This window comes from Halomonas sp. GFAJ-1 (genome assembly GCF_000236625.2).
Taxonomy (GTDB): domain Bacteria; phylum Pseudomonadota; class Gammaproteobacteria; order Pseudomonadales; family Halomonadaceae; genus Vreelandella.
Genome location: NZ_AHBC01000001.1, coordinates 1 through 54,127 on the forward strand (window position 1 = coordinate 1; position 54,127 = coordinate 54,127).

The 54,127-nt window shown below is 51.8% G+C and carries 56 protein-coding genes and 1 pseudogene; 34 read left to right on the forward strand and 23 right to left on the reverse strand.

Annotation, left to right across the window (positions count from 1 at the left end; translation table 11 throughout):
• Positions 1-46 precede the first annotated feature (46 nt).
• The 3 genes from tamB to MOY_RS00015 all read left to right on the forward strand — a co-directional run bounded on the left by tamB (position 47) and on the right by MOY_RS00015 (position 4,557).
• Positions 47-3,394 carry an autotransporter assembly complex protein TamB gene (tamB, locus tag MOY_RS00005; protein WP_082429654.1) on the forward strand — a complete coding sequence of 1,116 codons (3,348 nt, stop codon included), beginning with the start codon at positions 47-49 and terminating at the stop codon, positions 3,392-3,394.
• A 12-nt stretch (positions 3,395-3,406) separates the two neighbouring features.
• A complete protein-coding gene (msrA, locus tag MOY_RS00010; RefSeq protein ID WP_009095108.1) occupies positions 3,407-4,027 on the forward strand; it encodes a peptide-methionine (S)-S-oxide reductase MsrA in 621 nt (206 codons plus the stop codon).
• A gap of 71 nt (positions 4,028-4,098) precedes the next feature.
• On the forward strand, positions 4,099-4,557 hold the full coding sequence (locus MOY_RS00015; RefSeq protein WP_235803656.1) for a cytochrome c: 459 nt from the start codon (positions 4,099-4,101) through the stop codon (positions 4,555-4,557).
• Between the two features lie 108 nt (positions 4,558-4,665).
• On the opposite strand, the gene can is transcribed toward MOY_RS00015, so the two are convergent.
• Positions 4,666-5,313 carry a carbonate dehydratase gene (can, locus tag MOY_RS00020; RefSeq protein WP_009095113.1) on the reverse strand — a complete coding sequence of 216 codons (648 nt, stop codon included), beginning with the start codon at positions 5,311-5,313 and terminating at the stop codon, positions 4,666-4,668.
• Between the two features lie 160 nt (positions 5,314-5,473).
• Here can and gorA point away from each other — a divergent pair, with 160 nt between their 5' ends.
• From gorA to MOY_RS00040, 4 genes are all read left to right on the forward strand, one after another.
• Positions 5,474-6,850: a glutathione-disulfide reductase gene (gene gorA / locus MOY_RS00025; RefSeq protein ID WP_009095115.1), complete on the forward strand. Its 1,377-nt coding sequence runs from the start codon at positions 5,474-5,476 to the stop codon at positions 6,848-6,850.
• A 234-nt stretch (positions 6,851-7,084) separates the two neighbouring features.
• On the forward strand, positions 7,085-7,663 hold the full coding sequence (ectA, locus tag MOY_RS00030) for a diaminobutyrate acetyltransferase (protein WP_009095117.1): 579 nt from the start codon (positions 7,085-7,087) through the stop codon (positions 7,661-7,663).
• 80 nt (positions 7,664-7,743) lie between these two features.
• Positions 7,744-9,012 (forward strand): diaminobutyrate--2-oxoglutarate transaminase, encoded by a 1,269-nt coding sequence (ectB, locus tag MOY_RS00035; RefSeq protein WP_009095119.1) that lies wholly within the window; start codon positions 7,744-7,746, stop codon positions 9,010-9,012.
• Positions 9,013-9,116: 104 nt separating this feature from the next.
• Positions 9,117-9,509 (forward strand): ectoine synthase, encoded by a 393-nt coding sequence (locus tag MOY_RS00040; protein WP_009095122.1) that lies wholly within the window; start codon positions 9,117-9,119, stop codon positions 9,507-9,509.
• A gap of 86 nt (positions 9,510-9,595) precedes the next feature.
• Here the strand turns inward: MOY_RS00040 and MOY_RS00045 are convergent, their stop codons facing one another.
• The gene (locus tag MOY_RS00045; protein ID WP_009095124.1) at positions 9,596-10,177 is read right to left on the reverse strand and encodes a DUF3833 domain-containing protein; all 582 of its coding nucleotides are present in this window, start codon (positions 10,175-10,177) and stop codon (positions 9,596-9,598) included.
• Between the two features lie 223 nt (positions 10,178-10,400).
• Here MOY_RS00045 and MOY_RS00050 point away from each other — a divergent pair, with 223 nt between their 5' ends.
• Genes MOY_RS00050 through yidD form a run of 6 tightly spaced genes read left to right on the forward strand, consistent with a single transcriptional unit; the run spans position 10,401 to position 15,073 of the window.
• Positions 10,401-11,237 (forward strand): ATP-dependent zinc protease family protein, encoded by an 837-nt coding sequence (locus MOY_RS00050; RefSeq protein ID WP_009095126.1) that lies wholly within the window; start codon positions 10,401-10,403, stop codon positions 11,235-11,237.
• Between the two features lie 38 nt (positions 11,238-11,275).
• A complete protein-coding gene (locus MOY_RS00055) occupies positions 11,276-12,799 on the forward strand; it encodes an inactive transglutaminase family protein (protein ID WP_009095128.1) in 1,524 nt (507 codons plus the stop codon).
• Positions 12,796-13,794: an alpha-L-glutamate ligase-like protein gene (locus MOY_RS00060; protein WP_009095129.1), complete on the forward strand. Its 999-nt coding sequence runs from the start codon at positions 12,796-12,798 to the stop codon at positions 13,792-13,794. Before MOY_RS00055 ends, MOY_RS00060 begins: the two co-directional genes overlap by 4 nt.
• Positions 13,795-13,824: 30 nt before the next feature.
• Positions 13,825-14,271, forward strand: a complete 447-nt coding sequence (locus MOY_RS00065) for a transcriptional repressor (protein WP_009095130.1) — start codon at positions 13,825-13,827, stop codon at positions 14,269-14,271.
• A gap of 2 nt (positions 14,272-14,273) precedes the next feature.
• Positions 14,274-14,741: a phosphoribosyl-AMP cyclohydrolase gene (hisI, locus tag MOY_RS00070; protein WP_009095131.1), complete on the forward strand. Its 468-nt coding sequence runs from the start codon at positions 14,274-14,276 to the stop codon at positions 14,739-14,741.
• Entirely contained in the window at positions 14,741-15,073 is a 333-nt protein-coding gene (gene yidD, locus MOY_RS00075) for a membrane protein insertion efficiency factor YidD (protein WP_009095132.1), read from the forward strand. The genes hisI (MOY_RS00070) and yidD overlap by 1 nt, the downstream gene beginning before the upstream one ends.
• 45 nt (positions 15,074-15,118) lie before the next feature.
• Here yidD and MOY_RS00080 read toward each other — a convergent pair whose 3' ends face one another.
• Positions 15,119-15,535 (reverse strand): SufE family protein, encoded by a 417-nt coding sequence (locus MOY_RS00080; protein WP_009095133.1) that lies wholly within the window; start codon positions 15,533-15,535, stop codon positions 15,119-15,121.
• Positions 15,536-15,588: 53 nt separating this feature from the next.
• Complete coding sequence (locus MOY_RS00085; protein WP_009095134.1) at positions 15,589-16,743, reverse strand: tyrosine-type recombinase/integrase; 1,155 nt, start codon at positions 16,741-16,743, stop codon at positions 15,589-15,591.
• Positions 16,744-16,954: 211 nt separating this feature from the next.
• Here MOY_RS00085 and MOY_RS00090 point away from each other — a divergent pair, with 211 nt between their 5' ends.
• A complete protein-coding gene (locus MOY_RS00090; protein WP_009095135.1) occupies positions 16,955-17,989 on the forward strand; it encodes a DNA-binding protein in 1,035 nt (344 codons plus the stop codon).
• A 53-nt stretch (positions 17,990-18,042) separates the two neighbouring features.
• Here the strand turns inward: MOY_RS00090 and nfuA are convergent, their stop codons facing one another.
• On the reverse strand, positions 18,043-18,648 hold the full coding sequence (gene nfuA, locus MOY_RS00095) for a Fe-S biogenesis protein NfuA (protein WP_009095136.1): 606 nt from the start codon (positions 18,646-18,648) through the stop codon (positions 18,043-18,045).
• A 270-nt stretch (positions 18,649-18,918) separates the two neighbouring features.
• On the opposite strand from nfuA, the gene metH reads away from it, so the two are divergent.
• From metH to MOY_RS00115, 4 genes are all read left to right on the forward strand, one after another.
• Complete coding sequence (gene metH / locus MOY_RS00100) at positions 18,919-22,614, forward strand: methionine synthase (protein ID WP_009095138.1); 3,696 nt, start codon at positions 18,919-18,921, stop codon at positions 22,612-22,614.
• On the forward strand, positions 22,614-23,933 hold the full coding sequence (locus MOY_RS00105) for an MATE family efflux transporter (RefSeq protein WP_009095140.1): 1,320 nt from the start codon (positions 22,614-22,616) through the stop codon (positions 23,931-23,933). The genes metH and MOY_RS00105 overlap by 1 nt, the downstream gene beginning before the upstream one ends.
• A gap of 137 nt (positions 23,934-24,070) precedes the next feature.
• A complete protein-coding gene (locus tag MOY_RS00110) occupies positions 24,071-25,726 on the forward strand; it encodes a nitrite/sulfite reductase (protein ID WP_009095142.1) in 1,656 nt (551 codons plus the stop codon).
• Complete coding sequence (locus tag MOY_RS00115; RefSeq protein ID WP_009095144.1) at positions 25,716-26,261, forward strand: DUF934 domain-containing protein; 546 nt, start codon at positions 25,716-25,718, stop codon at positions 26,259-26,261. The genes MOY_RS00110 and MOY_RS00115 overlap by 11 nt, the downstream gene beginning before the upstream one ends.
• Positions 26,262-26,315: 54 nt before the next feature.
• Here the strand turns inward: MOY_RS00115 and smrA are convergent, their stop codons facing one another.
• On the reverse strand, positions 26,316-26,906 hold the full coding sequence (gene smrA, locus MOY_RS00120) for a DNA endonuclease SmrA (protein ID WP_009095146.1): 591 nt from the start codon (positions 26,904-26,906) through the stop codon (positions 26,316-26,318).
• A gap of 138 nt (positions 26,907-27,044) precedes the next feature.
• Here smrA and MOY_RS00125 point away from each other — a divergent pair, with 138 nt between their 5' ends.
• The 3 genes from MOY_RS00125 to MOY_RS00135 are packed head-to-tail and all read left to right on the forward strand — an operon-like array spanning position 27,045 to position 28,589.
• Entirely contained in the window at positions 27,045-27,515 is a 471-nt protein-coding gene (locus MOY_RS00125) for a gamma-glutamylcyclotransferase family protein (protein ID WP_009095148.1), read from the forward strand.
• 55 nt (positions 27,516-27,570) lie between these two features.
• Complete coding sequence (gene wrbA, locus MOY_RS00130) at positions 27,571-28,197, forward strand: NAD(P)H:quinone oxidoreductase (RefSeq protein WP_009095149.1); 627 nt, start codon at positions 27,571-27,573, stop codon at positions 28,195-28,197.
• Positions 28,194-28,589 carry a DUF2069 domain-containing protein gene (locus tag MOY_RS00135; RefSeq protein ID WP_009095151.1) on the forward strand — a complete coding sequence of 132 codons (396 nt, stop codon included), beginning with the start codon at positions 28,194-28,196 and terminating at the stop codon, positions 28,587-28,589. Before wrbA ends, MOY_RS00135 begins: the two co-directional genes overlap by 4 nt.
• Before the next feature lie 106 nt (positions 28,590-28,695).
• On the opposite strand, the gene MOY_RS00140 is transcribed toward MOY_RS00135, so the two are convergent.
• Positions 28,696-29,382, reverse strand: coding sequence for a cytochrome b/b6 domain-containing protein (locus MOY_RS00140; protein ID WP_009095153.1), 687 nt, complete (start codon positions 29,380-29,382; stop codon positions 28,696-28,698).
• Between the two features lie 164 nt (positions 29,383-29,546).
• Between MOY_RS00140 and pdxH the strand changes: the two genes are divergently transcribed.
• The gene (pdxH, locus tag MOY_RS00145; protein ID WP_009095154.1) at positions 29,547-30,191 is read left to right on the forward strand and encodes a pyridoxamine 5'-phosphate oxidase; all 645 of its coding nucleotides are present in this window, start codon (positions 29,547-29,549) and stop codon (positions 30,189-30,191) included.
• 57 nt (positions 30,192-30,248) lie between these two features.
• Here the strand turns inward: pdxH and MOY_RS00150 are convergent, their stop codons facing one another.
• Positions 30,249-32,996 (reverse strand): bifunctional acetate--CoA ligase family protein/GNAT family N-acetyltransferase, encoded by a 2,748-nt coding sequence (locus MOY_RS00150; RefSeq protein ID WP_009095155.1) that lies wholly within the window; start codon positions 32,994-32,996, stop codon positions 30,249-30,251.
• A 105-nt stretch (positions 32,997-33,101) separates the two neighbouring features.
• On the opposite strand from MOY_RS00150, the gene MOY_RS00155 reads away from it, so the two are divergent.
• Together MOY_RS00155 and MOY_RS00160 are read left to right on the forward strand one after the other, a co-directional pair.
• Complete coding sequence (locus MOY_RS00155; protein ID WP_009095156.1) at positions 33,102-34,043, forward strand: histone deacetylase family protein; 942 nt, start codon at positions 33,102-33,104, stop codon at positions 34,041-34,043.
• A gap of 99 nt (positions 34,044-34,142) precedes the next feature.
• Complete coding sequence (locus tag MOY_RS00160) at positions 34,143-34,775, forward strand: helix-turn-helix domain-containing protein (protein ID WP_009095157.1); 633 nt, start codon at positions 34,143-34,145, stop codon at positions 34,773-34,775.
• A gap of 43 nt (positions 34,776-34,818) precedes the next feature.
• Here the strand turns inward: MOY_RS00160 and MOY_RS00165 are convergent, their stop codons facing one another.
• From MOY_RS00165 to MOY_RS00200, 10 genes are all read right to left on the reverse strand, one after another.
• Complete coding sequence (locus MOY_RS00165) at positions 34,819-35,169, reverse strand: TusE/DsrC/DsvC family sulfur relay protein (RefSeq protein ID WP_009095158.1); 351 nt, start codon at positions 35,167-35,169, stop codon at positions 34,819-34,821.
• 1 nt (position 35,170) lies between these two features.
• On the reverse strand, positions 35,171-35,458 hold the full coding sequence (gene tusB / locus MOY_RS00170) for a sulfurtransferase complex subunit TusB (RefSeq protein WP_009095159.1): 288 nt from the start codon (positions 35,456-35,458) through the stop codon (positions 35,171-35,173).
• Positions 35,459-35,471: 13 nt separating this feature from the next.
• On the reverse strand, positions 35,472-35,837 hold the full coding sequence (gene tusC, locus MOY_RS00175; protein WP_009095161.1) for a sulfurtransferase complex subunit TusC: 366 nt from the start codon (positions 35,835-35,837) through the stop codon (positions 35,472-35,474).
• 9 nt (positions 35,838-35,846) lie between these two features.
• A complete protein-coding gene (gene tusD / locus MOY_RS00180; RefSeq protein WP_009095163.1) occupies positions 35,847-36,236 on the reverse strand; it encodes a sulfurtransferase complex subunit TusD in 390 nt (129 codons plus the stop codon).
• A 91-nt stretch (positions 36,237-36,327) separates the two neighbouring features.
• The gene (locus MOY_RS00185) at positions 36,328-37,008 is read right to left on the reverse strand and encodes a Bax inhibitor-1/YccA family protein (protein ID WP_009095165.1); all 681 of its coding nucleotides are present in this window, start codon (positions 37,006-37,008) and stop codon (positions 36,328-36,330) included.
• A 533-nt stretch (positions 37,009-37,541) separates the two neighbouring features.
• Positions 37,542-37,709 (reverse strand): hypothetical protein, encoded by a 168-nt coding sequence (locus MOY_RS17325; RefSeq protein WP_168183929.1) that lies wholly within the window; start codon positions 37,707-37,709, stop codon positions 37,542-37,544.
• Between the two features lie 177 nt (positions 37,710-37,886).
• Positions 37,887-38,069 carry a hypothetical protein gene (locus MOY_RS00190; protein WP_009095169.1) on the reverse strand — a complete coding sequence of 61 codons (183 nt, stop codon included), beginning with the start codon at positions 38,067-38,069 and terminating at the stop codon, positions 37,887-37,889.
• A 17-nt stretch (positions 38,070-38,086) separates the two neighbouring features.
• Positions 38,087-38,287 (reverse strand): GGDEF domain-containing protein, encoded by a 201-nt coding sequence (locus MOY_RS16775; protein ID WP_009095170.1) that lies wholly within the window; start codon positions 38,285-38,287, stop codon positions 38,087-38,089.
• A gap of 159 nt (positions 38,288-38,446) precedes the next feature.
• A complete protein-coding gene (locus tag MOY_RS00195; RefSeq protein ID WP_009095172.1) occupies positions 38,447-38,980 on the reverse strand; it encodes a PAS domain-containing protein in 534 nt (177 codons plus the stop codon).
• A 287-nt stretch (positions 38,981-39,267) separates the two neighbouring features.
• Positions 39,268-40,062 carry a 2OG-Fe dioxygenase family protein gene (locus MOY_RS00200; protein WP_009095173.1) on the reverse strand — a complete coding sequence of 265 codons (795 nt, stop codon included), beginning with the start codon at positions 40,060-40,062 and terminating at the stop codon, positions 39,268-39,270.
• 276 nt (positions 40,063-40,338) lie between these two features.
• Between MOY_RS00200 and MOY_RS00205 the strand changes: the two genes are divergently transcribed.
• On the forward strand, positions 40,339-42,207 hold the full coding sequence (locus MOY_RS00205) for a putative bifunctional diguanylate cyclase/phosphodiesterase (RefSeq protein WP_235803658.1): 1,869 nt from the start codon (positions 40,339-40,341) through the stop codon (positions 42,205-42,207).
• On the opposite strand, the gene MOY_RS17225 is transcribed toward MOY_RS00205, so the two are convergent.
• On the reverse strand, positions 42,186-42,353 hold the full coding sequence (locus tag MOY_RS17225) for a hypothetical protein (RefSeq protein WP_009095177.1): 168 nt from the start codon (positions 42,351-42,353) through the stop codon (positions 42,186-42,188). The two genes, MOY_RS00205 and MOY_RS17225, sit on opposite strands and share 22 nt — an antisense overlap.
• A 589-nt stretch (positions 42,354-42,942) precedes the next feature.
• Between MOY_RS17225 and MOY_RS17740 the strand changes: the two genes are divergently transcribed.
• The 8 genes and pseudogenes from MOY_RS17740 (at position 42,943) to luxS (ending at position 51,042) form a co-directional block, all read left to right on the forward strand.
• The gene (locus MOY_RS17740; protein WP_443134856.1) at positions 42,943-43,059 is read left to right on the forward strand and encodes a metal ABC transporter permease; all 117 of its coding nucleotides are present in this window, start codon (positions 42,943-42,945) and stop codon (positions 43,057-43,059) included.
• Positions 43,058-43,959, forward strand: a pseudogene (locus MOY_RS00215) (GTP-binding protein); the annotation flags it as partial. The gene MOY_RS17740 and the pseudogene MOY_RS00215, both read left to right, overlap by 2 nt.
• A gap of 262 nt (positions 43,960-44,221) precedes the next feature.
• Positions 44,222-45,124 carry a GTP cyclohydrolase FolE2 gene (gene folE2, locus MOY_RS00220; RefSeq protein WP_009095180.1) on the forward strand — a complete coding sequence of 301 codons (903 nt, stop codon included), beginning with the start codon at positions 44,222-44,224 and terminating at the stop codon, positions 45,122-45,124.
• Positions 45,121-45,534 carry a phosphoribosyl-AMP cyclohydrolase gene (gene hisI / locus MOY_RS00225; protein WP_009095181.1) on the forward strand — a complete coding sequence of 138 codons (414 nt, stop codon included), beginning with the start codon at positions 45,121-45,123 and terminating at the stop codon, positions 45,532-45,534. Before folE2 ends, hisI (MOY_RS00225) begins: the two co-directional genes overlap by 4 nt.
• A 48-nt stretch (positions 45,535-45,582) precedes the next feature.
• Positions 45,583-46,977 (forward strand): cysteine--tRNA ligase, encoded by a 1,395-nt coding sequence (gene cysS / locus MOY_RS00230; RefSeq protein ID WP_009095182.1) that lies wholly within the window; start codon positions 45,583-45,585, stop codon positions 46,975-46,977.
• A 60-nt stretch (positions 46,978-47,037) separates the two neighbouring features.
• Positions 47,038-49,059 carry a threonine--tRNA ligase gene (gene thrS, locus MOY_RS00235; RefSeq protein WP_009095183.1) on the forward strand — a complete coding sequence of 674 codons (2,022 nt, stop codon included), beginning with the start codon at positions 47,038-47,040 and terminating at the stop codon, positions 49,057-49,059.
• Positions 49,056-50,441: a dihydroorotase gene (locus MOY_RS00240; protein ID WP_009095184.1), complete on the forward strand. Its 1,386-nt coding sequence runs from the start codon at positions 49,056-49,058 to the stop codon at positions 50,439-50,441. Before thrS ends, MOY_RS00240 begins: the two co-directional genes overlap by 4 nt.
• 76 nt (positions 50,442-50,517) lie before the next feature.
• The gene (gene luxS / locus MOY_RS00245) at positions 50,518-51,042 is read left to right on the forward strand and encodes an S-ribosylhomocysteine lyase (protein ID WP_009095185.1); all 525 of its coding nucleotides are present in this window, start codon (positions 50,518-50,520) and stop codon (positions 51,040-51,042) included.
• Positions 51,043-51,095: 53 nt separating this feature from the next.
• Here the strand turns inward: luxS and MOY_RS00250 are convergent, their stop codons facing one another.
• The 4 genes from MOY_RS00250 to MOY_RS17445 form a co-directional block, all read right to left on the reverse strand.
• Entirely contained in the window at positions 51,096-51,443 is a 348-nt protein-coding gene (locus MOY_RS00250; RefSeq protein ID WP_009095186.1) for a hypothetical protein, read from the reverse strand.
• 46 nt (positions 51,444-51,489) lie between these two features.
• Positions 51,490-51,648: a hypothetical protein gene (locus MOY_RS17230; protein WP_009095189.1), complete on the reverse strand. Its 159-nt coding sequence runs from the start codon at positions 51,646-51,648 to the stop codon at positions 51,490-51,492.
• 681 nt (positions 51,649-52,329) lie between these two features.
• Positions 52,330-52,908 carry a class I SAM-dependent methyltransferase gene (locus MOY_RS00255; RefSeq protein ID WP_009095190.1) on the reverse strand — a complete coding sequence of 193 codons (579 nt, stop codon included), beginning with the start codon at positions 52,906-52,908 and terminating at the stop codon, positions 52,330-52,332.
• A 3-nt stretch (positions 52,909-52,911) separates the two neighbouring features.
• Positions 52,912-53,931 (reverse strand): HNH endonuclease domain-containing protein, encoded by a 1,020-nt coding sequence (locus tag MOY_RS17445; protein WP_009095191.1) that lies wholly within the window; start codon positions 53,929-53,931, stop codon positions 52,912-52,914.
• Positions 53,932-54,049: 118 nt separating this feature from the next.
• Here MOY_RS17445 and MOY_RS17695 point away from each other — a divergent pair.
• Positions 54,050-54,127 (forward strand): transposase (locus MOY_RS17695; protein ID WP_035539617.1); only part of this gene is annotated, 78 nt, incomplete at its 3' end.

Genomic DNA, 54,127 nt, shown 5'->3' on the forward strand with positions numbered 1-54,127 from the left:
TTGCCTATAGGGCGTGCAGCTTACCCAGGGCATCGAAACACCTCTGATGGCTGAAGGTATCGATGGCGCTATCGTTGCTGCACGCCCTATAGGCAATGGCACTTCCGCCGTGGCCCAAACTGCCCCATTGGTATCCGATGAGCGACTAACGCTGCCGGAAATTACTCTGCCCATAGACCTCCATCTTGAAGCCCTAACGGTGACTGATTTCAACTTGGAAGGCGCAGTTGACTACCATGTTGAGCGCCTACTATTAGAAGCTGAAACACAAAATAACCAGATAACGATCAATACCCTTGATGTTTTAACTCCCGACGCTCACGCATCGCTTACAGCTTCGGTCTCTTTAGAAGGGGATTATCCATTGGGGGCACGCTTAACAGCAGAGCTTTTCTTACCAGAGCTGTTCCCAGAGCTTGAGGGAGAAAAAATCGTGCTTGAGCTATCTGGGGATCTTGCTGAGCTTTATGCCGACTTAGCGGTAAGCGGAAAAGTGAATGTAAACCTAGGTGGCCAAGTAGACGTGCTGTCACCGACGGTACCTTTTGAGGCTCGCCTGCGCAGTGAAAATTTACAATGGCCGCTCACTGAAACCGAAGGGGAAGAGCAAGAGGTTTACTCAATCGACGCATTGGATCTTGCGATTACGGGTAGTTTAGAGGCTTATCAACTTTCACTGGCTTTTACCGCCGAAGGGCCTCAGGTGCCTTCCACAAAGGTAAGTATTTCTGGGGACGGAAACCTTACTTCCTTCCGCTGGGAGCCATTAACGCTGCGCATCGATGAGAGCTTACTACGTAGCGAAGGACAAATTAACTGGGCAACACCGCTCCAGATTGATTCACGGATCCGCTTAGAACAGTTTGATCCTTCTCATTTTGTTGATCAGCTGAATGGCAATTTGACGGGGGATATAGCCCTCAACGTTCGCCAGATAGACGACTTATGGGAAGTGAATATTCCTGAGCTGGCCATCGAAGGGGAGCTACAGGAGTACCCGCTGACATTGCAGGCAGCCTTAGAGGCGAATAGTAATCTTGAAGTTGATATTCAAGAGCTACTGTTTACTCAAGGAGAAAACCGCCTGACCGCCCAAGGTCAAGTCAGCCAAGAAGCGATGTCTTTAGACGCTGAAATCGCCCTGCGCCAGCTGCAAACCCTGCATCCAGACTTGGCAGGCACATTAACGGGGCGCGTGCAGGCAAGCGGCAGTTTTTCTCAGCCAGCGCTTATGGCGCGCCTGACTGGGGAAAGGCTACGCTTTGCCGAAAATCGGATAGAGCAGCTGTCACTTGCCGCAGACGTGACGGGGATTGACGATCCAAGCCTTGACGTCGATTTAGATTTACAACAGGTCAACGCGGGAGGGCAGTCGCTTTCTAGTGTAGCGCTGGCGTTAAGTGGTCGCCTTTCCGAGCATACGCTTACGATTAATGCGCAGGGAGAACCCAGCAGCCCACTTAGCCGAGCGCTGCTTGCCATTAATGGCCAATTTGACCAGCAAGCCCAGCAATATCAAGGGCGTTTAATACCGCTGGAAATCGATTCCGAGGCAGGTGATATTCGACTGGAAGCGCCGTTAGACGCGAGCTACAACCTAGCCAGTGGGCAGATACGGCTATCCCCTTTCTGCTTACGGCGAGAGCAAGGTGGGCTAGTGTGTTCCGAAGAAGCCATCGATGGGTCAGCTGAACAAGGACGCGCTGTACTTACTGTGCGCGAAGTGCCCATGGAAATGTTGGAGCCCTTCTTGCCCGAAGAGTGGAGTTTTGAGGGCGATACCACCGCTGATATGGTGGCCTCTTGGCGCCAAGGGGGAGCCCAATGGCAAGCTGATGTACAGCTGCTCAGTGAATTAGCAATTACTGCCGTTAATGATTATGGGCAACCTGTCCAACTGCCGGTCATCAACATAGATGCTCAGATAGACGCTAACCAAGCGAGAGCAGATGCCGATATAGCGCTGTCACTCTCAGAAGCGGGTGAGCTTTCTCTGAACCTATCGGTCAATGACCCTATGGGGCAGGGGGCGCTAAGAGGCGAGCTGCGTGCAAACAACGTCTCACTTGAGCCCTATCGCCCTATGGTGGCGGGAATGGACCGCTTAGAGGGCAACCTTAACGGGAGCGTACAAATAGGTGGCACCACCCGCCAACCAGATTTACAGGGGGAACTTGCCTTACGCAGCATTCGTGTTCATGGGCCAGATATCCCTATTGATATCCAAGATGGCGCCTTGGCAGTTACCTTTGACGGCGAACAGGGAGACATTGATGGCTTCTTAGCCGCCAAGCGCGGCCGACTCAATATCACAGGCGACGCGTACTGGCCCTCTGGTGACAATTGGCGCATTGGAGTTGATCTCAGCGCCACTCAAGAGCCATTGCTCGTGGAGCTACCTCAATTTGGGCGCCTGGAGGCGGCGCCGGATATCCGAATCAGGGTGACCCCAGAACTGTTACAAGTGCGAGGCAATGTCGATATACCCTGGGCACGTTTGAAGATAGGCGACCGAGCCCCCTCAGCGATTTCGCCAAGCGCCGATGAAGTCATCATTACCGAGCGCGATGACCGTGAAGCCGAACGCTTAGCTCAGGAGCGTGCAAGCAGTGATGGCCCCAGTGCCGCCGACGAGTTAGCTCAAACCGGCATGGCGCTAGATGTCCTAATTACGCTCACCCTTGGCCGCGACATGCTGTTTTCGGCCTATGGGCTTGAATCAGGGCTAGGCGGCACGCTGGAAATTCGCCAGGATAGCGGCGCGTTACAGTTATTTGGTGAGGTGAACTTGGTGGATGGACGTTTCCAGGCATTTGGGCAAGATCTGCTAATACGCCGTGGCCAGTTACTATTTAGTGGCCCTCCTGGCCTGCCGGTGTTGGACTTTGAGGCTGTCCGCAATCCTGATGTCACAGAAGACGAGGTTATTGCTGGCCTGCGTGTGACGGGAAATGCCGAAGAACCCAACGTATCAATTTTCTCCGAACCAGCAATGGATGAAACGCGCGCACTCTCTTATCTATTACGTGGACGTGCTCCCGACGCCTCCGGCGGCGGAATAGATAGCGCCTTAACGACGGCACTAATTGGTATGTCGCTTGGTCGTACAGGGGGAGCGGTTGGTTCTATTGGCGAAGCCTTTGGCATTGATGACTTAACGCTAGACACCACGGGTGCTGGCGACGAAAGCCAAGTGGCGGTAAGCGGGCAGCTAACCGACGATATTCGTATTAGCTATGGCGTCGGTATTTTCTCGCCTATTGCCGAGTTAACACTTCGCTATACGCTCTGGCGTAATTTATATGTGCAGGCGGTATCCGGGGCTAATCAAGCGGTGGACTTAATCTATACCTTCACCCGTTCTGGCGATCCCTACATTTACCCACGGGAATGAGAAGAGGGCATTATGGCGCTATTTTCTGACACAACATCGGCACTGCCTGGTCGCGACACGGCGATCGAAACCAGCCAAGTGCACACGATAAACGGCCACTCCCTTCATCCTCCTTTTCCGGAAGGTTATGAAGAAATCGTTCTCGGCATGGGGTGTTTTTGGGGGGTAGAGCGTTTATTTTGGCAGCAACCAGGGGTTTATGTGACGGCGGTGGGTTACGCGGGTGGCACGACCCCTAACCCCACGTATCAAGAAACCTGCACGGGCCGAACAGGGCATACTGAAGTTGTCCGGGTCATCTACGACCCAAAACAAGCGGCACTCGAAACCCTGCTGCAAATTTTCTGGGAGCAGCACGACCCCACTCAAGGTAACCGCCAGGGTAACGATGTGGGTAGCCAATACCGTTCGGCAATTTTCACCACCACCGATACGCAACTCAAGGCGGCTCAAGACAGCGCTGCTGCTTATCAGCAGGCACTTAATCGTTCCGGCAAAGGAGCAATTACCACTGAAATAAAGCCACTGGATACGTTTTATTACGCGGAGGCTTATCATCAGCAGTATTTGGATAAGAATCCAGGCGGTTATTGTGGTTTAAAAGGCACGGGTGTTACTTGCCCCATTGGATAAGTAGGAGCCAATCAATAATGCAATGTTTAGCCCGTTACGCGCTTCTCAGCGGCATAGCCACGGTGAGTATAATGTACTCTGCCGTGGCGCTCTCAGCCGACGAAGAAACTGCAACGCATTTGCCGCACACCGTGGAGGACTCTCCGTTTGCTAGCGAACGTGAAGCCGTTGCGTGGCGGCAGGATGAGCTCAAAGATTTAGAGCGCCTACTGCGCCAGCTCCGGTTCGATCTGGTTAATAATCAGGATGCACGCGGTGCAGCTCCTCGATTAGCTGAGCTGCAGGAGCGTGCAACCCAAGACTATTTTCTGCCTGCCTTTATCAAGGGAACCCATGGGCGCGGCTCTGATGCGCGCCCGGCTATATGGGAGGAGTGGGACGAATTTGCTGCCGGTTTTCAAGATCTAGAGCAAAAGGTGGCCGTGTTAGTAGAAGCCGCCGAGCAGGAAGATTATCGTGCAGCAACGCGAGCTTTTTCAGATGTGAGCCTGAGCTGTCGTAGCTGCCACCGCGCTTACCGTCACAATTAGCCGATGGTTTCATTTCTTAGTCAACCGGCTACTGAGTTTTTCAAAGACTGGTTTTCAAAGACGAGCCTTCAAAGGCTGGGTAAGCACGATTTAGAGGACCGTTAGAGGTCAGTCGCCAGATTGAAGGCGGTCAATACGATACAGCGTTTCTACCTGGTCAAGGCCGCTAATGGTGCATTTTAAATCTTTAACCCGACCATCACTCAACCCGTAGACCCAGCCATGCACTGAGATACGTTGTCCGCGCTGCCATGCAAGTTGGAGTATCTTAGTGCGGCATAGGCTATTAACCTGAGCCTTAACGTTCAATTCACACATGCGGTCGATCTGTTCCGCCATAGGCAGGTGTTTGAGCGCGTCACGGTGGTGGTTATACTGCTCTCTTACAGAGTGAAGCCAGTAATCAACCACACCGCATTCGCCACCTGTCACGGCCGCCTTAATACCACCACAACCATAGTGGCCCACAATCATAATATGGCTGACCTTCAGTACATCAACCGCATACTGCACCACGGAAAGCGCGTTCATATCGGTATGGTGGAGCAGGTTAGCTACATTCCGGTGGACAAACACTTCACCCGGTGGCAGTGAAATAATCTGGTTAGCGGGAACGCGGCTATCAGAACACCCTATCCATAAATAGTCAGGGTTCTGTTGATTGGAGAGGCGCTTGAAATACTCGGGATCCTCTTCGCACATGCGTTCCGCCCAGGCGCGATTGTTTTCGAGAAGTGTCGCAATAGGGTCAGACATTAAATCTCCATAGAATGACATCATCAGGTGGTAGGGCGCTGGACGTGTAATGACAGCGTTGTTTTACAAGAGTAGGAGGTTTTAACCTCCTGAGAATACAAGGTCAATCGCCAGTTTGCCTTTAGCGCGATTAACTAAGCGCCGTAGATAGGAGTCAACTATGTCAGCTGAGTATGAATATGATCTGTTTGTGATTGGAGCGGGGTCTGGTGGCGTCCGAGCTGCCCGTATGGCAGCTTCAACGGGCGCACGCGTCGGCATAGCAGAAGACCGCTATTTGGGCGGCACCTGTGTCAATGTGGGGTGTGTGCCTAAAAAGCTCTACGCCTATGCGTCACATTTTCAAGATAACTTTAGTGATGCTGAGGGCTTTGGGTGGCAAATGGCGGGGCCAGCCACTTTCAATTGGGCCACGTTGCGTGATAACAAAACCAGTGAAATAAGCCGCCTAAACGGCATTTATCAGCGGATGCTTGAAGGCGCTGGGGTAACCTTGTTCAACGCTCGCGCGAGGCTGGTCGATCCACACACCGTTTCGTTAGTTTCCCAAGGAAGCGAGACCCAGGTCACTGCCAAGCAGATTTTATTAGCGACTGGCGGCTGGCCATGGGTGCCTGATTTCCCGGGGTGTGAACACGCCATTAATTCTAATCAAGTGTTTGATTTGCAAAACTTTCCGAATCGCTTTTTAGTGCTGGGCGGCGGCTATATTGCAGTCGAGTTTGCCAGTATTTTTAATGGGTTAGGCAGTGAAACTCACTTAATTTATCGCGGTGAGCTTTTCTTAAAAGGATTCGACCAGGAAGTCCGTGAATTTACCTGCGAAGAGATGGCCAAAAAAGGGGTCAACCTACATTTTAATACCAACATTGAGAGAATTGAGCCCAATGGCACAGCGCTAAATGTGCACCTCACTACAGGAGAGGTGCTGGAAGTAGACGCTGTACTCGCAGCCACAGGGCGTAGGGCTAATACTGAAGGCTTAGGGCTAGAGACTGTGGGGATAACGCTAGATGCTAGTGGAAAAATACCCATCAATGAACGTTATGAAACCCAAGTCCGCTCTGTATTAGCACTGGGCGATTTAACCAATGGGCCTGAATTAACCCCTGTCGCCCTAGCCGAAGCCATGCAACTGGTGGATACGCACTTTAATAAGACCGAGCCCAAACCACTAGATTACGCCACTATTCCTACGGCGGTATTTTGCCATCCGAACATTGGTACCGTGGGGCTTTCAGAGGAAGCTGCGCGGGAAAAACATACCAAAATCCGCGTTTATCGCACTGACTTTAGGTCGATGAAGCACACGCTCTCTGGTAATACGGAGCGTGTGTTGATGAAGCTGATTGTCGATGATGAAACAGATGTCGTCGTAGGTGCACACATGGTGGGGGAAGACGCCGGGGAGCTAATTCAGGGTATAGCAATAGCGGTAAGAGCAGGGCTAACCAAGCGCGATTTTGATTGCACAGTGGGTATTCACCCAACAGGGGCTGAAGAATTTGTCACCATGAGAGAGCCTTCGCGCTATTAAGGTGATTTTTTCTAACCTATTTGGCGAGCTTAGGCTCGCCTTTTTCATCTGGCGCTGCCGAAACGTTGCTCTAAACTTCAACTAGGCATTGCATCAAAAGGCTCAGCTAAAGCGGTTTATGCATTGTCTATAACTAAAAATTATGGAAAATAGACCCGAGGATAATATGGCTTTTGAATTGCTCATAATCAGCTGTTATAATGAACGTCAAATTCGCTACAGCGAAGCATAACCATGAGTACGCCTATAAAGCCTTTTACACCCTCTGCCGACTTAGCACGGCCTACTGTTGCTGATGCGGTAGTCGGTCATGCAGAGACGCCACTGTTTATCCGTAAGCCCAACGCGGATGATGGATGGGGCGTCTTCGAGCTGATTAAAGCTTGCCCACCGCTGGATGTGAACTCAGCCTACGCCTACTTATTATTGGCAACCCAATTTCGTGATACTTGCGCAGTCGCCACTAATGAAGAGGGCGAGATTGTTGGCTTTGTTTCGGGCTATGTAAAAGACAATGCGCCGGATACCTATTTCCTATGGCAGGTAGCTGTAGGTGAAAAGGCACGGGGTACTGGGTTAGCACGCCGCTTGGTGGAAGCCATTATGTCCCGCCCTGAATTGGCAAATGTCCACCATCTGGAAACAACGATTACTCCCGACAACCAAGCCTCTTGGGGCTTGTTTCGTCGTCTTGCCGCACGCTGGCATGCCCCCCTCAATAGTCGTGAATACTTCTCTACCGAGCAACTGGGTGGGGAGCACGACCCGGAAAACCTAGTTCGTATAGGCCCGTTCCAAACCGAAGCGCTCTAACACATTGTTTTTCCTACCATATTGATCTGACTTGTTATAAGTTGGCTCGGCTCAACTATTCAAAAAAAGGAGGTCGCTAAATGCAGACCCAAACGCTTGAACGTTTAGAATCCAATGTACGTACTTATTCGCGCTCGTTTCCCGTGGTGTTTACCAAAGCACAAAATGCGCGTTTAACTGATGAGAATGGTCGCGAGTATATCGATTTTTTAGCGGGCGCCGGCACGCTGAACTACGGTCACAACAACCCCCATTTGAAACAGGCAATGATCGATTACCTCGCAACCGACGGGGTAGTGCACGGCCTGGATATGTGGACAGCTGCGAAGCGTGACTACTTAGAAACCCTTGAAGAGCTAATCCTTAAGCCTCGCGGGCTGGAATATAAAGTCCACTTGCCTGGTCCAACGGGTACTAACGCAGTAGAAGCGGCCATCCGTCTGGCCCGTGTTGCTAAAGGTCGCCATAACATTGTGACCTTTACCAACGGCTTCCACGGCGTCACCATGGGCGCACTGGCCACTACCGGGAATCGTAAATTCCGTGAAGCGACGGGGGGCATACCCACCCAAGGCGCAAGCTTCTTGCCATTCGATGGTTACATGGGCGAGCATGCGGATACTCTTGATTATTTTGAGAAACTACTCAACGATAAATCAGGCGGCTTAGATATCCCCGCAGGCGTCATCGTTGAAACCGTGCAAGGCGAGGGCGGTATCAACGTTGCGAGCCTAGAGTGGCTGAAACGCCTAGAAAGCATTTGCCATGCTCATGACATTTTGCTGATTGTGGACGATATTCAGGCGGGATGTGGACGTACAGGCAAATTCTTTAGCTTTGAGCACGCAGGCATTACGCCCGATATAGTCACTAATTCAAAGTCACTCTCCGGCTTTGGCATGCCGTTTGCTCATGTACTGATGCGCCCAGAATTGGATAAATGGAAGCCAGGCCAATATAACGGCACTTTCCGCGGTTTTAATCTTGCGATGGTGACAGCCACCGCAGCGATGAAAAAATATTGGTCAAATGATATGTTTGAGCGTGACGTTCAGCGCAAAGCGCGTATTGTTGAAGAGCGTTTTCAAAAACTGGCAGCGCTACTCAGTGAAAACGGCATGCCTGCTACCGAACGTGGCCGTGGCCTTATGCGCGGTATCGACGTTGTATCTGGCGACATTGCCGATAAGATTACCAGCAAAGCGTTTGAGCATGGCCTGATTATTGAGACGAGTGGCCAAGATGGTGAAGTAGTGAAATGCCTCTGCCCACTGACGATCACCGATAACGACCTGCTTGAAGCGCTGGATATCCTAGAAGCATCGGTGAAGGCTGTTATCAGCAAGTGAGTTAGCGTTTCGTGACTATGCTACGCACGAGTTTCTCGGCGTATGATACCGATTAAAGAGTAGGCGGCTGGCCAGCGCTAGACGCCTAGTAAAGGAGCATATCTATGATCGTTCGCAACATTGAAGAAGCACGCCAAACTGACCGCTTAGTGACCGCTGAAAACGGCAACTGGGACAGCACACGCTTGGTCTTGGCTAACGACGGTGGCAACTTCTCGTTTCACATTACCCGTATCTTCGAAGGCACTGAGACACACATTCACTACAAGCATCACTACGAGTCTGTGTACTGCATTGAAGGCGAAGGTGAGGTGGAGACCCTGGCCGATGGCAAAATTTGGCCTATTAAGCCAGGCGACATCTACATTCTGGACCAGCACGATGAACACTTGTTGCGTGCCCACAAAACCATGCATTTAGCCTGCGTATTTACGCCGCCTATCACTGGTAATGAAGTGCACCGGGACGATGGTTCTTACGCGCCTGCAGATGAGTAGTTAGCAGGCGCTTAGCGTACAATTACGAAAAAAGCAGCCTAGCTATTGAGCGGGCTGCTTTTTGTTGCTGGACGAGAGGTGTAGCGCTAACCATTAGACTCTTGGGTGGCCAAGTGCTCATTGGCATTGGGTTCAATATCGACCTTTTCAAAAACCAGGGTGATTTCTCCCAAGGTGAGGCCAAATTTGCGCATTGCGGTACGATTAATCACTCGGTTATCTGGCTGTAAATACATCCAATCATCCATCGTAAAGCGTATGCTGCGGCCGCCAACGTCGATAACCAAGGGGTAGCGCATATTAAAGGCATGACCATACTGACGAGCTTCTACCTCGCCATCGACATCGTTGGCAGTCCCTAGCCAGTGGTGTGGGCCAGTGCGCTCAAATACCCAAATGCGCCGATCGGTTTCACCATCGTCAAATAAAAAAGTCTCATCAAGGGTTAGGGTGTCATCTTCAAACGTCCCAGTGATATCGACAGTAAAACGACGCTGAACTTCACCTGAGTAGTCCTGTACCATACCCCAAGCGCGGGTGGTGCCCGTAAAGTATTCGGCGATATCGAAATGCGGTGTGGTACCCGCGTAGTCCTCAACATCCACGCTTGCACAGCCTGCAAGGAGAAAAAGAGAAGCCAAGAGAGGCAGCCATGCTCTACGTTTCATAAGTCTTTCCTGTATATAGTGGATGGCATGTACAATCATTGTAAGAGAATTTTTTCTACAAAAGTAGCCGTGTGTGGTAATAATCGATAACCACTCGAGTTCGCATAATATATATTATGTTAAATCGCATGAACATTAGATGTGAAAACCACTGCTATGTTGGACAACTGGTCTCCCTTCTCCTTATCATTCGTGCTCTTATTATCCAAGGATATCACTCGTTATGCGCCCAGGTGTTTTGTGGTTGTTGGCTGGTTTGTCGCTTACGTTTGCAGGCTGTGCCACCATCCAGCCTGATACTAATGAACCACCACCGCTGAGCGAAGCCTCATTCAATACCCGCATGCTTGAGCTAGAAAATGCTCTTTCACAGCAGTGTGATGCAACATCCTCGCTGCAAGAGCGTCAGCTTAATCAGCAGCAGGTGCTTACAGCCGATGTACGAGAGGTAGGAAGCCTGCTCCGCTTTTTGCGAGACGATATCGCGAACTTAGAGGCTCGAGGTGAAGAGCCCATCATTATCCGTGAAGAGTGCGAAGCTGCGGCTATTGAGGATACCAAGACCATGCTGGGCCGTAATGAGTGGGTAGGGTTACCCAGTATTGGCACTTATTTGAAAGCTAGGGTCGATTCCGGCGCTCATACGTCGTCGCTTTCCGCCTCTAATATCACTCGCTTTGAGCGAGACGGTGAAAACTGGGTGCGCTTTAAGCTTGCGCTAAACGAAGAAGATGTCGTTGTCGAACGTATTCGTGATGAGTGGATTGAAGCGCCTATCATACGTAGGGTGCGTATTGTTCAGGCTTCCGGCGAAGAGTCTCGTCCCGTTATTTCATTGTTAATGACGCTTGGCCCTCTCCGTGAAAACGTTGAATTTACTCTCAATGACCGCACGCATTTAGACTACCCAGTGCTACTGGGGCGTCGTTTTATGATGGATATTGCCACCATTGATGTTGCTCAAACCTATATTCACGAGCGACCTGAGTTTCCTGGCGGTGAGCCAGCCGAGCAAGCTGCTGATGATGAAGCGGCTGATCAAGACGATACCGAAGAGTAACCGCTCTCCCTTGCCGCTTTTCGCTGAAAGGAATCTCCATGTCACGGCTGCCATTTTATTTGATCGTAGGTTTTTTGCTAGTTGCGGGTATTGCTACCAGTATTCATCGGCACATCCAGTTTGAGATCCCCTGGTTTCCTGGTGAACAGCGCCAAGTATGGGAAATTGAAGCGGTTATTAATTTCAATGCGCAAAATGGGCCGGTTCAAGTCGACTTGGCTCTACCTACCCATCAGGCAGGTTTCCGCGTACTTACCGAAAACACCGCCTCCTCTGGTTATGGTTTAGCTTACCTGGCTGACGAGCTTGGCCGTCAGGCGCAATGGACGATTCGCGAGGCCGCCGGTAGCCAGCAGCTGTACTATTCGGTACAAATGCTGGTATCTCCCGATGCTCGCTCTCCCGTACAAACGCCTCCTGGCCTCTCTTCTCCGCCTCCGTGGGAGAGCCCATACGACACGGCGGCTAACCAGCTCATCGAGCGCGCTTGGGGACGCAGTGCCAACAACGCGACCTTTGCTAGGGAGCTGATACTCGACATTAATGGTACCCGGCAAGGCGAAAACGCTCGTTTGCTGCTTACCCAAGAACAGCCTTCTACCTTAGTGGTTCGCTTACTCAATCAAGCGGGTGTTCAAGCACGTGAAGTGAGTGGCTTACTACTTGAAGATGGGCGCAGACGTCAGCTATTAAGCAGCTGGATCCAAGTATTTGATGCATCCACCGAGCGCTGGGCGATATTTAACCCAACCACCGGTGAGCAAGGCAGGCCCGAAAACCTACTGCTATGGGAAACAGGCGGGCGTGCGGTGTTAGAAGTTCAAGGTGGCACCAACTCTCGGGTTAGTTTTTCGATGCTAACCCACCATCAGCCGGCATCGGCTGCGGTGCGCAACCACTATTCTGACGACACCCTACTGAACTTCTCTATTCACAGCTTGCCGCTGGAAGAGCAAGCGCTGTTCCAGACGATTATGCTCATACCGATAGGCGCACTGATGGTGGTCTTTCTGCGGGTACTGGTGGGTGTTAAAACATCGGGCACTTTTATGCCGGTACTTATTGCATTGGCCTTTATTCAAACCACTCTGCTGACCGGCTTAATCGGCTTTCTGTTAATCGTGGCTGTTGGCTTGATCATCCGCAACTACCTCTCTTACCTCAATTTGCTCCTTGTGGCGCGTGTGTCGGCGGTGATCATCACGGTCATCGCCATCATTTCTATCTTTACCGTATTGGCTTATCGCATGGGGTTAAGCGCTGGATTAACGGTTACTTTCTTCCCTATGATTATTTTGGCGTGGACCATCGAACGAATGTCCATTCTGTGGGAAGAAGAAGGCCCTAAACAGGTGTTGATCCAAGGTGGCGGCAGCCTGCTTACTGCTGTATTGGCTTACCTTGCCATGAATAACCCCTGGGTGCGTCACATCACGTTTAATTTCCTAGGCGTCCAGCTAATACTCATGGCTTTGATTCTACTGTTGGGTAATTACACTGGCTACCGGTTGTTTGAGCTACGGCGTTTCAAGCCAATTACAGATGACGAGAAACCCTCATGAGTTGGCTTAAAAACTGGACATGGCCAACTCGGTTGCGAGACAAAGGGATTATCGGCATGAATCGGCGTAACATTCGTTACATCGGTCGCTACAACTCCCGTCGTCTGTACCCGCTGGTGGACGATAAACTTAAAACTAAGCTGCTTGCTCGCCAGTACGGTATTACCACGCCAGAACTCATTGGCACAGTTACCACCCAGTTCGGCGTCAAGCACATTGGCGAAATGCTAACAGGACATAGTGGCTTTGTAATCAAACCTGCCAAAGGGAGTGGCGGGAAAGGCATTCTGGTAATCGAGAAAGTCGAAGACGGGGCTTTTATCAAACCCAGTGGGGTGGGTCAGTCGATTGAGGATATTGAACGCCACGTTTCCAATATTCTTTCCGGGCTTTACTCTTTGGGTGGATCGCCTGATGTGGCGGTCATTGAAACGCTAATCAACTTTGATGAAAGTCTGTTGGCTTACACCTATGAGGGTGTGCCTGATATTCGAGTCATCATTTTTAAAGGCTATCCGGTCATGGCGATGATGCGGCTCTCGACTGCGGCATCCGACGGTAAAGCTAATTTGCACCAAGGGGCGGTAGGCGTAGGGTTAAACATCGCCACCGGCTCAGCTATTCGGGGCGTTCAGTTTGACCGTCCTTGTTTCAGCCACCCTGATACAGGTCACGATTTGGCAAGTCTGGTGGTGCCGCAGTGGGATACGCTGCTCCATTTGGCGGCGGGTTGTTATGAAATGACCGGGCTTGGCTATCTAGGAACCGACATGGTGCTTGATCGCGCACATGGCCCCATGCTGCTGGAGCTCAATGCCCGCCCAGGCTTAGCCATCCAAATGACGAATGGTGAAGGATTACGCCGACGCCTTGACCTAATTGAGCGTCAGCCAGATGGGGTCTCAGTTGAAGAGCGAGTAGCGTTTGCTCAACATCACTTTGCCCGACAAAGCGAGCTGATTGAAAGCCCTGACAGCACTCCGGCTAGCGCGTAGACTACGCTAACGATGTTCAATGAGTTACCTATGACTGAAGCCAATTCGTTACTGTTGCAAGCAGAAACTCAGTGCCACACCCGAGGCGTACGATTTACGCCGATTCGCCGCCGTGTGCTTGAGCTAATTGCTGAGAATGGAGGCGGTTTAAAAGCCTATGACCTGCTGGACAAGCTCTCCACTGAACATGCTGCCGCACGGCCGCCCACGGTTTATCGTGCCCTTGAATTTTTGATCGACCAGGGGTTGGTCCACCGCATTGAGTCGCAAAATGCCTACGTTGCTTGCGCCTGCCCTGAGCATGCTCACGGTTTCCAGCTGCTTATTTGTCGACAGTGTGGCTACGTGGAAGAACTTCACTTAGATGCTATCAGCGATGAGCTGGCGACCTTGGCAAAACGCCAAGGCTTTAACGTTGAGCGCCAAACCATTGAGCTTCAAGGCCTTTGCCAACATTGCCGACAAGCGAGTGCCTAATTATGTCCCGTTTTAATCACTTAGAACCCAGCAGCCTGTTTAAAGCGCTGGAAGCTGCCACTCCCACAGATACGTTACCAGCTACGCAGACGTTGCTGGACGCGGCGCGCTTTAATAAAGATGGACTACTGCCCGCCATTGCCCAGCAACACGATACCGGCGAAGTACTGATGATGGCGTGGATGAACCGAGAAGCCCTGGAAGAGACATTGACGACCCAGCAAGTGTGTTACTACTCTCGCTCTCGTCAAAAACTGTGGCGTAAAGGAGAATCCTCTGGGCAGCAGCAGCGGCTGAAAAGTGCCGCGCTAGATTGCGATGGGGACACTCTACTTCTCCAGGTTGAACAAACAGGTCCCGCTTGCCACACCGGCCGCCGTAGCTGTTTTTACATAAGCATGGACAGGGAGCAGGCAACCATTAATAGCGAGCCATTGATCGACCCTGCCACTCTTTACGGCAAAAAGTGATGCGACGGTTCTTTACTGCGCTGAGCCAAGGCTTGGTGAAGTTAATGGGAGGGGCCATGGTAGGCTTAGTAAAAGTCTACCAATACACCATTAGCCCCCTACTTGGCCCGCGCTGCCGTTTTTGGCCAAGCTGTTCTTCTTACACCATTGAAGCCATTCAAGTGCATGGCCCCTTTAAGGGAGGCTGGATGGCGGCTAAACGTATCGTGAAGTGCCACCCGGGCAACCCTGGCGGCATGGACCCTGTGCCTGGCGGAAGAAGCGAACAGCTTTGCCAAGAAGATGACAGTTCAACACCCCCTACCCACCCCAAATGCAACCACCGGCACTAAAAGCAATAGCCAACAATATTAGTCAACAGCACTTAACGTGCCCTATCAGCCTTGTTTCGCTACCTGGTAAATGCGCTCCAGCATGGCGTGCAGACCGTTACTGCGCGTAGGGGATAAGTGTTTATCCAGGCCAAGGTCTTTCATAAAATGGGGTTCAGTATGGTTAATTTCCTCTGCGCTTCGTTCGCTATAAATCCTCAGCAGCACCGCAATTAAGCCCGATACAATCGCAGCATCAGACGTGGCTTTAAAGATTAGTTTGCCGCCCTCCTCCTCGTGGCGCATCCAAACATTGGATTGGCACCCCTGAATCTTAAACTCGTCTGTTTTGCACGCTTCTGGAAAATCAGGAAGTTGTTTTCCCATATCGATAATGTATTGATAGCGATCCATCCAGTTATCAAACATTTCAAACTCTTCGACCAGCTCTTGCTGGGCTAACTCGGCGCCGGAAGTACTCATGGCGTTTCCCTTTGGGTTAAGTGTCACAGAATGCGATCTATTATACCGGGTCATTACGCTCTTTTGGGATCGTTTCCCCCTAAACGGTGCCGCTGCTGTTCTTGATGCCACTCTGCTTCTTCGCTGTGGAGGTAACGCGTGGTGGTTTCTATTCGAGCGTGACGAGCGCTTTCTGCTAAATAGCGAAGGCTAATACCGGATTGAGCTTGGTGGGTGATCGATGTATGGCGTAGCCAATGGGGAGTTGCTTGGCGAAGAGTGCTGATATAGGCAGGTTTACCACCCTGCTCTTCTAACGCATCGGCTGCATCGAAAAATGTTTTGCGTATCAGTCGGTAGAGCTGGTTATCACTAATACCACGCCGCTTATCTAGTGCACGAATTAGCGACGTTGCTTCATAGTGCTCGGGTAGACCATCCATACCTAGTGCTTCTCGCCACTCGCGCAAACAATCGAGCATGTCACTAGGCAGTGGGATACGCGCTACCTTATTGCCTTTACCTACGACTACCCACCACCAGCGCCCTTCACTCTGCTGAAAATCGCCCATTTGCGCACCCGACATTTCGCTAATACGTGGTGCCAGCAGATAAGCAAAACCAAATATAAAGCGACGGCGGGCATGCTCATATCGTGCGCGCTCACTTTGCTGCTCTTTAGGGGCATTGATCCACCCCCATAACCACTCCCATAACTCGCGCTCTAAATAGCGCTCAATTCGCTGGATTTGGTTGTTGAGTCGGCGTGACTTATCGCGCATCAATACAAACGGATTATGCGTCACCCACCCCGCCTCAACTAGCCAGCTAAACATCCCCTGCAAAATGACTAGGCTTTGACGGCGGCTCGCTGGAGAAAGCCCACCTCGAAAGGGTCGCCATTGCGGGTGATATCGTGGCTTGGCTGGCCCTACCCATTGGGCAGTAGGCTGCGGATTTTCAAGAAACCGTTCAAATTGGCGCAGCGTTTCGCGATTGATATCTTGCAGCTGTTGATGGTGACTTCCTAGCCAGAGCAGCAGGCGTTCTGCCTCACGTCGGTAACACTTCCATGTTTGAGGACTGTCTTGATACTCCGCAAGCCAGGCAGCTACCGCTTCGGCATCATTTTTCGCATCGATACGCCCTAGCTGGCTGATCAAAGGTAATCGACTGTTTTGCAAGCCTTTTTCTTCAGGCAGCAATGTGCTGGCCACACGATGGGGCATGTTTACGTCCTTATCAGCCTTTATAGCGAGCAGATGGATATTCAATGGGCTAAGTGTGGGCTTACGTGCACATAAATTCAAGATAATACGGGTAATCTTGAATTTATACTGATTATAATAAATATTATTACGTTTTATGTATTACGTAATAATTGAAGTTTTAACCAATTCCGGCGAAAATAACGTTTTACTTTTAATAGAGATAAACACCATGGCGCGCAGTGGCATTCAGTACAGTGACGTTCAGCAAGCGATTGATACGCTGCTTGCCCGTGGCGATGCGCCTAGCGTTCAACGTATTCGCGAGGTGCTGGGTACCGGCAGTTTTACGACAATTAGCGAGCATTTTCGGCGATGGCGTATTGAGCGAGAGCAAAATCGCGACGTGCCGCCTCCCAAAGGCGTGCCAGAAGTAGTAGTGAGTGTGGCAAGCGAGCTATGGCTAGAGGCGCAAAATGTCGCCAATCAAGCCCTTGCTCACTACCGAGAAGAGGCTAACCGTCAGGTAGAAACTGCTCAAAAGCAGGCAGCAGAAGCAGCACAACATGCCGCCAACGCCGAGCAGCGGGAAAACGCCCTAGCTGAACATCTTCGCCACACCGAACAGCGGCTAGAAGCCGTAAACCGTGAATTTGCTGCGAGCCAAGCAAAAGAGAACCAGTGGCAGCTGCAGGCAGAAAAAGCAGACCGACAAACGGAGGGGTATCGTCAACAGCTTGCCGAAGCAGAGCAAAACCTTGCCGTACTTAAGACGCATTTTGCCGATGAGCAACAAAAACAGCAGGCCACTTGGCAAGAACGGCTAGCACGGGAAGAACAGCGCAACGAGGCCGCGGAAGGGAAATTAATGGCGCTACTGGATACATTACGACAGGAACGCGCCCAAGAAGAAAAGGCGCTACAAAAGCGCTTACAGCACTGGGAGCAGCGGGCTAACACCCTAGACAAAGAACTGCAGATCAAAAAAGCTGAATTGCAACAGCAACAGTTAGAGAGCAGCACTCAGCAGCAGCGTATTGCTGAACTGGAGTGTGACAATGCAGCACGTGAAGAGCAGTGCGCCAAACTGCAGGGCGAAATAGATAAAGCCCTCTTGGCATTAACACGGCAGCAGCAGCAAACTGCTCAAGACGATGAGTGGCAGCAGCAGCTTTGGCAGCGGATGGAAGACCTGCAGGCACAACTAACTGCCCTACCCGAAACGCTGGCTCCTAAGGCTCAAGAGAGTCATGAGTCAAACAAGTAGGGCAATAAAAAACCCCAGCAGATATCTGCTGGGGTCTTGAGCTACGATCTCGATTAGCGATAATAGGCATTAGAGGTATCGGTGTGATCGGTCACATCACGAATACCCGCAAGCTCAGGGATGCGCTCCATTAAAGTCTTTTCAACGCCGTCTTTAAGCGTTAAATCCACCGCTGCGCAGCCCTGGCAACCCCCACCAAAAGCAAGAATGGCAACTCTGTCTTCCGTCAGCTCCACAAGTTTAATTTCACCACCGTGGGCTGCTAGTCCAGGGTTAATTTCACTGTAAAGCGTGTAGTTAATGCGATCTTCCAAGGGGCTATCGGCATTCACTTTAGGCATTTTTGCGTTGGGCGCTTTAATCGTTAACTGGCCACCCATACGGTCTGCATTGAAATCGACCACCGCTTCTTCCAGGAAGACCAAGCTATTTTTATCGAGAAAAACATTAATTTTCTCAAGCTCTATCTTCATGTCGGTGGGCTCTTCTTCACCTGGACGGCAGTACGCTAAACACGTTTCAGCATAGGGCGTGCCCGGCTGAGTAATAAAAATACGTACTGCAATTCCCTCAACGTTCTGCTTTTCAAGCAGTTCTGCGAGGTAATCTTGTGCGCTTTCGGTAATATCAATACCGGGAGCTTCGATAGTCGTGGTCATGAGGGGTGTTGTCCTCCCGTGGTAGTGGCGCGGCCACTTCACATGTCGTTTGTACCTATGGTAAGCAAAACTGGCCTCTGACACAATCTTGAGTGTTTTAGTCGGCTATTACCACGTCTATGAACGCGCCTAATAAAGATGCTGCAATAACTTCACGCCCGCACTTGCTGCCCTATGGTTTGCCCTTTGCTATGATAAGCGCCGCTCACACTATGACGACGACTATAAAAATATCCTTTTCGACTGAGACGCTGGAGTTTCCCCCCTGCCATGGCTGCTAGTGATTTGACTGCCTCCCTCACCCAACGCCTTACCCAACGCATCCTGATTCTTGATGGCGGTATGGGCACCATGCTGCAGAATGCTGAACTCAGCGAGGAGGATTTTCGCGGTGACCGGTTCAGTGACTGGCCGTCTGACCTAAAAGGTAACAATGATTTATTAGCGCTTACCTGTCCCGATGTCGTTGCGCGTATTCATCGCGACTATTTGGAAGCGGGCGCTGATATTCTTGAAACTAATACGTTTAACAGCACCCGTTTGTCTCAGGCCGATTATGGCATGGAAGAGCTGGTACCAGAACTCAACCGTGAGTCGGCACGTTTGGCTCGGGAAGTATGCGATGCAGTAGCCGCCGAAACTGACATCCCGCGCTACGTCGCGGGCGTGCTTGGCCCAACATCGCGCACTGCCTCCCTCTCGCCGGATGTTAACGACCCCGCTAAACGTAATGTCACTTTTGATGAGCTGCGTGAAAACTATTACGAAGCGGCCAGCTGTTTAATTGAGGGTGGCGCCGATCTCATCATGATCGAAACCATCTTCGATACGCTCAACGCCAAAGCGGCCATCTATGCGCTTGAGGAACTCTTCGATGATTTAGGCCGTCGCCTGCCGGTGATGATTTCTGGCACGATTACCGACGCTTCTGGCCGCACGCTTTCTGGCCAAACGACCGAAGCGTTCTGGAATTCTGTTCGCCATGCCCAGCCGCTTTCCGTAGGGTTGAACTGCGCCCTGGGCGCCGAAGAGCTGCGTCCTTACATTGAAGAGCTTTCTACTAAAGCCAATACCTTTGTTTCTGCCCACCCCAACGCTGGCCTGCCTAATGAGTTTGGTGAATATGACCAAACGCCGGAAGAGATGGCCGCGATAGTCAGCGAGTTCGCTGCAAGCGGGCTGGTTAACATCATCGGTGGTTGCTGTGGGTCAACGCCTGAACATATCCGTGCTATTGCTGACGCCGTGCGCCCCATGACGCCCCGCCAAGTGCCCAAGCGTGACCACGCTTGCCGCCTATCGGGGCTAGAGCCTTTTAACATCCAAGCGGATTCGCTGTTTGTAAACGTGGGTGAGCGGACCAACGTCACTGGCTCCGCACGCTTTAAACGCTTGATCGTTGAAGAGGATTTCACTACCGCCCTAGAGGTAGCGCTTGAGCAGGTGGAGAACGGCGCACAGATCATCGACATCAACATGGATGAAGGCATGCTGGAGTCCCAGGAAGCCATGGTGCGCTTTCTGAACTTAATTGCCGGTGAGCCTGATATTGCTCGTGTGCCGATTATGATCGACTCCTCTAAATGGGACATCATCGAAGCGGGCCTAAAGTGCGTTCAAGGTAAGGCGGTTGTAAACTCGATCTCGCTGAAAGAGGGCGAAGCCGCGTTCCGCGAACAAGCCACTAAATGCCGCCGCTTCGGTGCAGCGATTGTCGTCATGGCGTTTGACGAAGAGGGCCAAGCGGATACCTTTGCCCGCAAAACTGAGATCTGTGAGCGCGCCTACCGCCTGCTAGTTGATGACATTGGCTTCCCCGCAGAAGACATCATTTTCGATCCCAATATTTTCGCCATTGCCACCGGCATTGACGAGCACAATAACTACGCAGTCGATTTTATTGAGGCGACACAGTGGATACGTGACAACCTGCCCCATGCGATGATTTCCGGTGGTGTGTCTAACGTCTCGTTCTCTTTCCGGGGCAATAACCCGGTACGTGAAGCCATCCACTCGGTATTTCTATACCACGCTATTCGCGCTGGCCTTAGCATGGGGATTGTCAACGCAGGGCAGCTTGCGGTCTATGATGACTTGCCCGCTGAGCTTCGCGATGCTGTAGAAGATGTGGTACTCAACCGTCGAAGCGACGGCACCGAGCGATTACTTGAGCTTGCCGATAAGTACAAGGGCGACGGCAGCAGCGCTGCTAAAAAGGAGGACCTGGAGTGGCGCAGCGGGCCAGTCAACAAGCGCATTGAACATGCACTGGTAAAAGGTGTTACCGCGTTTATTGAAGAAGATACCGAGCAAGCCCGTGCCGAAGCGGCCCGCCCCATCGAGGTCATTGAAGGCCCGTTAATGGATGGCATGAACGTGGTGGGCGACCTCTTTGGCGCGGGCAAAATGTTCTTGCCCCAGGTGGTTAAGTCAGCGCGGGTTATGAAGCAGGCCGTTGCCTACTTGATTCCTTATATCGAAGCCGAGAAAAGTGAAGAGACCCAGGCCAAGGGTAAAATTGTTATGGCCACGGTCAAAGGCGATGTTCATGACATCGGCAAAAATATCGTTGGTGTGGTGTTGCAGTGTAATAACTATGAAGTTATCGATCTTGGTGTGATGGTACCCACTGAAAAAATCCTGCAAGCCGCTATTGATCACAATGCCGACATCATTGGCCTTTCCGGCTTAATCACGCCCTCGCTTGATGAAATGGTGCACGTTGCCAAAGAAATGCAGCGCCGCGGGATGAGCCTGCCGCTATTAATTGGCGGGGCGACCACCTCCAAAGCGCATACGGCGGTTAAAATTGAGCCACAATATGAGCATCCAGTGATCTACGTCACCGATGCCTCCCGCGCAGTGGGCGTTGCTGGCAAGCTGCTAGCACCTAATTTAAAGCCCGCCTACGTGGCAGAGATCCGTGAAGAGTATGAAAAAGTGCGCGAGCGTAACGCCAAGCGTCGCCCGAAAGCGGCGGACTTGGACTACACCCAAGCGCGTAAGCGACGCTTTCGCACCGATTGGAACACCCTCACGCCGGCTAAACCTAATACCCTTGGTTTAATCACCTTTGATGACTACGATCTAGAAGAACTGGTAGAGCGGATCGATTGGACACCGTTCTTTATGAGCTGGCAGCTCGCCGGGAAGTACCCCAAAATTCTCGAAGACGACATTGTGGGCGAAGCGGCGCGTAACCTCTTTGCCGACGCAAAGGTTATGTTGCGTAAACTCATCGACGAAAAGCGCGTTCAAGCCCGAGGGGTTATCGGCTTGTGGCCAGCAAATAGCGTAGATGATGATGTCATCGAAGTGTACGCCGATGAAAGTCGCACCGAGGTGGTGGAACACTTGCATCATATTCGTCAACAAACTACCAAAGGCCGCGACGGCATTTGTTATAGCCTTGCAGACTTTATCGCACCCAAAGAGAGCGGCAAAGCCGACTGGATTGGTGGCTTCGCCGTCACAACTGGCCACGGTGTGGATGAGCTTTCCAAAGCCTACGAAGCGGCGGGTGACGACTATAACGCCATTTTAGTCCAGGCACTGACCGACCGGCTGGCTGAAGCCTTTGCTGAACGCATGCACGAGCGGGTGCGTAAAGAGTTTTGGGGCTACGTGCCGGAAGAATCGCTAGATAACGATGCGCTGATTGCCGAGAAGTATCAGGGTATCCGCCCTGCTCCAGGCTACCCGGCCTGCCCGGATCATACCGAAAAAGCCACGCTCTTCCGCCTGCTTAATGCGCCGGAAAACACTGGGCTTACGCTCACGGAAAACTTCGCTATGTGGCCTGCCGCCGCGGTTTCCGGCTGGTATTTCGCCCATCCGCAGTCAAAGTACTTCTCTACCGGAAAAATCACCCGCGACCAAGTTGAGGCTATCGCCGAACGTAAACAGATGCCGTTAGCAGAGATGGAGCGCTGGCTATCCCCTGTACTCTCTTACGACCCTAGCTAATGTCACCTGTGGTACGCCGCCAAAGTAGGGTTATGCGCTTAGCCTTACCTATTATGCTGGGCATGCTTTCCCAAAGCATGCTCAACTTGGTTGATGCTGCGCTGGTAGGGCATTTAGGCCAAGAGGCATTAGCAGGCGTCGGGATCGGCGGCTATACCATGTTTATGATGACGGCGTTGGTCTTTGGCCTCTCTTCCAGCGTACAGTCACAAACCGCACAAGACCTAGGGGCGGGTAAAAAGGCCGTATCTCGTTCGTTAGGCGCTGGGCTTCTTCTTGGTGCTTTGGTGGGAATCCCGCTGTCTTGTATAGCTTGGTGGCAAGCACCGGCACTTATCACGCTACTGTCGCCCGCGGATGATGTATCGCGCATTGCGGTGGAGTACTTCCGCTGGCGGGTTATTGGATTGACAGCCATTGCGCTAACGCTGTGCTTTCGCGGATATTGGAACGGCCTACAACATACGCACCTTTATTTACGCATTATTGTGATCGTGCACGTGTTTAATGTACTGGTCAGTGCTGGGCTCATTTATGGTATTGCTGGCTTGCCCAAGCTGGGTGCCAATGGCGCTGGCATTGGCACCACGCTTTCGTTGCTGCTCGGCCTAGTCATATGGGCCAGTGTCACGGTCAAAAAAAACCGACCCTGGGGTTATCGACTGCCTTCTTTAGGTGCCGTTCGGTCAACGCTTTATCTCGCTTTCCCCCACTCTATGCAACAACTCTGGTTCGCAGCAGGCTACGTTGTACTGTTTTGGCTATTAGGTAGGATAGGGACAGAGAGCGTCGCGGTGGGCCATGTGTTAGTGAATTTATCACTGTTGCTGATTTTGCCGGGCGTTGGGGTGGGCATAGCGGCGATGAGCCTGGTTGGGGAAGCACTGGGTCGCGATGACCAGCAGGCTGCCCACCGCTGGGGTATCGATGCGCTCAGCGTTGCCGGTATGCTGCTGACCGTTTTGGCACTCCCCATGCTGCTGTTTCCTACGACTGTGCTAGCCATTTTCTTTACTGATCATGGGTTGATACAGCTCGGCACCCTACCGCTACAAATTACCGGCTTTATGATTGTGCTAGATGCTGCCGCGCTCGTACTGGCCCAGGCATTAATGGGCGCTGGCGCCCAGCGCACAGTAATGCTGCTGACTTTAAGCATGCAGTGGTTAGTATTTCTACCGCTGGCTTGGTGGGTAGGCATTGGAATGGAGTATGGATTGCTCGGGGTATGGCTTGTGCAGCTATTTTATCGCCTACTAAATTCAGGCAGCTTCTTATGGGTATGGCAGCGTCGACGCTGGTTAGCTCAAACATGTTGACCCAAGCATTCAAATATCATTTGGCGATAAAAAGATAATTATATATTCTTTTGTAGAATATGATCTCCGCGTTAAGGTGGCGGCACATTGCCGTCCGTTTCGACGTGACCACTTCGCTTTTAGCAGGATCGTGCCACATGTACCGTTATGATATTCATGACCAAACCTTGGTTGACGAGCGCGTTGCTCAGTTTCGTGACCAAATGGAACGCTACCAGGCTGGGCGTTTGGGAGAAGAAGAGTTTCGCCCACTGAGGCTGCAAAACGGCCTATATATCCAAAAGCATGCGCCCATGCTGCGCATCGCCATTCCTTACGGCATGCTGGCAGGCAACCAACTGCGTGCGCTGGCGGACATCACCCGACGCTATGACCGGGGCTATGGCCACTTCACGACTCGGCAAAACCTACAACTAAACTGGCCAGCGCTGGAAGACGTGCCTGATATTTTGGGTGAACTCGCCAACGTACAAATGCATGCCATTCAGACCAGCGGTAATTGTATTCGTAATACGACGAGCGATCAGTTTGCTGGCATCGCGGGCGATGAGGTTGAAGACCCACGCCCTTGGTGTGAGTTAATCCGCCAGTGGTCGACGCTGCACCCTGAATTCGCCTACCTGCCCCGCAAATTTAAAATAGCGGTAAGCGGCGCTGCGCAAGACCGTGCCGCTATTCAGGTTCACGATATTGGCCTGCGCCTATGGCATAACGCCGATGGCGAGCTGCGCATTAAAGTGTTGGCAGGCGGTGGCCTTGGCCGCACCCCAATGATTGCCGACGTGGTGCGCGAGGATCTCCCCTGGCAGCACCTGTTAACGTACCTTGAAGCCTGTGTGCGTGTTTACAACCAGTTTGGTCGCCGCGATAACAAGTTCAAGGCACGCATTAAGATTCTGGTTAAAGCGCTAGGCATTGAAGAGTTCCGCCGCCGCGTTGATGAAGAGTGGGCCCACCTTAAAGATGGCCCTCAGACGCTAAATCAGGCAGCGGTTGATGCCGCCAAACGTCATTTCCCTGAACCAGAGCGCCGCCCGGTCGCCGAGAGCGCTGTCGCAGACTTTGAAAAGCTGCGTAGTGAGAATCGCAGCCTCGCCCGCTTTGTGACCAATAACGTCACTGACCACAAAGTACCTGGCTATAAAGCGGTAACGCTTTCCCTGAAGCGTCGTGAACATGCCCCCGGTGATGTGACTGCCGACCAAATGGACGCCGTGGCCGACTTGGCAGATCGTTATAGCTTTGGCGAAGTGCGAGTAACCCATGAGCAGAATTTGGTACTCTCAGATGTACCTGTAGATGAGTTGGAAGCGCTTTGGAAAGAGCTTGATGCTCTGGGCATGGCTAATCCAACGGTGGGTACGCTTAACGACATTATCTGCTGCCCTGGCGGCGACTACTGTGGTTTGGCGAACGCGGTCTCCATTCCAATTGCGCAAGCGCTACAAGAACGCTTCGAGGATTTGGATTTCCTTTACGACCTAGGCCCGCTGGATCTTAATATTTCTGGCTGCATGAACGCCTGCGGCCACCACCATGTCGGGCATATCGGCATTTTGGGGGTCGATAAAAAAGGCGAAGAGTATTACCAAATCTCGATTGGTGGTAACTCAACTGACGATGCGTCACTGGGCAAAATTCTCGGCCCTTCTTTCTTCCGTGAAGACGTGCCCAGCGTGGTCGAGAAGGTCTTGGACGTTTATGTCGCTGAGCGTTATGAAGACGAGCGATTCTTGGACACGTACCGCCGCATTGGCTTGAAACCGTTTAAGGAGCGCGTTTATGCCCAGTAACAGTAATACTCAGAATGACGCAACAGCGTTTGCGCCGGTGCATGTTGACCACCTGATTGCTGATGGTGAACTCGCCCCTGAGAACGCCTGGTGTGTCTCTTACGACGATGAAGCCCTCCCTGAGCAGCGTCCGGCGTTTGTACCCTTAGCGCTATGGCAGGCAAATCAAGATGATATAGAGCTAGCGCCGTTGCTTGCCAGCAACACTGAGTTAACCGCTGAACTTGTTCAGCAATTCAGCACCACTGATACTGTTGCGGTTGATTTCCCAGCATTTACTGATGGCCGCGGCTATACCATCGCACGTTTGCTGCGTGAGCGTTATGGCTATACCGGTGAGATTCGCGCGGTAGGCGATGTACTAGTCGATCAGTTGGACTACATGCGCCGCTGCGGCTTTACCGCCATGGCTTTACGTGACGACCAGCACCCTGATGATGCTATTCGTGCGCTCAATGCGTTCAGCGTGCGCTACCAAACCGATGTAGAAGAGCGTCAGGCACTGTTTGAGCGCCGCTTAACCGCTGGCGAATAAGAAACCGCTATTCAAAAAAACCGACAAAGGCATTTTGCCTTTGTCGGCTTCCCATCACCCCCGCCGTTTTTGCTGGCGCTCACGGTTATTGGCCTTGGCACGGTCACTTTTGCGTAGCATGACCCAGGTGGCGCCAAGCCCACCTTCCGAAGGCTGGGCAGAGACATAGGCCTGAACTTCCTCAAACTGGCATAACCATTTAGCTAGGTAAGAGCGCAGTACGTTGGCGGGGCTATCTAATTCGCGGCCTCTTCCGTGCACAATCAGCACAGAGCGAAGATCGTGTGCATAGGCGTCTTGAACAAAAGGAAAAAGCATCCTCCGGCACTCAGCCAGAGGGCGTCTCAATAGATGTAGTTGCGCCTGAACGCTGTAGCCTCCGTGCTTTAGTTTATCGACCACGCCTTGCTGTATCCCCTCCCGGCGATACTCAATGGGGTCAAATGGCGGCAGAAGATCGACAAAGTCGTCCGATAAAAAATTGCGCTCATCCAGTTGCTCTTCAGCACTTTCACGCCGAGCTAGCTGAGCCTCAGAGGGACGCTGTCGCTGGAAGCCCGTATCTGCTCTATTCCGCTTGGGAAGAGGCTTCACATCACCAATAAACTCACGGAAGTCCGTTTCATCACGAAGCGGCTGGTTCATAGCAGGCTCCTCCGGTAGGGTCGAATGCCTAAAGCATCTTCTGTTTATCCTAGCAAATCCGTAGGAATTGCTTAAGACTTGTGTTCATTTAGTTGGCGAGCCAAGCTTTATTTTTAGCGCACCTAATTAGGAAATAGCATGCCTTTAGTTAAACAGTTGTTGATAGTAAGTTTGGTATTGGTAATAAGCATTGCCGGCTGGTTATGGTTAACCATGCTTAGCCCTTGGTTTTATGATCGCCCTGACCATGTGGCTGATATTGAACAACGCTCACATCAGGTGTTTGTCTACGGCACGCTACGCTACGTGCCTGTTCGTTGGGTGGTAATGCGCGCATCGGGAAACCCACGGCAAGCGGTTCTTGAGGGCTTCGAGCGCAATAATTTGGATTTAGCCCCTAATAAAAATGAACGGGTTGAAGGCTTGCTACTTGAGGTTACACCAGCGCAGCTGGCCCGTTTAGATCGCTATGAGCGTTTGGGCATACGCTATGAGCGCATAAAACAAACCTTAGCCGATGGATCAACTGCCTGGGTGTATGTCCGGCTGCCAACCCTTAGCCAATTATTTTCGAACTCTCCTGACTATCAGGTAGCTCTGGTACCATAGAGGGAAACGCAGCGCCTTCTATGACTCGCTGCCCTTCTCACACTTAGGAAATGTTATGAGTGATTCCACGCCATTTGTGCTGATTCTTTACTATTCACGCTCTGGAGCCACAGCAGATATGGCGCGCCAGATAGCTGCAGGTGTTGAGAGCATATCAGGCATAGAGGCACGACTACGCACGGTGCCGCCTGTTTCCACCACTTGTGAAGCCGTGGACCCAGAGATTCCTGAAGAAGGTGCGGTATATGCGGAGCTGGATGATCTGCGCCACTGCAGCGGATTGGCGTTAGGCAGCCCCACGCGCTTTGGCAATATGGCAGCGCCCCTTAAATACTTTTTGGATAACACCAGCAGTCTCTGGATGAACGGCGCACTAATCGACAAACCCGCCAGTGCCTTCACATCATCATCCAGTTTGCATGGTGGCCAAGAGAGTACGCTTCTGACCATGCTGGTACCTTTACTCCACCATGGCATGGTCTACGCAGGTGTTCCCTACAGTGAGACTGCATTGATTAATACCCAGACAGGCGGCACACCCTACGGTGCAAGCCATGTGGCAGGCGTGCGCAGCGATAGACCAGTGGATGAGCACGAACGAACGCTGTGCGTTGCTCAAGGAAAACGGCTTGCGCGACTGGCATTAGCACTTAATCAAATGCGCGGAGGAAGTGCCTCATGAGGCAGTGGCTAGAGGAGCTTGAAACACGCCATGGGCTCGCTAAATTGACTCATCAGTCGCGACAACTTGTGCTTATCAGCTTTGTTGTCCTATTACTGCTGGTGATTTACCGAGGTTTTTTTATCCAAGAAGATACGTTTAATTGGCGCCCGGTGGTGGCTTTCGTGCTGCCACTGGTGCTGTTTTTACCCTCAATTATTGGACAACGCGCGCGTGGGCATGCATGGCTTGCGTTTGTGAGCCTGCTCTATTTTACACAGGGGGTAATGCTGGCCACCCTGCCAGGACAAGGGCTTCGTGGTGTGTTAGAAGCACTCGTTTCACTCGCCCTTTTTACCGGCTGCATGGCTTATGCACGCTTTCGCAGCCGTCAGCAGCGCCTAGAGAAGTAGGCTGTTATGGTCTTGGCCTTGGCGCTTGCGCTGCTACCAAGGCCATCGCCCCCCCTTCCACATGCCTTGCCCCCGTGTCTACTACCCCTTTTCTTTCAAGACCCTACTAATAGAACCACAGCCAACCAGTGACACCTACCGCAATCAGGAGCGCTGCCCCCGCTTGTACCCGACGAACGCGAATTCTTGCCGACACTAAGTCAACGGGTGGCTGCTGGAAGCGTTTAGCTCCTGTCACCATCGCCGATACCAAGCCCTCTCCAAGCAGTTTATGGGCAACCAATGCCGCCACATGCAAACCAATTAATATGAGTAAAAAGTCGCTGTTGAGAGCATGCAAACTCGCAATCTCTCGACTAATATCACGGCCTACAAAGCTATAAAGCGGCCCCTGAAAAAAAATATCGTCGCTTAAAAAAAGACCGCTCACTGACTGAAAAGCTAATGATAACAGCAACAAAATCACCATCCAGCCACCCAGCGGGTTATGACTGGCATAAGGGGAAGCGCGGCGGATCAGAAGGGCTTTCGCATAAACAGCCGTCTTACTAGGAGGGTATAAAAAAGTACTAAAACGCGCATAAAAACTGCCCACAAAGCCCCAAATAACACGAAAGACCAGCAAGCCTATAATGATGTAACCTGCTTGCGCATGTACTTCGATGGGGAATAAAAAAGGAGCCCCATCTGTTTTGGTGGTGTAGTACGAAAAAGCGACTGCCACTAGCAGTCCCCAATGAAATAAGCGTACTAGCCCATCCCATACCAATACGCGCTGTGTATTACGGAGCATTTAGAGTCCTCTATTGTCATGCTGAGAGAGTTTCTCATTAATCCGCAGCGGCTCCTAGAACAAAACATCTGATGCACCGCTTTCTGATCAATACTTGAGCTTTAACGGCAGACCAGCGAACATGGAAAGCAAAGTTCAACTTTACCGCAAGGGAGCACCATTCAATGACGCGTAACATAGCCGATATTAGGCGTGATTATGAAGGCGGCCGCCTAGATGAGGCGCAAGCCCCCGACAACCCATTCGTACTATTCGACGAATGGTTCAGCCTCGCCCTAGAAAACGAGGGGAAAGACGGCAACGCCATGACCCTTTCAACGGTGGATAGCCAAGGGCGTCCCCATGCACGAGTAGTGTTACTGAAAGGTTTTGATGAACGCGGCATGGTATTCTTTACCAACTATCATAGCCATAAAGGCAGCGAATTAAGCAATGTGCCTTTCGCAGCCTTGACGTTTTGGTGGCCATCGCTATCACGCCAGGTACGTATTGAAGGGCCGGTCGAACAAGTGGCAGCAGACGAGTCCGATGAGTACTTCTCAAGCCGACCACGGGGCAGCCAATTAGGTGCTTGGATTGCCACCCAAAGTGTGGTGATACCTGATCGCAACTGGATCGTAGAGCGCCAAAAACGCTTTGAACAAGCGTACGATGGACAAGACATTCCTCGACCCATTCATTGGGGCGGGTATCGAGTCACACCTGAAATGATTGAATTCTGGCAGGGACAACCCAGCCGCCTTCATGACCGACTGCGTTTCGAGCGGCGTGACGGTGGCGCTTGGAGTCGTTTCCGCCTCGCCCCTTAGCAACTAACACAGATAGCTCTTAACCAGGCCTACATGTTTACTGTAGGCCTGAGGCTATTAGTCAGGCTGGCTCTCCAATCGGTGCAACTGCCACTCACTTTCAGGTTCGTTTAAGCGCAACACGGCATCAACCACCTGCTCTTCCATATTGTATCGACACTTGAAGCCCAAGTGCTTCATCAAAGCCCGCATCGGATGGTTATCAACCATTATCTTCCCAATCATCTCAAGGGTGCCAATGCTGGTGCAGTAGTCGATCATTTTCTTCATCAGAAGGCTACCAATCCCCAGCCCCTGCAAGTCATCGCGAATAATCACCGAGAATTCTGTACGAATATTATCCGGATCATTCCACACTCGCACGACACCTAACATCTCTTTGCTACCGTCATCATGCTGATGCTCGGCAATAAAGGCCATTTGTCGATCGTAGTTAATATGCGAAAGGATCGATAAATCTCGCTGGGTCAGGTTAGATTTATGATGAAAATAGCGAAAGCGAATGCTCTCTTCTGACAGCTGCCGATGGAACGTTGTGATCAATGGCGCATCTTCCGCTCGAATTGGCCTAACCTCTACCTGCCAACCATTTTTCAGCGTTACCCACTCACGAAGTTCTTCTGGGTAAGGCATGATGGCAAAACGAGCGGGCGGTCCAAGATCCATGGCAAAATCTACGGCCAGCATACCATCACGGTTTAACAGCAAGGGGTTAAGCTCTAGGCCGCGTAAATCACCTAAATCAGACGCCATTTGTGACAGTTTCACCAGCAGCTGGCATAAGTGCTGAATGTCCCGTTCAGGATCCGCCGAGTGCTCACGAATCAATGAGGCAGCATGTGTTCTACCCACCACATCGGCAGCCAAGCTCATATTAAGGGGAGGCAAGGCTATTTGACGGTCTGCCAAAACATTGACTTTGTAACCGCCTATACCGAAGACGATAAGCGGCCCAAAAACGGGATCACGGGTAATACCCGCGCAGATCTGCATCGAGTGTTTACCCCGCTGCATCGGCTGCAAACAGTATTCACGGATAGCGTACTCAGGAAATTTTTCGCGCACCTTGTCGCCTAGCTGACGCACGCCCTCCGCTACTTGCTCAGGGGTTTCTAAATCCTGCATTAAGCCGGCAGATATTTTGTGAGGGTGCTTGCGGTAGCGATAAGGTCGACAGTTACCCTCGTGGATGACTTTTAGTGCTTTGGCCCCCGGAAAGTTGTCTGATAATGCCAAAGCATCATCTGGGCTGGATAGGTAAACGCTAGGGGCCGCAGGTATGCCATATGCTTCCAGCACCTGGGCTGTTTCAGAATGAGTAAGCGTTTGTCTACCCTGCTCTTTGGCTTGAGTAATGAGGGCGCGACACTCCGCACGAATGGCCGGGCTGGTAGAGAACGGTAAGCTAGGAGGTATTTCTTGAAGAAGCGCCTGCACTCGCTGGTAATCCACCATATGCATAAACGCCTTAACCGCTTTTTCTGGCGATGTGTAGGTGGGGATACCTGCCACGTTACATTCGTGGCGAGCATTTAAAGCCTCTTTTAGCCCCATCCAACTAGTTAAAAGATTACGTTTAAAAGACTTGCGGTTATCAATCAATGCGTTAGCAGTAACAACCGAAGGCGCTAAACGAGTAGGTGCATGTACCACTAACACGGCATCGACATTAGCATCGTTGGTAACGATGCTCAGCGCTTCAACAAAGCGCTCAGGTGTCGCGTTACCGCCTAAATCCACAGGATTTTCGCCAGGCTTACTCATATCTACGTGGCTTTTATGCAGTGCCGCCTGCGTTTCCTCAGTGAATTCAGCCAGCTTTCCACCCGCGCTAATCAGCTTATCAATAGCGAGCATGGCGGGGCCTAACCCATTAGATACGACTGCCAACCGATCACCGCGCAGCGGTTTCATTCGTGATAGGGTCTCAAGAGCATCTAACAGTTCATCTGAGTCGTTTACCCTCACCACGCCTGCACGGGCAAAAGCGGCGTCAAACACCACGTCACGATTGGCAATGCCTGGGGTCGGCGCCATGCCTGAAATATCTGATTGGGGAGTACGACCACTTTTAATGGCCAGCACAAGCCGGTTACGTGAGGCATCGCGCACTGAGGTCATAAAATGCTGGGCATCAGTGACACGCTCAAGGTGTAAGAGAATTGCCTGAGCAGGCGAAAACTGATTAACGTAATCGATCAAGTCCGGCAACAGAACATCGACACTGTCTCCGACCGTGATTAAATGAGAAAACCCTACGTCTCGCCCCGCTGCCCAGTCAATCATGGCATTGGCTAGCATACCCGACTGCCCCAAGTAAGCTACTCTACCGGCTTTTACAGGCTGGCTTGCATAAGATGCGTTGAGCTTTTTGCCAGGCACAATGAGCCCCATACATTCAGGCCCCAGCACCCGTATTCCAGACTCTCTAGCTGCTTGCAGCATCCGCTGACGAATAGAGCCTTTATTGCCTTTCTCACGATCTAAGTAGGCACCACCAGAAAGCACAAGTGCTGCTTTAACGCCGAAATGGCCGAGTTTTTTGATTAAATTCGCAACGCCTTCTATTGGCGAGCAAATAACGGCTAAGTCAGGAACTTCAGGTAACTCACTGACGTTACGTACACAATCGGCGCCAAAGACAGAGTTGTAACCTTTCAGGTTGACTGCCCAAATTTTTCCTTTAAAGCCACTTTCTTGAAGGTTATTGAGCACCAAACCGCCCAGTGAAGCTGGTTTCTCAGAGGCACCAAACACCGCTATCGTTCGAGGTTCAAAAAAATGATGTAAGAAGCGTGTGCTCACAGACATGTCTCCCTGGGGTGGATAAGCACTGTGTACGACTTATTGAGACTGTCGCGCAAGCACCCGTGGCGATTATGGTAGTTATAATATTAACGGAGCGCTTGCATGATTACTGCCTACCTTACCCATCCTGACTGTTCATTGCACCATATGGGTCCTGAACATCCTGAAAGCCCATTGCGGCTGGAAGCCATACGGGCACGTTTATCTCTTGCTGGCCTACTTCAGCAAACCATGCAGGCTGATGCACTGGGTGCTAGCGAAGAAGCACTCGCAAGAGTGCACCCCTTAAGGCATTTACGGGCGTTAGAAAAGTGCGTGCCATCTGAGGGTATTATCACCCTGGACAGTGACACCATGATGAACCCTGACAGTTTACACGCGGCGCGTGTGGCTGCTGGCGCGGTGGTGCGCGGCGTGGATCAAGTCTTTAAACGCCAAGCTGATAATGTGTTTTGTGCTGTCCGCCCTCCTGGGCACCATGCAGAAGCATCTGATGCGATGGGCTTCTGTTTTTATAATAACGTAGCAGTAGGTGCTGCTCATGCGCGCGCTAAATATGGTGCTAAACGCATTGCCATTCTTGATTTTGATGTTCACCAATGCAATGGCACCATTGATATTTTTAAGAACGATCCGGAAGTATTGATTTGCACCAGCTTTCAGTATCCGTTTTACCCGTGGCGCTACCTGCGCAGCGAATGGCAGAATGTGATCAATACCCCCCTCGAAGTAGGCACCGATAGTGTCGAATTTAGGCGTGTGGTTGAACGGCGCTGGCTACCTGCGCTGCATGCTTTCAAACCAGACTTGGTGATGCTGTCGGCAGGGTTTGATGCCCATAGAGACGATCCTATGGGTGATGTTTGCCTTGAGGACGAAGATTTTTACTGGGTAACTCACTTAGCCATGGAAATTGCCGCTCTTTATGCGGAAAACCGTGTAGTGTCTGTATTAGAAGGTGGGTACAACCTTAAAACGCTTGCGAGTGGCGTTGAAGCACATTTAAAAGCACTGCTGGGTTTACCTTTCAGCACTGCGCCCTAACACTGCATTACCCGATTCATAAGAGCAGCGCCTGTCAGCGTAGTGCAAATAGTATGTGGTACTATGCGGTTTTATTGACGTCTTCTCAACGTGACTTTTATGACCGCGACTTCTGAAGAGCATGCAGCGCTGCGCATTGCATCTGGGCGAAAACCCTTTGTTGAACCCTTGCGTCTTGGAGAGCGGCTCAAGCAAATTCGCCTTGCTAATCAATGGACACTAGAAGATGTAAGCCAGCGCACGGGGCTGGCTCGCTCAACGCTCTCGAAAATCGAGAACGATCAGGTCTCGCCCACTTTTAGCGTGGTTCAAAAGCTCATTACAGGCTTGAACATTGACCTACCCCAATTGTTTACACCACCAAAGCGTGAGCGTTACACCATGGGGCGCAGAGACCTCACACGTAAAGGTAAAGGCCAACTGCACCCTACTCCTACATACGAACATGAACTGCTAGGACACCAGCTGGCTCAAAAGCGCATGATCCCGTTTAAAACCATCGTTCGTGCGCGCAATTTTGAAGAGTATCAGCAATGGGTACGTCACGACGGGGAAGAGTTTCTGATGGTTTTACACGGCGATATTATCCTCTACTCCGAATTTTACGCGCCCTTGGTATTAGCCGAAGGTGACAGCATCTATTTTGATAGCGATATGGGGCATGCGCTGGTGTCTACTAGCACCGATGATGCGATAGTGCTATCGGTATGCACCCACGGGGATATTGTTTAACAATATTTAGAACTTCTTGGGCTGCACCACACCCATTTTTCTCTTATAAGCAGTTAGTTGGCTTAGGTAAGCCAGCCAAGCGCGCAATGCGTTTAGCTGGACTCCCGGGAAACAACATCATCAGATAAACCGAGCGCCCTTTTTCATCGCCTAGCGCCTGCTGTACTGCTTTTACGAGTGGACGCATAGCCGGTGCCATTTCATACCGCGCATAGAAATCACGCACAACACTGATAATCTCCCAATGCTCGACGCTTAACTCAACATCCTCAGCATCGGCTAATAAACGCGCTACCTGCTCATCCCACTGCTCATGATCAACAAGAAATCCCTCTGGGTCGATTTTGACTTTTTTTTCCGCATCAAGATAACGGTATAAAGGTTGATCTGCCATATTAGTACCACGTGACAATTTGTTCATTCTGCTCAGTCAGTACAATAAACTCATCCATTTCAACCATGGGCAACCCGTTTGTGACTGCTACCTGATGAAGCCCACGGGCAGATAAGTCTTCTGCTAACAAAAAAATAGATGAGACTCCTGAATGCCACCCGTCCCAATTAGGGTACAAAGCTGCCTGCACGGCTTCTTCAATCAATAGCAGCACGTCATCTCCACTAGCAGCCTGCAACATTTGCTGGGCCGCATCGCTGTGAGGTGCTTTATTTAGGATATGTAACATTTTCGCCGTCTTCTTAAAAATTTAAAATATGAGAATACCGATTGAATAAACTGGGCAGCTCTTCTGACGGCAACAACGTCACCTTCTCAACCAACATGCTAGCGTTAATATTCAAGGTTTTAAGGGATTCAACAGGTATAAACAGTTGATTAATATCGTACATCTCCAGCATATCAATCGTCGGTAGCGTGGCTTTTTGCCCAGGCGCCCCTACCGTTTGATCTTTTAAGAGCGCAAAAACCCCTTGCCCCATAAAAAGCAAACTCACCTGCTGGCCAAAGGCAGCAGCTACTAATGCTGTATCCAGGCCTTCACGAAGTGAATTAGAGCTATGCGGGGCATGACGAATAACGATTAGCCGCTCATTTGGTGCCGTCATGCGCTTCCCCTATGCAAAGGTAATAAATCGATCACATCGCTGCTGCAATGCCAGCAACTGCCCTAACCCCGTTAGTTCAAATGGCGCTTCCAGATTATGGTTTAGCAGGCCATGGCGTTGCGCTTCTGCCGTACTCATCACTCCACGTCGAAGAGCTGCCGCAATACACACATCTAACGCTACGTTATGATCACGATGTAGTGCTATCCATGCTTCACGCATATTGAGCTCGTCCTGGGGAGGTGACATTAGCTGCGAGGTATTGTGCACGCCGTCCTGGTAGAAAAAAACACCCGCAATACGATGGCCTTTACTAAGGACTGCGCGGGCAAAGCGCAGCGCTGAATGCGGCGCTGCGCTGGTATAAGGCGCCCCCATGACTAACAAACCGTACTCCATCGCGACCTCATCTGGTTGTCACACAAAAAAGACCCTACTAGGTAGGGCCTATAAAAAGATTATTACTGGCAGTTCGAGGCTGCCGGGACGGTCAGTCGTTGCTCATAATGCCAAGAATAGCGAGCAGGCTGACGAACAGATTGTAGATAGATACATACAGCGTGACGGTTGCGAGAATATAGTTAGTCTCACCGGCACGGTGCACGATCTCACTGGTTTGGTAAAGAATCGCCGCTGAAGCAAACAATACGAAACCAGCGGAAACCATTAGCGAGAGGGCGGGAATATTGAAAATTAAGCCTGCCACCATTGCCAAGATGAGGACGATAGCGCCCGCCATCAGGAAGTTGCCTAAGAAGCTAAAGTCTTTCTTAGTGGTGAGTGCTACCGCAGAAAGGCCAATGAACGTCAGACCGGTCATTGCCAGCGCGTTCATAATCAAAGCACCGCCATTAGGCAGGGTTAAGTAAGCTGAGATAATTGGCCCAAGGGTAAACCCCATAAAGCCTGTGAACGCGAAGGTTGACAATAAACCAGCGGCCGAATTAGCCGTTTTGTGCACCAAAAACATCAGACCGTAGGCACCGATGAAGAACACAAAAATGTTCATTCGCTCAATACCCATCGCAACTGAAGCGCCAGCCATCACTGCCGAAAATAGCAACGTCATGGCAAGCAAGGCGTAAGTACTACGTAGCACCTTGTTTGATTGAGCACCGCTAACCGCACTACCCGTTTGCGATCTTGCCGCGTGAGAATCGTTAAAAGCCATCGTTCTTGCTCCCTAATGATAATACTAACAACGGACAAGGATGCCGTTACCAAGTTCCAGACGCAAGTATTTGTCTTCCACGCTACCTTGCTTAATACGCCCACTCCTTAATAGACATTGACGATACTTACCTTTCATCGGTCAATTAGACACGATAAATGCGCCAAGAAATCCCTACTTTCGTTTGCCTTCTTGGCTTTTCTATTCCGACCTAACCTGCCTAGAACTTACCTCTACTGAGAAAGGTATTGCCTATGAAGTAGATGGGGAAGCTTTCGAGGGCTGCTTTGTTTTAGCAGGTGACGAGGCCAAAGGCAGCGTTTTAATCTGGAATAGCCTAGATAATTACAAGCGCCAGCAAGGCTGGTATGCCGGTAGTCGAGAGAAACGATCAGCATACCGACGGACGTTCATGGGAAACATTTATCCAGTGGTTGAGGTACTGACCGATTCTTGAATTTTTTAACAGTGCCCGAGGGACACTAGCACGCAACGCGTCTAAATCTCTCGACCAACGTTACTATTCATTCACATTAACTTTGCTCAGTTTCTTCCTCGACATCATCTTCCCTGAGGGGTGTAGCTGCAGGTGTCACTGCTTGTCGAGCATCTTGAGCATTGTACAAACGAGCATCAAGCATGTTCAAAACCGCCAACTGCGCAAATAATACTGCAAAGCAGAGCACAAGACCTTTCAACATGGCGATTTTCCTTAGTGGGCTAACAAAATCTACGCATAGGCGGATAATAGCCCAACCCCCACAGAAATCAACGACCAAATGAAAAGCGTTTTTTCTTAGCTCTTAGCCCCTAACTTAGTCAGCTTCTCTCTTTACTCCACCTGACACTACCCCAGTAAAAACAGAAGTCGGTGGATATTATTTTTTCACCGTAACTTTTTGTAAATCCTCAACATTTATCTCATCAGGCAAGTCTGCTTCATTGGCGGGTATCCACACTGGGGACACGTCGCTATCTTCTCGGCCATCATCAAAGATATGCCCTGATATACGATAAACAACTCGCTCCTCGCGGTCATCCCATGCATAAATACGATCCATTTCACCCTCCCCAACCTTTAATGACCATGTTCATCATTAATGACCTTAAAATAATCAAGGTCAATAAATACCATTAAGAGTGTTGCGCCCTGCTCCCTACTTTGATTAAAACGCTCTTGTAACTGCTCCTCTAGCCACCCTCGATTTGCCAAATTGGTAAGGGCATCTGTAAGGCTGCGTACTCCTAGATCGTTCTGGCGCTTGCGTAATGTCGCCAACTCTTCTTACTGTTGGCCTGACCGACCGTTCAGGAGCAATGTTTGCCCAAATAGACGTTGTTGGGCTTCTGCTAATAACGCTTCGTTATCAGAGTGATGTTACGGCCTCCGTGATGGCCGCATCTTCTGCTCCCTGGGGCAAGTCGCGGAAAAACACGATCAAGTTTTAATGTATTCACCGGAAAGCGTTACCCCAACACATGTCTTTTGACGTCGAGAAACTTCGAACTCATGCTGAAAACGATGGCGAAACAGCGAACGATTAGGCAACGTGGCGAGCGAATCATAATACTGTAATCGCTCGATCTCCTCTTCCGACGCTTTTTGCTCAGAAAGATCATGAAACATTGCAATAAAATTGCGGGTCTTTCCCTCTTCATCCACCAGGCGGTCAATACTCATTAATTTAGGAAATACAGCACCATCCTCACTGCGATCCCATATCTCGCCTTCCCAGTGTAATTCTTTATTTAAAGCGGCCCACATCTTACGGTCGAACTCGGGGCCATGCCGACCTGACTTGGAAATCGATGGTTTTTTACCGATGACATTCTTGAGCTTGTATCCCGTTATTTTCTCATAGGCTGGATTGGCATAGAGAATGCGATTATCAGCATCAGTGATAGCGACTGAATTACAGAATAATTGCGATAGATAAGGTTTTTTTGCAAACAAGTGGAGTTCGACTTGCATAATGCGAGCCAGTTAACTATGGAGTGGGAAAGAGCATCGAGTGAGTGGGAGGCTAGTTCTGGAACACATCGCACGCTTCTTTAAAGACTAAGCGTCCGTATTGCGATGGGAAGCTGCAGATCTTTTGAAGCATGCAGTTTATCGCCATCGCTAATACCTGCACCGTAGAGTTCAATCAGGTGTCGAGCGGCAGGGCTCGGGAACAGCGCCATGCCTAACGCACAACCAAGACGCCCCCGAAATTCCGGGGGCGTTGGTGTGGCTAGGCTCTCAATTTACCAAGAGTGTCAGTCGCTCTCATTGAGGATCGCTTCCGGGAAGTGGCGACGCAACATCCGGTTCTGAAAGTCGTCCACGAAGCGGCTGTTGATAATGATAATGAACCGCTCGAAAGGTGCCTCACTGTCGAGCTGTTCGATCCCGTCGACACTGTGGAATAACCGGTCATCGCGCAGATGAAGGATATCACCCGGATTTAGGGTGATATCCACCAAGGGCTGCATGCCAGCCTTGTCTGCGTAGAGATGGTTTTCGGCACCCGCCACGTTTTCACGGCTGAGGACCAGAATGCTGAGGGCCTTGCAGCCATCAGCATGAATTCCCTGCCCCTGAAGGGGGTCGACGCTGCCTTCCCCGCGAACCCCAGTGATCTGCATGAGAATGGGTTCGTGCGCACCGATACTCCAAAGCTTTGCCCACGCACGGACGAAAGCCTTTACATCGGGGCGTGCTAAAAACTCCTCCGTCAGCGGATCATAGTACCGCAGGCGATCCGCCATGCTCTCAGCATCGTTAAAGGCACCTCCCTGGGCCATGGGACACTGGCCCATGTCCTCTACACCTCCCTGATCATTCAAGGCGAGCCATGACATCCGCTTCCAGCGAAGGTTGACATAAGGGTCGCGCGACAGGTCAGCGACAAACCCCTGCCAAGCGGCCAGATCGATTCGCTCACGAATATCAGTTTGTGCCCAATCCTGATGCCTCAGCGCTTCAGCCACTCCCGGATTCCAATAATCGGCGAGTGAATCGGCAGGCATGGAGGTGAGGTCTAAAACATGCTTGAGATTATCGAGTTTCATGTAGGTATTCTCCTGCTTACTGGGCGGAATTGCCCGGCGTGGCCGTGGTCAACACCCCGACCAACAGGAAGAAAATGAGAATATCTGCTGGGATATGTCAAAATAATGTATTAAAAAAGAATGATTATATTGAAACAAGAATCAGACCGTTGAGGGCGTATATGAGTAGAATATCTCCTACCAATAGGTGTAGGGTAATCATTACAAAGTGCCTAATGCTGGCATGGTGAGGATTCTTGCTAGTGTTTTATTAGCGTTTTTCTTTAGGTGGTTTCCATGAATATCCGCGACTCCCGACATCACAAAGATTCGGAACGCCTGAAGAGGAACCGCAGGAAATTTTCCGATACGCTCGTGACAAATGGGCCTAATACATCCTCAACGGCCGGCACCGATGCGCACGACGCCGACAAACAAGAAGCCGAGATAGTACGCCGTCAGTATTTGGAAAGTGAGCAACGATTCCGCGCCCTGCTGGAGAGCCTGCCGAAAGTAGCGGTTCAGGGGTATGACCGCGATCGGCGAGTGATTTACTGGAATGAGGGTAGCACCCGTCTCTATGGCTATACCGCTGAGGAAGCCCAGGGGCAGTTACTGGAAGATCTGATTATTCCTGCCTTCATGCGTGATGAAGTGATCCAGGCACATAGCGCCTGGATCGAAGAAGGCGTCGCCATCCCCGCCAGCGAGCTTGAGCTCAAACACAAAACCGGTGAACTGGTATCGGTTTTTTCACAGCATCTGATGCTCAATGAACATACCGATTCCCCCCTGTTATTCTGCGTGGATGTCGATCTTTCTAGCCAAAAGCGCGCCCATCGCGATCTAGAATTCGCCACCCGTTTCGACAGGCTCACCCATCTCCCGAACCGCCAATCCTTTGAGACCGACCTGGGCAGCCTTTTGGATGCTTGTCGACGCCAGGGCCATGGTCTCCTCACCCTCTACCTAGACATCGATCACTTCGTCGAAATTAATGATGCCCTTGGCTATGATCAGGGCGATCGCCTGCTCATTGAGCTGACGCGGCGACTGAAAGAGTGTCAGCGCGTCACTGATCTGGTGTCCCGTGTCTCTAGCGATGAATTCGTGCTGGCTTTTCCCGGCGTCCACTTGGCCCCCGATGCCAGACGGATCGTTCGCCACATCCAAAATGTCTTTCGCGAGCCTTTCGTCTTGGATGAACGGGAGCGCCAGGTCACGGCCTGCCTGGGTGTGGCGCTATTTCCCGAGAATGGCGAATCGTCACGTGAATTGATCCGCAATGCCGATGTGGCCAAGAATCGTGCCAAACTGGAGGGCCGGGGTGCGGTACGTTTCTTCCAACAGAAACTCCATGATGAGCTGGTTCGCCAGCACTATCTCTTGGCGCGACTTGAGGAAGCTCTGGATAACGGTGAATTTTCCCTCCATTACCAGCCCCAGGTTTCGGCAGCCAGTGGGCGAATAGAGAATCTTGAAGCCTTGCTACGCTGGCAGCCTGCCGATGGCCCGACCATTTCGCCTGGCGAATTTATCCCGCTGGCCGAGCGTTCCGGTTTGATTCATCGCCTGGGCGACTGGGTCATCGAAGAGGCTTGCCGCCAGCAGGTGGAATGGCGTGCCAAGGGATTTCATGAGCACCGCATCGACATCAATGTCTCGGGGCGTCAACTGGTGCGTCCCGATGCCCTCAAGCGATTCGAGGGTTCGCTGCAACGACACGGTTTAGCCGCACGGGATATCGGCATCGAATTGACCGAGAATGTCCTGATTGAAGCCGACGAGACCGTCATTGAGGACTTACGGCGCCTCTATCATCGCGGTTTTCACATTGCTCTTGATGACTTCGGAACCGGCTACTCCTCCCTGAGCTACCTCAAGCACTTTCCCGTCACCGCCCTGAAAATCGACCGCTCCTTCATCCAAGACGCCCCTACACAGCCGAAGGATCGGGCCATCATGGAGGGTGCCATCCTCATCGGTCACCGGTTGGGATTGGAGGTGGTGGCCGAGGGTGTCGAGAACGCTGAACAGTTGTCACTGCTTCGCGACATGCATTGCGACCTCATCCAAGGGTTCTTCTTCTTCCGTCCGATGCCTGCCAAGGAGATCGACCGCCTGCTGAGCGGTTTTATGCCTAGTCACGAAGGGCTGTCGAGCTGAGCCTCGTCGTGAAGTTGTTTGAGATCAAGGGCATCAACAAAAGCCTCAATGGCTCGAACTGGATTATCTTCAGAGACAAAATCATCCAGGAGCTCCGGAAATAAGGTAGCTTGGGATCGGGATTCACCTGCGACAAACCGTTTCATCGTTACCTCCCACGATCTGTCATGGGTAGAGTATAGCGACAGCTACGTTTTCACACAGCCTCGGCCAAAAGCGGTCTTTTAGCACCTGCGTATATAAAAGTCAGCGACTTTCATCAGCCGACATTTTAGAACGAAATTTTCGGGGAAAACTGCTCATTTTGCATCACCCTAAAAAACACTTTAGGAAAGTGAGACATGAGCGCATTGCTGGTAGCTCACAGGAAACCCTGGAAAAAAGCGCGCTCAAGCAGTGGATTCAGTTAGCGCAACTCAACTGCGCAGAGACGGCTTTTATTCCCCTCTCGTCAACACCGGCTAATCCATCTTTCCACCCGGCAATATGCTCGCATTGTAAACATTAGATCCTCGATCGGCTTAGATCCCTCAGCATATGGCACCCATACGTTGAGGAAAACCAAAGTGTAGCGCTGGCCCTGCTGTGGAACATTTCGATCTTTGCTGGCGTCGTCTCGATCGCCTTGCTGATGGCCATCAGCGTCTCGTTGCTGAGTGGCAAAGGCTATGCCATGGACACCTTGCTCGGCGTGATGGCTCACTCCGTTTGGTCGCCGTCACCTTTGTTGCGGGAGTGCGAATCGACCTGCATGCCTATCTGTTTGGCGACATTCTCGCCGTGGGTAAAACCGACCTTGTGATTATCTGGTTCGGCGCCATTTTGGTCATTGGCCTGATGCTATGGCGCTAGCAGGCGCATTTCCGAACCGCTACCGGTCGCGGAAACTTTCACCTTTGAAGGTGAAGATGGCCAGAGTCTTTCCCAAGTCGCCCGCCTGGATACCATGGTCACCGTGGTCGATGGTGCTAATTTTCTGGAACAGTACCGCGAAGCCCAAAGCCTGGCAGAGGCTGGTGAAAGCTTGGGTGAGAACGACGAGCGCAACGTCGCTGACCTGTTGGTCGACCAGATCGAATTCTGTGATGTGCTGCTGGTCAGCAAGACCGACCTGATCAACGAAAACGAGTTGGCGGCGCTGAACGCCATTCTGCATTCGCTTAATCCCGAGGCCGAGATCGTGCCTATTGCCCGGGGCCAGGTGCCACTGGAAAAAGTGCTGGATACGGGAAGTTTCAGCTTTGAACGGGCGCAGCTGGCACCCGGCTGGCTCAAAGAAATGCACGGTGAACACGTACCGCCGGAAACAGAAGAATATAGCATTGCACGCTTTGCCTACCATGCCCGCCGCCCTTTCGACCCGCAGAAGTTTCACGACCTGCTTCATGCCGACTGGTTTGGCGAAGGGTTATTGCGCTCCAAGGGCTTTTTTTTTGGCTGGCCACCCGCCCGCAGTTTGCCGGGCAATGGAGCCAGGCTGGCGGTATTGCCCACTATGCCCCGGCAGGCATGTTCTGGAAGGCCATCCCCGAAGCCAATTGGCCGGATGACCGCGAATACTGTGGTTACATCATGGAAAAATGGCAGAAGCCCTTCGGCGATATGCGTCAGGAACTGGTCTTTATCGGCCAGAACATGGATAAAACACGCATGATAGAAGCGCTGGACAACTGCCTGCTCAGCGAGGAACAAGTGCTCGACGGCATGGAAGCCTGGCGCCAACTCCCCAACCCCTTCCCCGCATGGGAATAAGTATTTGGTAGCCACTGACATTGTCGGCATCTTGTACTAGCAAACACAATATCTGCTTAAATACAGCATTTTAGAGTCTGTTGACGTTTCATTGCGAACCGCGTTGATACGTCAACAGGCCCAAGACAAGCACTTTTGATGATGCTGTTTCACAACGCCTTTTGATAGGGTGTTTCTTGGGGAACGCCACTATTAATGTTATGTTATAACATAACTATTAATTGGAGCGTCACGAATGAATTTCCCTTTGAAGAAAGGGCCCATGCGCCTGAATAATCACCTTGATGATGTTGCCAGTTCAACGTCGTCACATTGCGGCACGTTAAGTTGGGTCGGCATGGAGGGGATTGCCCTACCGCTGCAAGTAGCAGGGCAAATGATCGCTGCTAGAGCTTCAGCAGGTGTTAGTCTGGATGATCCTGAGGCACGTGGAATTCACATGTCACGCCTTTATCTGGCACTGGCCGAGCTGGAACATCAAGAACTGTCACTGGCCAATATCCGTTCAGTACTAGATACCTTTCTAAATAGCCATCTAGGCCTTTCAGAGCGAGCGTTTATTGATCTCAATGGTGAAGCGCTATTGAGACGCCCAGCTTTGATCAGCCCACTGTCAGGGTGGAAAACTTACCCCTTTGCGTTGCGCTGTCGGCGCAATGCCACCGGCTTGCAATCAATACTTGAAGTCAGCGTTGGCTATTCATCTACCTGCCCCTGCTCCGCTGCTCTGTCGAGGCAATTAATCCAACAGGCGTTTGAAGAAGACTTCAACGATATACCGGTCGATCGCGAAGCAGTCCATGCGTGGTTGGGTAGCGACCAAGCCATCCTAGCAACACCGCATAGCCAACGCAGTCATGCCCATCTTACGCTGCGCTTGACCCCCGACATTGACGAAATGCCGTTCCTTGCTGTCATTGACAGGATTGAAAAGACCCTGGGTACTGCCCTGCAGACCGCTGTTAAGCGTATTGACGAACAGGCATTTTCTTTGGCCAATGGCCAAAATCTAATGTTCTGCGAGGACGCCGCCCGGCGATTGCATAACATGCTGAGCAACCAACCGACTATCGAAGGCTTTTCCCTACGCGTGGTGCATGCTGAAAGCCTCCACGCCCATGATGCTGTGGCCCGCAGTGAATGGAACTGGGAGACCCAACCATGAGTATCTGGTTAACCCTGGAAAATGCCGAGCGTGGTGAACGCCGGCCACTAGCAGCGGTGATCGACGCCATTCCATGGAACACCGACGGATTGATCACCGCCATCGCCCAGCAGCACGACAGCGGTGAGGTACTCATGCTGGCCTGGATGAACCGCGAGGCGTTACTCGAAACGCTAACGACTGGCCAAGTGTGCTACTGGTCACGCTCACGGCAGACCCTGTGGCGCAAGGGTGAGAGCTCCGGTCATCGCCAACGGCTGGTCGAGGCACGACTAGACTGCGACGGCGACGCAGTGCTGATACGAGTTGATCAGCAAGGGTCCGCTTGCCATACGGGGCGCCCCAACTGCTTCTACAACGCCATTCGCAACGAGACGGTTGAGGTCATTACCGCGCCGTTGAGCCATTGATATATAAGCCGTCAAACGACTAACAGGGCATGACGCCACAGGAGCCAGATGCAACTTTTCAACACCCTGACGCGCCGCCGTGAGTCTCTGCGCACTGAGCAACCGGATCGCGTAACGCTCTATGTCTGCGGCCCCACCGTTTATAACTATGCGCATATTGGTAATGCGCGCCCGGCAGTCGTGTTTGACCTGTTATCACGAATCCTGCGCCACGATTATGAACGGGTCATTTACGCGCGTAACTTCACCGATGTGGACGACAAAATTAACGCGGCTGCCCAGGCGGCGGGCGTGCCAATCGGCACGGTCACGGAACGCTACATCGCTGCCTATCACGAGGACATGCAGGCGCTGGGGGTACTATCACCAGACCTAGAGCCCCGAGTCACTGAGCATATCGCTGATATCGTCTCGCTGATTAAGACACTTATCGAGCGTGGGCACGCCTATGAAGCGCAAGGACATGTGCTGTTCCACGTCTGCTCTTACCCAGAATATGGCGAACTATCCCGCCGCCAACCAGACGATATGCTCGCAGGTGCTCGAGTAGAGGTCGCCCCTTATAAACGCGACCCGATGGACTTTGTATTGTGGAAGCCCTCTTCCTCCGAGCAACCAGGCTGGGAAAGCCCTTGGGGTCGAGGACGACCCGGCTGGCACGTGGAGTGTACGGCCATGATAGGCAAACACCTCGGCCACACTATCGACATACATGGCGGCGGCCAGGATCTGATTTTTCCCCATCATGAAAATGAGATTGCCCAGGGCACCTGCGCCCACGGTGCCCGCTACTGCCATACCTGGGTACACAACAGTTTTGTGACCGTCGATGGTCAGAAGATGTCCAAATCCCTCGGTAACGTGCTGCTAGTGCGCGACCTGCTGGCCGAGGCTCCTGGCGAAGCAATTCGCTTGGCGCTGCTCTCTACCCACTACCGCCGTCCGTTGGACTGGAATGCCGAACGTTTAACCCGTGCGCGGCGTACGCTAACCCACCATTACCAAGCCCTGGCCGAGGTGGAAACGCTCGATGTTGGTAGCAATATCCAACCTGATAACGCTCTGCTCGACGCGCTGCGCCGTGACCTCAACGTTGCTGAAGCGCTCGCCCGCTTACAGCAGCTAGTTGAAGCCTTAAAAAACGCTGAGAACGATACCCAGCGCGCTGATGCCAAGGGGCGTGTGTTGGCATCCGCCAAGCTACTTGGCCTACTTCAGCAGCTACCCAGCAAAGCCCTGAAAGCGCTTTCGCCCGAGCGCTCAGGCTTGTCGGTCGCGCGTATCGACGCGTTGATCGCCGAACGTGAAGATGCTCGTCAGCAACGCGATTTCAACCGCGCCGACAGCCTGCGGGACGAGCTTCTCGAACTTGGCATCGAAATTCGCGATACGCCGAATGGCGCACACTGGCAGCCACGAGAAGACATCGCTGACAAGCATTAACGCCTGTCACCAGCAAATCGAATATTCACGCCACAACCATTTACTACGAGTAGTCACATCATGACCGATACGCCCGTCACTGCCCCCGACAAACATCTCACTATCACCTTGCCGGATAAGCGCCAGCTAACGCTGGCGTCGCCTACCTGCGTGGCTGAGATTGCGGCAGCTATTGGTCCCGGCCTGGCTCGCCAGGCGCTGGCAGGCCGCATCAATGGGCAATTGGTAGACGCCTGTGACCCCATCACCAGTGATGCTCACATACAGGTCATCACTCCCAACGACCCCGAAGGGCTGGAGATCATCCGCCACTCCTGCGCCCACTTGGTCGGGCATGCCGTTAAGCAGCTTTACCCAAGCGCCGAGATGGTTATTGGGCCCGTTATTGATGACGGCTTCTATTACGACATCGCCTATGAGCGCCCCTTTACACCTGAAGACTTGCAAGCCATCGAAACGCGTATGAAAGCTCTGATCGGCCAAGAGTACGATGTCGTCAAACAACGCGTACCCCGCGACGAAGCCCTGGGTATCTTCCGCGAGCGCGGTGAGCGCTACAAGCAGCAGCTAATCGACGAAATGCCTAATGAACAGAGCCTTGGTCTCTACATTCATCAGGAGTACGTGGATATGTGCCGTGGCCCCCACGTACCCAATACGCGTTTCCTAAAACACTTCCAACTGACCAAACTCTCCGGCGCCTACTGGCGGGGCGATGCCCGCAATGCCCAGCTGCAGCGCGTCTACGGTACTGCCTGGGCTGATCGCAAGGCACTTAAGGCCTACCTTAAACGCCTGGAAGAAGCAGAAAAGCGTGACCACCGCCGCCTGGGGCGCCAGCTAGGGCTATTTCACTTTCAAGATGAAGCCCCCGGCGCCGTTTTCTGGCACCCCGACGGCTGGACAGTGCTACAGACACTGATTGCCTATATGCGCCGCCGCCAGCAAAACAGCGGTTATATCGAGGTCAACACCCCCGATATGATGGACCGTAGCTTGTGGGAGACCTCCGGCCACTGGCAGAACTACCAGGAGCACATGTTCACCACCCAGACCGAGGATGGCCGCTCGCTAGCGCTCAAACCCATGAACTGCCCGGGCAGTGTGCTGCTTTTTCGCCACGGTCTAAAAAGCTACCGCGACCTCCCCATTCGCATGGGAGAGTTCGGCAAGGTGCATCGCTACGAACCATCGGGTTCGCTACATGGGCTGCTGCGAGTGCGCCACTTCACCCAAGATGATGCCCACATTTACTGCACTCCCGAGCAAATGAACGACGAGTGCCGGCGGGTGGTAGCGCTAGTACTCGACATTTACCGCGAATTCGGCTTCAAAGACGTACGCCTGAAACTTTCCACTCGACCAGAAAACCGCATGGGAAGCGAGGCCGTATGGGATCGCCTTGAAGGTGCGCTGACTGCATCCCTGGAAGCGATGGGTCTGGACTACGAACTCAACCCTGGCGAAGGTGCGTTCTACGGCCCCAAACTGGAGTTCGTGCTGCGCGACGCCATCGGTCGCGACTGGCAGTGCGGCACCTTGCAGGTGGATATGAACCTGCCTGAGCGTTTTGGGCTCGACTATATCGACGAGCATGGCCAACGCCAACGCCCGGTGATGCTGCACCGCGCACTGTTTGGCTCATTAGAGCGCTTTCTCGGCATTCTTATCGAGCACCATGCGGGGAAACTGCCCGCATGGCTGGCACCGCAGCAAGCTGTCATTATGTCGATCACCGAATCCCAGGCCAACTATGCCAACACCCTAGCGGAAGCGCTGTGTGGTGCGGGGATTCGTGCCAAAGCTGATGTACGCAATGAAAAGATCGGCTACAAAATCCGCGAACAGACGCTTCAGCGAATTCCTTTTTTGCTGATCGTCGGCGGCCGTGAGACAGAAGAAGGCAACGTCACCCTACGCCATCGTGATGGCACTGATCTCGGCACTTTACCCGTAGATGAGGCGATCGCTCAATTAACAGAGCACAGCCGTGCCCCCGACATTGATGCCCAGCGCCGCGAGCAAGCCAGTCGCTTACAAAGCTTGCACTCACCGGCATCCACAGAGGAGACCTCGGCATGACTACCACTGACGACATCAGTTCGCGGCTAACCCGCCGCCACGCTGACCTGCTGGTGCTCAACGGCCAGGTGGTCACACCGGCTGGCATCGAACGCCTGGATATCGCCTGCTTGGGCGGGCGTATCGTTGCGTTGGGGGAACTACGCGCTTGCTGGACGGCTGTCAACATCCTGGAGGCCGTGGGCCTGCACGTCCTGCCTGGGGTTATCGACACCCAAGTGCATTTCCGTGAACCCGGGCAAACTCACAAGGAGACCATCGAAGCAGGCACACGCGGTGCGGTGCTTGGCGGTGTTACTGGGATTTTTGAGATGCCCAACACAACGCCGCTCACCCTTACACCAGGGGATCTACAGGCCAAGTTCGACCTTGCTCAAGGCCGCGCCTGGTGCGACTACGCTTTTTATATAGGCGGCTCGGCGGTCAATGCCGAGCGCTTAGCCGAACTTGAACGGCTAACCGGCTGCGCTGGTGTCAAAGTCTTTATGGGCAGCTCGTTCGGCGACCTGCTGGCCGATGACGATGCCGTTTTACGGCGTATTTTGCGTCACGGCCAACGGCGTATGGCCGTGCATGCCGAAGATGAAGCCCGGCTTCGCGATCGCCGCGCCCTGGTCGACGCCAGCGGCGACGTGTGCGACCACCCACACTGGCGTGATCCTGAAAGCGCGCTGATGGCGACTAAACGCATTGTAGAGATGGCCAATGAGGTCGGGCGACGACTTCACGTACTGCATGTATCCACTGCCGACGAAATGGCCTATCTCGCTCACCACAAGCACCGCGTCAGCGTCGAAGTCACCCCTCACCACCTGACACTCTGCGCACCAGAGTGCTACCAGCGCTTGGGCAGCTTGGCGCAGATGAACCCACCGGTACGCGATGGCACTCACCGTCAGGCACTTTGGCAAGCCATTCGCGACGGCGTAGTCGACGTGATCGGCAGCGACCACGCCCCGCATACCCGAAGCGAAAAATCCAAGCCCTACCCCAACTCTCCCAGCGGCATGACCGGTGTGCAGACCTTGGTGCCGATTATGCTCGATCACGTCAGCAAAGGGCGTTTGAGCCTGCAGCGGCTAGCCGATCTCACCAGCGCAGGGCCAGCTCGGCTATTTGGTATTGAAGGAAAAGGGCGCATTGCACTAGGCTATGATGCTGACCTTACTCTGGTCGACCTAAATACCGAGCGCCTGATCACTAATGAGTGGATCGCTAGCGTTAGCCGTTGGACGCCTTACCACGACAAACCAGTCACCGGCTGGCCGATAGCCACCGTGGTGCGCGGCCAAGCGGTGGTACGTGATGGCGCCCTAATAGGCAGCCCCCAAGGGCAACCCATGGCATTTTTAGACGTGCCTAATTCTCACGCTGGAACATAGACGCAAAAATAGTTTCAAAGGCAAGCACAGGCCCCTTTAAGGGGGCACATAAGTTAATCAGCCAGGAGTCAACACCATGCCTTTACTCGATAGTTTTACCGTTGACCACACGATAATGAATGCCCCAGCCGTGCGAGTTGCCAAAACCATGAACTCGCCCTCCGGCGATACCATCACCGTGTTCGATTTGCGCTTTAGCAAGCCCAATGAAGACATGATGGGTGAAAAAGGGATCCACACCCTAGAGCACTTATTTGCCGGTTTTATGCGCAATCACTTAAACAGTGACAGTGTCGAAATTATTGATATTTCGCCGATGGGCTGCCGTACGGGGTTTTATATGAGCTTGCTGGGAAGCCCAAGCGAAGAAAGCGTGGGCAATGCGTGGCTGGCCGCCATGCGCGATGTCTTAGCGGTGAAGCGAATGGAGGAGATTCCAGAGCTCAACGAGTTTCAGTGCGGCACCTTCGTTATGCACTCGCTAAACGATGCTCAACAGATCGCTCAGAGCATTATTGATCAAGGTATTGGGATCAATAAAAACGATGACATTGCCCTCAGTCCTGAGCGGCTAGAAGCATTGGGTAATGACGTTAAATAACAGCCTAAGGCGGACAACAGCTTAAGCTGTTGTCCAGTGCGTCCTTTTTGGTTTTAACGAATAACCGTCACAGGGCCGTGATCGTCACAGTGATCACCGTGAGGATGATGTAAGTGGCCATCGACTAAGTAGTCTACATGGTCGCCATGGGGAATGGCTTCGTGGCCGCAATCTGGGCCGTGTACGTGGTCCGCATCATGACCTGCACATTGATGATTAGGTGTGCACGCATCAGGGTTTTTGTCCGACACTTCAATCGCATGCTCATCAACATGATCGCCATGAGAGTGGTGCAGTTGACCATCGTGCAAGTAATCAACATGGCCATCATGCTCAATTTGCGTATGGCCGCAATTCGGGCCGTGCTCATGCGGGTGGTTTTGATGAATATTGCAGCTCATCGTTGTCTCCTTGGATAGCATAGCCAAATAAAGATGATAGTAGGTATTACACGGATGCTTCGACCTCTTCATCGGCATGGGCCAGCGCGTTTTCAATCAACTCAACAACATGCTGATCGGCCAAGCGATAGTCAAGATGCCTCGCATCGCGGCGTCGGACTGTATCCGGCTCCTCAATCAAAAGCTTCGCTGAAGGATTCAACATCGGTGGATAATCCTTGCCCATGGCAACGGTAGCGCCTTACGCAGTACCTCTACCTGACCCCAAATGTTGCGCGCCTTCTGGAACCGTCGTTCCAGCCATTTAATCCAACAGCGCTCCACTCAATATCGGAATGCCTACAGTGATTTGAGGTGTTAATTTTTGTTAGACTGTATATCTAAAATTCGCGCCTGCTGCACTACCCGGAATGTCCGTTTTGGGTCGTTACCAACTAGCGGCTACCATTCAAAACTCTTCAGAGGACAGTATCTGAAAGAATAAAGGATGCCAGTTCCCCCTTACGAGCTGTATCAGTGAAGTTTTTGAGGGAATTGAGCCATGGAAGCGAGTATCATAAAAACGACTTACGAAGAGAGAGCGTCCAGAGAAGTCTATTTCTATTCTGTGAGAGCCAAAATCAAAGTATGGGCCGAGGTATGGGCTGGCTAAATTTCAGACACAAAAAAGCCGCTGAAATCAGCGGCTTAATCGTAATATATGGCGGAGGGACAGTCCGCTTACGTCCATTTAAAAACAATAGCTTAAATAGATTTTTATTTTTACCCAACACCCCACCCAACATAAAAAAAGGCGCTTGGATGCGCTTCTATGCTACGTGATGCAATGATTTTCAAGCCTAGAAACTAATCACGATACCTACAGAAATTGCCATCACCACTGATATCACCTCTTCCTTATAATGACATTCAGCCAAAACTCGTCTTCCCGTAAGGAGCGGCGGTCTGCTGTCTTCCAAAGCTTAACCACATCTACTTTAAGTGGAGATACCACAAAGGATGTGAAACGCTCCTCGTTTAAATCAATGAAATGCCGCCCGTCCTTGTCACGCTCCTGACTGCCCCACTTAAACGAGCAATACATCACACCACTGGATTTGAGAGAGCTTACAAGACGCTCCACAGCGTCAGGCAATTGATCGGCAGTCAGGTGAAGTAGCGAAGCACACGCCCAAACCGCATCAAAGTACTCCTGCCATGTTATTTCATGGAATGGTAAGCAGTGCGCACGTTGCCCGATATGCGTAGAAGCAAGATCACAAAGGGTTTGAGATGCATCAATGGCTGTGACCACATAACCTTGATCCTTAAAGTTTTTGGCATCTCGCCCTGAACCACAGCCCGCATCCAAGATACGACCACCTGGGGGCACATAAGGTAGAAATTCCTTATACAGTGGCGACATATCCACGTTGACCGTGGATGCAAAAAACGCTGCCGCATGCTGATCGTAGAAATTATTCATATTTTAAAACATTGGATCATCTAGTGGCTCAGGCTCCCATGTGTGTATTAGGATCGATTTTGCTTGGTTATAGCAGCTTTGAAGAAACCTGCGTCGTGCAGGTTCATCTTTTCCGGTCTGCAGAATAAGCGTTTCTCTAAGTGGGTGATGGCTTGTAATTAGATATTCATTGCGTTGGTGCAAGCGTGCCAGCAAATTCAGTGATGGCAATCTAGCTAATTTTCCGCCACTACCACGATTGCACTCCTGGCTTGATAAAACCAAATTCCAGACCCCATCAAGGTTGGGAATGATGCTCTTGTCTTTCAGTGTGTGTGGGAAAAAGTGATCTACATCCGCCCTTTCGGCATTCCCCGAACAAATGCTAATTTTTTTAAACGAGTAGAAACACCGCCCTTTTTGATAACCGTTGAGCGCATCCCTGCAAGAGGTAATATTGACGCGCCTATGCACCTGGTTAGTAAAAAGCAATTCATTTTGAGCATCATGCTGAACAGTGATGAGGTTCCGAGATAGATTCATCGACCAAGCGCTTTCTACCAATCGCCAACGTGCTTCGGTCTCGTCGTAAAGCGAACCTGGCTGCTGCTCTCTAAACAAAGAATAAAAATTATCCGTCAAGCGAATACCACTATTTTGGCGTCGCTCGTCTATGAAAAAACGCTGAGGCAAATCGCCACTGTTTACGTTATGAAAGGCATCGATCACGTTTGTAAAGCCGAGCTTTACAGTCGTATTTATTAAAGAAACTTTGGTGGTCTCTCCATGATTAAATTTTCGGCATTCATCCAGAAACCGGCTGCTCGATGAGGTGGCCTGCTTGTCGTTACCCTGAAGATGCTCACAGATATGCTTGGCATAGGGCACGGCCAGTTGTTCCAAGGTAACTAATTCATGGTCACTTGGGGATAGGTCAATGAGAGCTTTAGACAGAGCAAACTTATATGAAGCGACATTTCGGCCAAAAAGAATAACTGAACGCCAGTAGTTTTCGAGTGTTGGTTCCGATGTATAGAAATCCATTTCGTCTCCACGAAAAACGTTGTAGAAGATTCACTAGCTCATCCAACATCAACAACTGAATCGCCCCAGGTTTCGTAGACACCTCCAGGCCTTATACTAAAGGTATCTAGGAGGAACCATGAGCTATCCCCGCTACACTGAAGAATTCAAAATCGAAGCCGTCAAGCAGGTGGTAGAGCGCGGCCATCGCGTGGCC

What these genes read in the sequence shown, in the direction of transcription:
- MOY_RS00060 (WP_009095129.1), top strand. Translation starts at nt 12,796, where the DNA reads ATGAGTTGGCTTAAAAACTGGACATGGCCAACTCGGTTGCGAGACAAA.
- msrA (WP_009095108.1), top strand. Translation starts at nt 3,407, where the DNA reads ATGGCGCTATTTTCTGACACAACATCGGCACTGCCTGGTCGCGACACG.
- tusC (WP_009095161.1), bottom strand. Translation starts at nt 35,837, where the DNA reads ATGACGGCACCAAATGAGCGGCTAATCGTTATTCGTCATGCCCCGCAT.
- folE2 (WP_009095180.1), top strand. Translation starts at nt 44,222, where the DNA reads ATGCGCCTGAATAATCACCTTGATGATGTTGCCAGTTCAACGTCGTCA.
- wrbA (WP_009095149.1), top strand. Translation starts at nt 27,571, where the DNA reads ATGAGTGATTCCACGCCATTTGTGCTGATTCTTTACTATTCACGCTCT.
- thrS (WP_009095183.1), top strand. Translation starts at nt 47,038, where the DNA reads ATGACCGATACGCCCGTCACTGCCCCCGACAAACATCTCACTATCACC.
- MOY_RS17225 (WP_009095177.1), bottom strand. Translation starts at nt 42,353, where the DNA reads ATGAAACGGTTTGTCGCAGGTGAATCCCGATCCCAAGCTACCTTATTT.
- MOY_RS00105 (WP_009095140.1), top strand. Translation starts at nt 22,614, where the DNA reads ATGTCACCTGTGGTACGCCGCCAAAGTAGGGTTATGCGCTTAGCCTTA.
- ectA (WP_009095117.1), top strand. Translation starts at nt 7,085, where the DNA reads ATGAGTACGCCTATAAAGCCTTTTACACCCTCTGCCGACTTAGCACGG.
- MOY_RS00090 (WP_009095135.1), top strand. Translation starts at nt 16,955, where the DNA reads ATGGCGCGCAGTGGCATTCAGTACAGTGACGTTCAGCAAGCGATTGAT.
- MOY_RS00055 (WP_009095128.1), top strand. Translation starts at nt 11,276, where the DNA reads ATGTCACGGCTGCCATTTTATTTGATCGTAGGTTTTTTGCTAGTTGCG.
- MOY_RS00255 (WP_009095190.1), bottom strand. Translation starts at nt 52,908, where the DNA reads ATGAATAATTTCTACGATCAGCATGCGGCAGCGTTTTTTGCATCCACG.
- MOY_RS00190 (WP_009095169.1), bottom strand. Translation starts at nt 38,069, where the DNA reads ATGGATCGTATTTATGCATGGGATGACCGCGAGGAGCGAGTTGTTTAT.
- MOY_RS00040 (WP_009095122.1), top strand. Translation starts at nt 9,117, where the DNA reads ATGATCGTTCGCAACATTGAAGAAGCACGCCAAACTGACCGCTTAGTG.
- MOY_RS00045 (WP_009095124.1), bottom strand. Translation starts at nt 10,177, where the DNA reads ATGAAACGTAGAGCATGGCTGCCTCTCTTGGCTTCTCTTTTTCTCCTT.
- MOY_RS00185 (WP_009095165.1), bottom strand. Translation starts at nt 37,008, where the DNA reads ATGGCTTTTAACGATTCTCACGCGGCAAGATCGCAAACGGGTAGTGCG.
- ectB (WP_009095119.1), top strand. Translation starts at nt 7,744, where the DNA reads ATGCAGACCCAAACGCTTGAACGTTTAGAATCCAATGTACGTACTTAT.
- tusB (WP_009095159.1), bottom strand. Translation starts at nt 35,458, where the DNA reads ATGTTACATATCCTAAATAAAGCACCTCACAGCGATGCGGCCCAGCAA.
- MOY_RS00165 (WP_009095158.1), bottom strand. Translation starts at nt 35,169, where the DNA reads ATGGCAGATCAACCTTTATACCGTTATCTTGATGCGGAAAAAAAAGTC.
- smrA (WP_009095146.1), bottom strand. Translation starts at nt 26,906, where the DNA reads ATGAACCAGCCGCTTCGTGATGAAACGGACTTCCGTGAGTTTATTGGT.
- MOY_RS00205 (WP_235803658.1), top strand. Translation starts at nt 40,339, where the DNA reads ATGAATATCCGCGACTCCCGACATCACAAAGATTCGGAACGCCTGAAG.
- can (WP_009095113.1), bottom strand. Translation starts at nt 5,313, where the DNA reads ATGTCTGACCCTATTGCGACACTTCTCGAAAACAATCGCGCCTGGGCG.
- MOY_RS17325 (WP_168183929.1), bottom strand. Translation starts at nt 37,709, where the DNA reads ATGTTGAAAGGTCTTGTGCTCTGCTTTGCAGTATTATTTGCGCAGTTG.
- MOY_RS00160 (WP_009095157.1), top strand. Translation starts at nt 34,143, where the DNA reads ATGACCGCGACTTCTGAAGAGCATGCAGCGCTGCGCATTGCATCTGGG.
- nfuA (WP_009095136.1), bottom strand. Translation starts at nt 18,648, where the DNA reads ATGACCACGACTATCGAAGCTCCCGGTATTGATATTACCGAAAGCGCA.
- tamB (WP_082429654.1), top strand. Translation starts at nt 47, where the DNA reads ATGGCTGAAGGTATCGATGGCGCTATCGTTGCTGCACGCCCTATAGGC.
- MOY_RS00115 (WP_009095144.1), top strand. Translation starts at nt 25,716, where the DNA reads ATGCCCAGTAACAGTAATACTCAGAATGACGCAACAGCGTTTGCGCCG.
- MOY_RS00135 (WP_009095151.1), top strand. Translation starts at nt 28,194, where the DNA reads ATGAGGCAGTGGCTAGAGGAGCTTGAAACACGCCATGGGCTCGCTAAA.
- hisI (WP_009095131.1), top strand. Translation starts at nt 14,274, where the DNA reads ATGTCCCGTTTTAATCACTTAGAACCCAGCAGCCTGTTTAAAGCGCTG.
- pdxH (WP_009095154.1), top strand. Translation starts at nt 29,547, where the DNA reads ATGACGCGTAACATAGCCGATATTAGGCGTGATTATGAAGGCGGCCGC.
- MOY_RS00240 (WP_009095184.1), top strand. Translation starts at nt 49,056, where the DNA reads ATGACTACCACTGACGACATCAGTTCGCGGCTAACCCGCCGCCACGCT.
- MOY_RS00085 (WP_009095134.1), bottom strand. Translation starts at nt 16,743, where the DNA reads ATGCCCCATCGTGTGGCCAGCACATTGCTGCCTGAAGAAAAAGGCTTG.
- luxS (WP_009095185.1), top strand. Translation starts at nt 50,518, where the DNA reads ATGCCTTTACTCGATAGTTTTACCGTTGACCACACGATAATGAATGCC.
- hisI (WP_009095181.1), top strand. Translation starts at nt 45,121, where the DNA reads ATGAGTATCTGGTTAACCCTGGAAAATGCCGAGCGTGGTGAACGCCGG.
- yidD (WP_009095132.1), top strand. Translation starts at nt 14,741, where the DNA reads ATGCGACGGTTCTTTACTGCGCTGAGCCAAGGCTTGGTGAAGTTAATG.
- MOY_RS17230 (WP_009095189.1), bottom strand. Translation starts at nt 51,648, where the DNA reads ATGTTGAATCCTTCAGCGAAGCTTTTGATTGAGGAGCCGGATACAGTC.
- tusD (WP_009095163.1), bottom strand. Translation starts at nt 36,236, where the DNA reads ATGGAGTACGGTTTGTTAGTCATGGGGGCGCCTTATACCAGCGCAGCG.
- MOY_RS00195 (WP_009095172.1), bottom strand. Translation starts at nt 38,980, where the DNA reads ATGCAAGTCGAACTCCACTTGTTTGCAAAAAAACCTTATCTATCGCAA.
- MOY_RS00250 (WP_009095186.1), bottom strand. Translation starts at nt 51,443, where the DNA reads ATGAGCTGCAATATTCATCAAAACCACCCGCATGAGCACGGCCCGAAT.
- MOY_RS00155 (WP_009095156.1), top strand. Translation starts at nt 33,102, where the DNA reads ATGATTACTGCCTACCTTACCCATCCTGACTGTTCATTGCACCATATG.
- MOY_RS00080 (WP_009095133.1), bottom strand. Translation starts at nt 15,535, where the DNA reads ATGAGTACTTCCGGCGCCGAGTTAGCCCAGCAAGAGCTGGTCGAAGAG.
- metH (WP_009095138.1), top strand. Translation starts at nt 18,919, where the DNA reads ATGGCTGCTAGTGATTTGACTGCCTCCCTCACCCAACGCCTTACCCAA.
- MOY_RS00110 (WP_009095142.1), top strand. Translation starts at nt 24,071, where the DNA reads ATGTACCGTTATGATATTCATGACCAAACCTTGGTTGACGAGCGCGTT.
- MOY_RS00050 (WP_009095126.1), top strand. Translation starts at nt 10,401, where the DNA reads ATGCGCCCAGGTGTTTTGTGGTTGTTGGCTGGTTTGTCGCTTACGTTT.
- MOY_RS00200 (WP_009095173.1), bottom strand. Translation starts at nt 40,062, where the DNA reads ATGAAACTCGATAATCTCAAGCATGTTTTAGACCTCACCTCCATGCCT.
- gorA (WP_009095115.1), top strand. Translation starts at nt 5,474, where the DNA reads ATGTCAGCTGAGTATGAATATGATCTGTTTGTGATTGGAGCGGGGTCT.
- MOY_RS00140 (WP_009095153.1), bottom strand. Translation starts at nt 29,382, where the DNA reads ATGCTCCGTAATACACAGCGCGTATTGGTATGGGATGGGCTAGTACGC.
- MOY_RS00065 (WP_009095130.1), top strand. Translation starts at nt 13,825, where the DNA reads ATGACTGAAGCCAATTCGTTACTGTTGCAAGCAGAAACTCAGTGCCAC.
- MOY_RS00125 (WP_009095148.1), top strand. Translation starts at nt 27,045, where the DNA reads ATGCCTTTAGTTAAACAGTTGTTGATAGTAAGTTTGGTATTGGTAATA.
- MOY_RS00015 (WP_235803656.1), top strand. Translation starts at nt 4,099, where the DNA reads ATGTACTCTGCCGTGGCGCTCTCAGCCGACGAAGAAACTGCAACGCAT.
- cysS (WP_009095182.1), top strand. Translation starts at nt 45,583, where the DNA reads ATGCAACTTTTCAACACCCTGACGCGCCGCCGTGAGTCTCTGCGCACT.
- MOY_RS17445 (WP_009095191.1), bottom strand. Translation starts at nt 53,931, where the DNA reads ATGGATTTCTATACATCGGAACCAACACTCGAAAACTACTGGCGTTCA.